The organism is Sporobacter termitidis DSM 10068 (assembly GCF_900130065.1).
Taxonomy (GTDB): domain Bacteria; phylum Bacillota; class Clostridia; order Oscillospirales; family Oscillospiraceae; genus Sporobacter; species Sporobacter termitidis.
The window spans coordinates 380,127-437,797 of record NZ_FQXV01000001.1 but is presented as its reverse complement, the minus strand read 5'-3'; the positions used below and the strand labels follow the sequence as shown (position 1 = coordinate 437,797).

The following is a 57,671-nucleotide window of genomic DNA, read 5'->3' as shown; positions in this document are numbered from 1 at the left end:
CCGGGGTTCAGGCCGGGGGAATAGAAGCGCCTGAAACTGCCGAGGGCCACACCGGGTTCATTGCAATTGTAAACCTTCATTCTTGTGGTATCTTGAGAACCGGCATCGCATGCCTGATCCTCGTCATCATAATATCTATACTTATAAATCATAATAGCCTCCATTGCTCGGATTTTATGAACTTAAAACAAAGCCACTACATAATATGTCTGAGATAACTCCCGCGTTCTTAGCGGCATGGAATTCGCCAAACGCGCCTGTCAGGCTATGGCGCTGTGTGTTCCGCGCCCTATTTGTCCGCCCCAAATATTACGTTAATCCAAAGTACGTGTCTAATTTCTCTGGAATATAATGTATGGGCTGGTTTTATCGGGGCCGATCGGATAAAAACACCGAGACTATAGTTTGACAAGGAGATAAAAAATGAAAGGTATCATCTTAGCGGGGGGTACGGGAACAAGGCTTTTTCCGCTCACTGTCGGGACCTCCAAACAACTGCTGCCTGTTTATAAAAAACCCCTGATCTATTATCCGCTATCCACGCTGATGCTCGCAGGTATCAAAGACGTGCTGGTCATATCAACGCAGGAGGATATCGTCAGGTTTCAAAAATTGCTTGGGAGCGGCAGTCAATTCGGGATTTCCATATCGTATAAGGTACAGCCCTCTCCCGACGGTTTGGCCCAGGCCTTTATTTTGGGAGAGGAGTTTATCGGTTCTGACAGCTGCGCCATGATTTTAGGCGATAACATTTTTTACGGCAGCGATCTGGCGCCGATTCTGCAGGCTGCCGCGGCAAGAACGACCGGAGCGACCGTCTTTGGCTATCGTGTGGATAATCCGGAAAGCTTCGGCGTGGTTGAGTTTGACGAAACAGGCAAGGCTGTTTCTTTGGAAGAAAAACCGCCGCATCCAAAATCACAGTATGCCGTAACAGGCTTGTATTTTTATGATAACCGTGTTGTCGGTTACGCAAAGAGTCTGAAGCCCAGCGCGCGGGGGGAGCTTGAAATTACCGATTTAAACAGGATATATTTAAATAACGGAGAACTGGAGGTAAAACTGCTGGGGCGGGGATACGCATGGTTTGACGCCGGAACGGCCGACAGCCTGATCGACGCGGCGAACTTTGTCAAAATGCTCGAAAAGCACCAGGGAATACGCGTCGCCTCTCCGGAGGAGATCGCAATGGACAAGGGATGGGTGGATAAGAATCCGTAGTTATGTCGCCATGGCATATCAAAACAGGCCGCCGCCGCGGCATTTTTAATAGCGCAAAGGAGCGATTATATGAAATTATTGATCACCGGAGGCGCCGGTTTCATCGGGAGCAATTTCATTTTTTATATGCAGCAGGTTCATCCTGACTATGAGCTCGTGTGCATCGACGCCCTGACGTACGCGGGAAACCCGGAAACATTGGAAAGAGCGCAGGGACAGCTCCGGTTTTTCAAAATGGATATTTCCGATAAAGACGCGATCAGCAGCTTGTTTGAAGAAGAACGCTTCGACGCTGTCGTCAATTTCGCGGCTGAATCCCATGTGGATCGTTCTATCGAGCATCCCGAGGTATTTTTGACAACGAATATTTTAGGGACTCAGGCCCTGATGGAAGCGTGCCGCCGCTTCGGCGTCGGCAGATTTCATCAGATTTCAACCGACGAGGTGTATGGCGATTTGCCGCTGGACAGACCGGATTTATCGTTTGACGAAGACAGTCCCATTCATACCTCGTCGCCGTACAGCGCAAGTAAAGCCGCCGCCGACTTGCTTGCGCTTGCCTATTACCGCACATACGGCCTGCCTGTCACGATATCGCGCTGCTCCAATAATTACGGGCCGTTTCAATTCCCGGAAAAATTGATCCCGCTGACTATTATTAACGCGCTTCGCGGTAAAAGCATACCTGTGTATGGGAACGGCCTGAACAGAAGAGACTGGATCTATGTGGAGGATCATTGCGCGGCCGTCGATCTCATACTGCATAAAGGCAAAATCGGGGAGGTCTATAATATCGGCAGCAGCAGCGAGCAATCCAATCTGGATGTCGTCCGGTCAATTTTATCGGAGCTTGGGAAATCCGAGGCGCTTATTTCATTTGTGACCGACCGGCCGGGGCATGATCTGCGGTATGCCATTAACGCGCGGAAAATTCAAACGGCGCTCGGCTGGAAACCGAAAACGGAATTTGACAACGGCTTGCGGAAAACGGTTGACTGGTATTTGAAAAACCAGAGCTGGTGGGAGAATATCTTAAACGGGACTTACAGAAATCCGGCCAGGCTGCTTTCGGGCGTGGGCGCGCAGCTGACACTGTTTTAGAAACGAATACAAAAAGAGAGCGGGGCTGCCGACGATAAACGAACAGCCCCGCTTCAGTTTGCGGATATTGGCGCCGGGACAGCGGCGGATGCGGAGATTAATTCGCGTTGACAATATAGTGATTGAAATTGTCATATGCCCAGTCCGCGTTGTATTTATGAGCTTGCACAGATTCCGGATCATGTACCGACGCGCAGTAAGCCGTGCGCTGTCCCTCTTTCAGCTCCTGGAAGGTCTGCGTGAATTTCCATGTGTTCTTTGCCACAAAGGATTCGTTTTTATTGTAAAGCCTGCTCATCATAAAGCAGTCGCAGATGCTTCTGCTCAGTGTGCAGAAGGGTTTGCCCGTACATTCTTCGCAGGTGATCCTCTGCGTCATATCGATTTCTATCGTTGTGATAAAGCCAACTTTAAAATTTGTATAATGAACAATCCGCGGAGAGATCTCCGCGTCGCCAAAGCCGTTTTCCTCGCTCCAATATCCGATTTCCTTCAGGAGTCTGGGTCTCAGGCATTGTAATTGCCCGGGGATGAAATCCATCGAGGCATCAATGTCGGCGTTCTTCAGCTCGAGATAAGCGACGGCCCCGTTAATTTTGGGGATGATTGGCGGGAGATAGCGCGGATATGGGTTATCTCTCATTAATCCTAATAAGCCCACTTCCGGGAAGGCACTGAAAACCTCCATGAACCGGGCTATCCAGTTTTTTGTCTTGATGAAGGTGTCGCTGTCCATCGCGATGAAATATTGATAGGGTTTTCTTCTGCTGAGCGCGAAGTTCGTGGCGAAAATCGGGCCGCAGTTTTTATCAAAACGAATTCTCGATTTTATTCGCCTGTCCGTCAGGCTCTGGATATAATCCCAGCTGTTGTCCTGTGAATTGCAGTCGATGATATTCAGCTCGAAATCTTCGTCCGAATCCAGCAGATTGGTGAGATTCCGCATCGTCAGCCCCAGCCGGTTGAAGGTGATGAAGTTTATATACGGCGGATACTCGGGATTCTCCTCCTCGGGCCCGCAATCCGCATGCGCGGGGACTATGGCGGGATCACTTGTCACGAAGCCGGGCGTCGCGCCAAGGATGATGGCGGAGGGATCGCCTTCAAAATGAATCTCCGCGATCAGGCCGCCGGGCGCAGCTTCCGGCTGTATCACCCTGGTCGTGACGCCCGGCACCGGAGCCAGCGGCGCCGCCTCGGGCGTCACGTCCGTTGCCGGAGCCGACAGCGCTATTTCAGGCACGATGTCCGCCGCCGTGACCGGCGCCGCCGTTTCAGGCGGCACGTCTGTTGCCAGAGCCGACAGCGCCGTTTCAGGCGGCACATCTGTCACCACGGCCGGCACTTCCTCTTCCGGCGTCATGTCCGCCTCCGGAGCCGACGGGGCAGCTACCGGTGTTATGTCCGCTGCCGGCGCCGGCAACTCCGCTTCAGGCGTGATGTCCGGCGCTGCGGCCGGCGGCTCCGCCGGCAAAACTATCTGGCCGCTCTCTTCGGTTTGAATACCCGGCATGGTAAGCGGCAGTATTACCGTCTTCATCCCAAGCTCCAGAATAGTTTCATCGGTCCCGCTGGTGCCGCCTGGATTTTCGTTCTTGGTGCCGGGGCTTTTAAAATCCTCGGCAGCGCTTCTTTTTATATTCAAATACCAATAAGGTAAAAATTTATGGTTAATGATTTTGGCTGTGCCGTTCTTGAGCATCTCGCTCATTTCATTGTTCGGATGGATTTTCATTGGGATTGATGCCATATCTCCTCTCATTAATCTATTCTGCAGCGGAATATCTTTATTTGAGTTCATCTTGAGTAACGGTTCGTTTTACAACCTGCTTTCACGAATGATCCTGCAGATATAGGCCACTTCTTCATGAGACAGCTCGCCGTATAACGGCAGCGCCAGGACGGAATCGGCAACCTTATTTGCAACCGGGAGCCTTGCTTTGTCGGCTGACGGTAAATCCTTGTAGCATTGCAGGTTGCTGCACAGAGGGTAGAAATACTTTCGCGTAATGATGTTGTGGGCTTTGAGCTCCTCGTAGAGCACATCGCGGGATATTTCGAATTCATTTTTATCAATAGTGATGACGAAATAAGGATAATTGTACTCAAGACCGTCCACAGGTTTGTTTATCCTGATTCCCGGAATATCCCCGAGCTCTTCGGCATAGGTGGCAGCAATCTCTTTTCGTCTCCTGATCTCCTCTTCGACCTTATCCAAAAGCAAAAGCCCTACCGCCGCCTGGACCTCGTTCAGCTTGGCGTTGGTCCCAGGCTCAAGCACATCGCCGTCGGGCAGTATGCCGAAGTTTCTCATTTGATCGGCTCTTTCCTTTAAGTAAGGATGCTTGAAAACCAGCGCGCCGCCCTCAATGGTGTTATAAACCTTTGTCGCGTGGAAGCTGAACATGGTGATATCGCCGAAGGACGCAATGGCTTTTCCATGGTGCCGTACGCCGAAGGCATGTGCGGCGTCGTATATAACCTTTAAGCCGTGTCGGTCGGCAATTTGCTGAATTTTCTCCACATCGCACGGATTTCCGAAAACGTGCACCGGCATGATCGCCGTCGTTTTTTCTGTTATCAGCGCTTCGATCTTATCGGGATCGATATTATATGTTTCTTCCTCAATATCGCAGAATACGGGCTTGAGCTGGTTCCACACAAGCGCGTTCACCGTCGCCGGAAAGGTAAACGGCGTCGTAATGACCTCGCCGGAAAGCTCCAGTACTCTGCAGGCAAGCTGCAGCGCCAATGTCCCGTTTGAAAAAACGGATAAATACTCCGCATTAAGGAAATTAGCCAGCCTGCGCTCAAGCTGGACGACTTTTTCTCCGTTATTGCTCAGCTGCTTGCTGTCCCATATCTCCTTTATTTTCTGATCCATATCTTCTAAATCAGGCAGGAGAGGCTGCACGATTTTTATCGGCTTTTTAAAAGGCTCTGACAAGAATTTTCCTCCTCGGTGTCGTACTCAATACAATATATTGTTAGGAATAGCAAATGTTACAGTCACACTTGAAGTGACGGCTAATAAAATGTATTAGCTATGCGCATTTATGAATTCTGTCTTTACTCCTAAAATAGCACCAATAACGACATTTATCGCAGCGCCGATGCCTGGTGCCGGCGGCTCCGAAAGCCGGGCGTATAAACGCAAATGGCGCGCACCGGCAGATCAGGACGGCGCACGCCAAATAAAATAATAATAAGAAAGTATATGACAATGGAACTGAAATACGAAGATATCGGCATCGGGGACCGCTATACGCTGAAAAAAACGATTACGGAAGCGATGGTCCGGGAGTTTGCGGATTTCACCGGCGACTATAACCCGGTGCATATGGATGAAGATTACTGCCGGAGCCATGGGATGCCGTCAAGAATTGTCCACGGAATGTTGGTATTGTCCTTTGTGTCTACCCTGGTCGGCATGTACCTCCCCGGCGAAGGGACGGTCTGGATGTCGCAAAGCTTTGACTTTATCTCTCCCGCAAAGATTGACGATACTATTGAAATTACCGGTGAGGTGTCAGCCAAAAGCGATGCCAATGCGCTGGGATTAAAGATTATAGAATTAAAAATCAGAATAAAGAATCAGCTCGGTCATATGATCGCAAAAGGTTCCGTCAAGGTAACAATGAAATAATCGATATTTTCATGGAGGCCTGTTTTGAATAAAAAAGTTATTTTAATCACAGGCGGCAGCAAAGGACTCGGCGCCGAATTTGTAAAAGCTCTTTTATCGTCCGAAGATAACGCGGTATATTTCACCTATTCGGACAAATCGGCCGAATTTCAGCCATCCGGCAATGTTACGCCGATATTGTGCGACCAAAAAAACGAAGCCGAGATTATCGACTGCGTTGCTCAAATCGTCAATGCGCAGGGGCGAATCGACGTGCTTGTCAATAACGCCTGTTCCGGCTTTAAACCGTGCGACTTTCTGGATACCGACTGGAATATGTTTCAGGATATCATAGACGTTAACGTGAAGGGCGCGTATCTGTTCACCAGGGAAGCGGCGCGGAGCATGAAGCAGCAGGGAAACGGCAGGATTATTAATATAGTGTCCTCCTATGTCGTCAATGTGCCCCCTGAAAAATTATCGTTTTACATTACGGCGAAATATGCTCTTGCCGGTTTGTCCAAAGCCACGGCGGTGGAGCTGGGCAAATATGGCGTTACAGTCAATATGATCTCTCCGGGCCTGATGGCCACACAGCTGACGAATTATCTTCCCGCCAGATATTTGGAGGCATATAAGCAAAAGCATCCCATGAAGAGAATGACGACGACGGCGGATGTTGCCGAGGTGCTCAAATTCCTTATTTCAGACGGCGCCCAGTTCCTGAACGGCGTCAACATCCCGGTTAACGGAGGCGAAGCTTTTTAATGGACGATTCCATCAACATCGCAATATTGGGAAACTGCACGACGGATTATATTACAAAGGCTTTAGTCCAGGCTTGCGGTAATTATCATATTGCGGCGGAAATTTATAATTGCCCGTATCGGCAATACAATCAGGAGATCATCAACCCCGGGAGCGGATTTTACAAATCGGCTCCCGAGCTCACGATACTCTTTCTCGAGGGAAAGAATTTATTTCCCGAGTGGTTTGAATTCAAGACAATCATGAACAGTCGCGAGCAAAAGCTTTCGTCCGTGCAGTCCATACTGGAGTCGCTGATCTCGCTGGCCGAAGAGATCCATAAAAACTCCGGCACTAAGATCCTTGTGAATAATTTCAAAATACCGCATTTTTCTCCGCTCGGAATTCTGGATAACAAATACTTTCCCGGGCTGAGAGATATGATTTCTCTCTTAAACTATCAGCTGTCGGAGTGGGCGGCGGACAAAGACTATGTGTATATTTTCGATTACCACGCCTTTTCCGCCTATTATGGAGAAGCAAATCTGGAAGACGCGAAGATGCTCTATATGACGAAAACGACGATATCGCTAAAGTACACGACCGCGTTGGCCAGAGAATATATGAAATATATCCTGCCCTTGAAATACCGGGCCAAAAAATGTCTGGTGCTCGATTTGGACAATACGCTTTGGGGCGGCATTGCCGGAGAGGACGGCATATCCGGCGTCAAGCTCGATATTACGGATTCAGGCAGGAGCTTCTACGATTTCCAAAAGGAAATCCTGAACCTGTATTATAAAGGCGTCATTCTGGCAATCAACAGTAAAAATAATGTCGAAGACGCCATGAATATCATCGAAAACCATCCTCATATGCTTCTGAAAAAGGAATATTTCTCCGTGATGAAGATCAATTGGCAGGATAAGGCCAAAAATCTGACGGAGATTGCCGAAGAATTAAACATCAGTACGGACAGCATTATTTTTTTTGACGACAGTATTGTTGAAAGGGAGCTTGTGAAATCCCTGCTGCCCGAGGTCATGGTTGTCGACGTCCCGGTTGATACAAGCAAATATTCCGACACGATCAGAAACCTGATCGAATTTGAATATCTGAAGCTGACAGCGGAAGATTTAAGCCGCAACGTCATGTATACGGCCAACAAGAAAAGAGACGAAGCCCAAAAAAAATTCAGCACCGTTGAGGAGTATTTGAACAGCCTCCAAACAAAGGTCATTCTTGAATTTTCAAATGACTTCACTATACCCAGGATCGCCCAACTCACGCAAAAGACGAATCAATTCAATTTGACGACAAAGCGATATACCCAGGAAGAAATCACGCGCTTTCATCAGTCGCCGGATTATATTGTCGCGTCGGTCCAAGTCACCGACATTTACGGAGACAACGGCATTACCGGCGTGTGCATCGTAAAGCTGGAGGGTGACAGCGCGTTTATCGATACCTTTCTGCTGAGCTGCCGCATTATGGGCAGAGATGTTGAGTTTGCTTTTTTAAGTAAGGTCGTGGAGCTGCTGAGAGCGCAGGGCGTCAAAACAGTCGACGCGCTCTACAGAAAGACGGAAAGAAATCAAACGACCGCGGATTTCTATATGAAAGCCGGCTTCTCCGTGGTTTCGGCAAATGAGAGCGAAACCTCGTATCGCCTGGATGAATCGGCACAGCCCGGCGGCATCGAACAAATTGAGACTATAGTGAAAGGTGAAATCCCATTATGGACGAAAAATTCGTAAATCTGATTGCATCGACGCTGGAGATTCCCGCGGACGATCTCAAATATGACTCGACAACCGAAACCGTCCCCCAGTGGACCTCCCTGAGTCACTGGGAGATTATCGAGGCATTGGAAGCGCAGTACGGCATAGAATTTACGATGGACGAAGCCACGGAGTTCAAGAATCTCGGGGAGCTGTATGAAATCCTGCAGCGTAAACTGTCATAGCCGGATTTGCGAATCGGGAAAGGATAAAACTATGATTCCGCCGTTCATCAGTTATGTATCATTTAACCGACTGGGATTAACGACCAAGAATCTGTCGGCGATACTGAACAGTACGGAAGATTTTGAAATGCATATTATAGACAGCTGCTCCAAGGACGACACCTGGGATTATATCATGAGCCTGAATGACAGCCGGATCAAAACAAAAGAGCATTTTGAGGTGAATCACGGCAAAACCTACGCCGTGAATTTACACCTGATGAGAAGGCTGCCCGAGCAGTATTTTTTTACCGTTGATAACGGCGCGCATATCGGCACCAAAGGCTGGATCGGTAAGTTTTTGGACGTCTTCGAGGCTTTTCCCGAAGTGGGTCTTCTGGGTGTCCGGGCAGCCGATGGCTATCAGCCCCAGGTTATCCCGAGAGTAAAAGGCCCCTTATCCTATCTGGAGCTGACCGACAATATCTCGGATGCCGAAAAAAGCTATATACCCGACCACTGTATGTGCCTGAGGCCCGAACTGATCAAGGGAATCGGCTATTTCAGCGAGGAAAACTATTTTGGGGCGATAGACCTGTCTTATCGGGTATGCAATCATACCGGCTTCAAGGCCGGTTTTATGCCCAATGTACACCTTCGGCGGCCCGACCCCATACCGTGCAGCGCCTGTACATATTTTAGGGAATGTAAACTCGATAAGGCCCCCAATACCTGCTTTTCTATATATAACAAGCTTAATAAGGACGCGGATTTTTTGCAGAAAAACAAATGGAAATTTGAAGAAACGGTCCGGGACCTTCAAAGCGGAGCCCGTCCGGTGTACTGCGCTTCGCTTGTCGATGTTTCATCAAGCAAGGACCATGTGTACAACAAGGACTGGGCAATGGGAAATATCGTCTATTTTATCAAAAACGCCAATTAAGAAATAAGCCTGCACCAGCGAATTTTATTGAAAGCGGTTTTAACGATGAAGGATATTGTCTTATATGGATCAGGCGGCATGGCCCTTGAAGTCGTTCAGCTGATTGAAGATATCAACGCAATAGAACCCACATGGAATATACTGGGCTACATTGATGATTTCAGAGGCGATCAGGGTGAAAATAATCCCGTCGTCAGCGGTTACAGAATACTTGGTACAAATAAAGCGGTCAAAGACGTCGATAAATCGGTTTACTGGGTTATCGCTGTCAGCAATCCCAAGGCCAAAAAAGATATCTACGATTCCTTGGCGGACTATAACCTGAAATACGCGACATTGGTCCACCCCACGGCGAAAATATGCAAAAATGTCGCGATCGGGGAGGGGACCATCGTCAGCTACGGCTGCATCGTCTCCGTCAATGCCGTCCTGGAATCTCATATTTATTTAAATATGAGAACCGTCATCGGGCACGATACCATCATCAAGAACTTTTCCACCTGCCTGATAGACTGTATTGTTGCCGGTAATGTGCTGATTAACGAAGGCGTTTTGCTGGGCTCAAACTGTGTGATCAAGGAGAAAAAAACAATCGGCAGGAATTCAAAAATCAGCATGGGCTCCGCTGTCTTCTTCAATGTGGACGACGATGTCATCGTGATGAGCAAGCCCCCTAAAAGCATGAAGTTCTGAACCCTGTTACCGATAAAGGCTTGTCAATATATGCGCTGCAGCGTCACCGGCCATTTACAGCGTGTCATACGAAGAAGCCCACGCCCCATGGGGCGCGGGCTTCAGGCTGTCGATAAAGCCCTTTGGGCTTTATCGACAAGGGGATACATGCAGCGCGCTCAGCCGCGCACTGCATGAGAAGAGTCACTACGGAGGCGCATGTCCTCCTGCGTGACAAATGATGAATTTATTTGCCGCTTCGGCGGCAAACTCTGCGAGGCTTTGCCCGCTGCAAGCGGGTTTTTGACAAGCTGAAGCCCACGCCCCATGGGCGCCGGCTTTTTGATGGTGCGGGTAAAAAAGCAATGCTTTCAAACAATCAAACAACCTCCAAGGGCTGACAGGAGGGGCAATAGTAAACAGCGCCGCCCAGGTAGGCCTCTTTAACAAACGGCCCGCTGCATTGCGGACAGTCCGAGGCCAGCGTGTTTTTTGACAGCTTCGTCTGATATCCGCCCGGCTGCCCGAAAAGGTCTTTTTCCGTGTCTCGGCCTCCCTGTACGGTCATATCATTCAGAACTGATTTGATACAGGAAAGCAGCCGGTCCCGGTCCGAATCGCTGAATGAACCGATCTTTCGCTTCGGATGGATACCGGCGGTGAACAGAATATCCTGTAACACACCGTTGCCGATACCGGGGAAGCGCTGCTCCGTGGCAAGAAACGCCTTCGCGCTCAGAGTGGGTTTGCTTTCCCAAAGCAACTTACGGTAATATGGCTCAAATTTATCGGAAAGGGGTGAAATTGCCGTTCTGCTCTTGAGATAATATTCGTTGTCATAGGCGCTGTCGTGGAGGATAATACCCCCATACATGGCGACCGTAAAGACCAGCACCGCGTCGTCATCGAATTCTATCAGCAGCTGATAATTTTTCGGGGCTTCAGTGTGATTCGTAAAACGCGCGTTTACACCGTCGTTAAAGCACAGCCGCAGCCCGTTGTCAAAGGCCATGTCAACATAGCTGCCGAAGCCCTCCGCTGCCTGGAGGATACTGCCGCTCATTTTGGTATCGTAATCCGACGGATCGCCGGCATACCAGCAGAATTTATGTGCCTTCGTCGGCGGAAACACCCGCCGTATCCTCTTGCCAACAATGTTATTGTTGATCTGTCCTGCAATAGTGCTTGTCTCCGGAAATTCCAGCATCATACGCACCTTCTTCCGACATGTTTCGGGCTGCTCATCGAAAACTTTCCCAAACTATCAGTAATTATATCAACGAGTCGCAGTTTTTTCCAGACCTTTATGGAGATTCTCCCAAGCCACCCTGAGCCGTCAAAAGGGAAGGGGCTTCTTCCGAAGCCCCTTTTGTAGGCGTTATTTCATTTCAAACGTATGCGTCTCGTATCGATCCTTATCCAAATAGCTGTACCCGCGGAGGATGACCTCACTTGGCAGCTTCTCCGTTGCCTGCAATGAAATCTTTTCAATATAGTGCGTGTCATCGATTGTCACGATGCCACCGCCTGAAGCGGCGCCGCTTGGAATGCGTTCGCCGTAGCTGTCAAGAAATTCAAACAATATACCGTCGGTTTCAGCGTATTTTTCTTCGTCTATGACAGTGAACTCGACCTCTGCATAGGTCGACATCGCCGAACTCTTGAGCGTGATTTTGTCTACGCGGACACCACAGTCGTCGAAGACGGCGGGCTCTGTGCTGATGACGCTTTCCTGTGTTCCGGTATTTTTAAGAGTGGCAGAGAGTGTCGTATCTTTTTTGCTGTCCATATCTCTCGTGTACTTGCCGTTTTCGATGACAAAAGGAACGGCAACGCATCTGAGCTCCACGTCCGGCGCGGCGGAATCACCTTCATACCTGCCCTCAATCATATACACGAGGGTCCCGTCTTCTTCAAGCAGATAATCGATGGAACAGTTCGCGCCGCTGATACCCACGGACGTTTGCAGCATCTCCTTATGGTTTTCCTGGGCGTAATCGGCAATCGTGCCGGTGCCTCCGTTAAATATCGGCCCCATACTTGCGGTTTGGTCCGACGGATAGACATCGGGGCCCAGCAGCAGGTAATCGGGGGAAGAGGGCTTGACATCGAGGACGATATAGACGCTCTGCCCGTCATATACAGCTTCGCGTACCGTAAAGGCGGCGACATCGGTCTGTGTGCCTTCCTGGGGCACATCCGTTTGCACGATTTTGGAGGCTTCGGGCAAAACCTCTACATCAAGCCGTCTGCCGCTCAGGAAATCGAGGATTCCCCATGTGTTGGACAAGGCCAAAGCGGTCCCGGCCGACAGTACGCAGATGATCGCGATAACAGCCGCAATTCGGTAGTAACCTATTCTCACAGGCTTTCGGTTCCTGCTTTTCTGCAAATAGGCCAGGGTGTGATGAACGTTATCGACAAAATCGTCGTCAGCTTGGCCGAACACGTTTTCCAATTCATTTATGTTTCGCATGACAAAGAGTCCTCCCCGCACAAAGTTTTTTTAAGTTCCTTCCTTCCGCGCCGCATGCGCGATTTGACTGTACCTTGGGGCCAGTGAAGAATTTTGGCAATCTCACCGACGGAATAGCCTTCCACATAGTAAAGCACAAGCGGCAGGCGCTGTGATTCTTCCAGCCCGAACAGCGCGTCGTGCAGCTCATAATCGGCGCCCGTCGGAGCGGCGCGTTCAGGCAGTTCCTCCATAGGCAATTCACGCTCTCTTTTCCTCTGGATATTGTGGCATTCATTAATAAGTATACGGATTATCCAAGTCTGCATGTAGCGCTCATCTTTAAGCTGTTGGCGCTTCTCCCACGCTTTGTACAGGCACTCCTGTACCGCCTCGTCGCGGTCGCAGCTTTGCGATAGCTGCGTGTAACTAACGCGATACAGCGTTTGCATCATTGCGACAATCCGTTCAGCAAATTCGTCGCTTGTCACTCGTCGTCCTCCTCGTTTGTTCTTGACCGGTCATATATTAGACGATCAAGAACGGCGATTGGTTTTCGCAAGGAAAGTTTTTTATTTTATATTGCTTTATACTACTTTATTTGATAAAGACAGACCTGGCAAGGTGCGGGGGAAACGCTCCGGGCGCTTGTTCTAATTGGCGGAGTCGCAAGATCCGGGCCGTGCTGAATAAAAAAGCCCTGATTATAGCCGAAAAGGCTTACAATCAGGGCTTTTTCGTTGGGGTTGTACTAAAATGAAATTTTTGCCGCGAGCAGAAGCGAGCCTTTGCAAGTGCGGCGGCACAAGCGTTTTGGCCTATAACCAAAACGTAGCTTCAATTAATAGATTTAACAATATACTCACGAAAATATTGCATTGGTTTCGTTGTATCGCTATAATTCTCGCTGACAAAAGCAGCGACCATATCATATTCCGGAACGATAATAATAAACTGCCCAAATAAGCCCATAGCAAAGTAGAACTGTATTTCTTTATCTTCTTTCGCACTGATACTTGATATCCACCATTGATAGCCATAATGTCCGATAATCGGATATGTTAAGAATCGAGGGACCGTTGACTCTGTAATCCAGTTTTGAGGGACAATTTCTCTACCTTAAATAGTCCCTTCCTTTAGATAAAGATAACCGAACTTCAACATATCCTGTATCGTCATGCTCAATCCGTTTGCGCCGAGATTGATATTTTTACTGTATTCCATCGGGGCGAAGTAATTCCATTCGCCAAATTCAGGCCAATCGAGCCCCGCACTCATGGTCAGCAAATGATAAAGCGTAATGTGCTGTTTCCTTATGTCACTTTGGTTCGACAGCACATCTCCGAAGAATTCAACTATTGGGGTGTTGACATCCTGTAAAAGCCCTTGCTTCATGCAAATACCAATTAATGCAGATGTAAAGCTTTTTGTACTCGAGATGTAAAGCTTTTTGTACTCGAGTTGATGTGATGAATGCCGTTTTCAGCCTTCTTGTTTTTATAATACTCAAATATGATATGTTCGTTACGCATCACAAGGCCGCAGAGAATACCGTCCTTTTTCATGCTTTTTCTCATGTTTTCTGAAATAGTATTATCCGTGCCGCCTGTTTGCGGATTAGCGTTTGAAAATGCTATCATACATTTCATCCTTTTCTCTCCGCAGTTGTTATCAAAGCTAATAAGTTCCTATAGTCATTATTTCACTCCGAAGAATTTCTGGTTATCTGTGTTCTGTATGTAAAAAAGTAAATCTATTTCTATTATACCTTGCCGGAGCGAAAAGGAACAGACAAGCCTCTTGTCGAAGTTTTCCTGTTCCTCTGGAGTTATATTGCAAAATTCCACGACGTGAGCGAAGCGAGCCGCCGCAGGGCGAATTCATTTCACCCGAGGATGTCAAATAAACCGGGTGGAGCGACCGGCGGGAGCGGAACCCAAAAGAAGAGGCAAAAAAGATAAATCTTTTTTTGCCTCTTCTTTCTGGTGCGCGAGGGGGGACTTGAACCCCCACGCCCGTTACGGGCACTAGAACCTGAATCTAGCGAGTCTGCCAATTCCACCACTCGCGCGTGATGATAGCTTAGATATATTAACATTAAGGTCTTTTAATGTCAATACCAAAAGTTGCGTTTGAAAGAGTTTTTATGACAAGCGCGGCGCCGGGAATTTCCGGCGCCGTATCGGTCTTATTGGTAGGCCACCTGCAGCGCGGCCTGAGGTGTGATGATTCGTTTGGCACCCACAAGGGTTTTCGCCCAGTAAGCACTTTCCAAGCTGCTGACGATAACGCCCTGACTCCGCGTTGCCGCGTGGATAAAGTTGTTCCCGCCGATGTAAATGCCGACGTGGGTGATGGCATGGCCGCCGTTTGTGGCGAAAAATACGAGGTCGCCCGGCTGGAGCTCCGCTCTTGACACGGCGGTCCCGTTGTTGTACTGCAGATGCGCCGTTCTGGGCACTATGTACCCAAAATGACTGTAGACATAGTAGACAAGGCCCGAGCAGTCAAATCCGGCTTTGGGAGAAGCGGAGCCATAAACATATCTATAGCCGTCGAACTGCTTTGAAAAATTTGCGACGCTCATACCGGCGGCATATTGCATATCCTCCACGGTCGCGCCGCTGATGAAAGAGGACTGCAGGTCTGATACGACCACGGGAACCGTGCGTTCGCCCGATAACGAGCCTTCCGCGATGACCGAACCCTTGGAAACGACGGGCTGCAGCGTTTGCTGCACCGCATCGGGGGAGACATTTGCCGGCAGCAGGAGCGCTGCCGCGTTCGACTCGATGCGCGCTGCCGTGACGGTGTAGTAAAGGCCTTCCGCCGAGGCTGTCGTCACCAGGAGCGACGCGATGACGGCGGCGGTCACGCTTATAATAACTGATTTCTTCGCAGGCTTCATAAACTATCCTTTTTATTTATATAAGAATGAAGGGAGTTTTGCAGACTGGGGGAAATGACTGGAGCACAGTTGAGGCGGTTCCAAAAACCCGGAATGTAACGAATTGTAACACTTTGCCTTAGTAATGTCAACTATTTGTAATTTATTTAACCAAATATTTAATAATTTGTTACAGATGTACGAATGTTACCATAATTTTTAATGAAAAACGCCAGGAGAAGAGTGTCGTTCTATGAAATAATGCTGAAGTCCGCGGCCGGTGCGATTGATGCCGCCGGGAAAACGCTGTAATAACGCAAAAAGAACGCCGCTAAAGGGCGTTCTTTTAAATATTTAAATATCGGCTATCGGCGGGCTAAAAGCCGTTCCAGACGGGGATGCCGGTATAGAGCTTTGGGGGTTCTTGACCACGTGCGGCGCGGAGGGCGCCGGCAGCCAGCGCTTCCAGCTCGAATTCGCCGGGCATGACGACGACCTCGGCGATCCAGCCGATGTATTCCGTCATTTTATCCGTAAAATATTTGCCGTTGGAGACGCCGCCGGTGAGGATAATGGCGTCGACCTTTCCCTTGAGCGCCACGGCCATGGCGCCGACATATTTGGCGTTTTGATAGATCATGCCGTCATAGATCAGCGCGGCGTATTTGTCGCCGCTTTCGGCCAGGGAGAGCACCTGCCGCGTGTCGGCTGTGCCGAAGTGGTCCATCAGGCCGCCGTTTTTGTTGAGCTTGTCGGTAAGCTCTTTTTTTGTGTAGTCGCCGCTGTAGGCCATGTCGACGATCTTCATATATGCCATATCGCCGGCCCGCGTCGGCGTCATGGGGCCGGAGCCCTTGATGATGTCGTTGGAGTCGATCATGCGGCCTTTTTTGTGGGCCGTGATGGAAATGCCGCCGCCGATGTGGCAGATGATGAGGTTGACGTCCTCGTACTTGAGGCCGCGGGCGGCGCAGAACCGGAGGGCGATCTCCTTCTGGTTGAGGGCGTGGACGTGGCTCTCCCTGTAAACGCCTCTCAGGCCGGTGACGCGGGCGATGTCCTCAAACTCGTCCACGTCGGGGGGATTGACGACGTAGGCCTTTTTGCCGTATCGTTCGGCGAACTGGCGGCAGATCTGAGAGGCCAGCTGCGCCGGGTGCTGGCCCGACATGCCGCGGCTGGCGTGCTCGGCCAAAAGCGCCGTGACCTGGTATGTGCCGCCCACAAGCGGCAAAAGGCCGCCGCCGCGGCCGACGAAGACGTCGACGTCCGCCAGGGGATAGCCCCGGGCCTCCATCGTCCTTTCCACCGTATCGCGCCGGTAATCCAACTGGTCCTGAATCTCCTTAAACGTCTTCAGCTCTTCGGGAGCGTGGCGGATGGTCTCGCTGAATACCTCGTTTTCGTTGTCGAAGAGGGCAATTTTTGTGGAGGTGGAGCCGGGGTTGACCGCCAGTATCCTGATGTTCTTGTTCATTCCGATCAAAGCCCCCCTCTAAAAGCCCGCCGCCGCGCACGCGGCCAGCGCGATGGAATAGTACTTATCCGAGGCCTCGGCGGAACGGGAGGTGAGGATGACGGGCACAGCCGCCCCGAGGACCGTGCCGGCTGTCCGGGCGCCGCCGAAGCCGGTCAGGCACTTGACAAGCATATTGCCGGCGGCGATGTCCGGGACGATCAGAAGGTCGGCGTCACCGGCCACGGGGCTTAAGTACCCCTTGATCCGGGCGGCCTCCGCGCTCGTGGCCAGGTCAAAGGAGATGGGGCCCTCCACAATGCAGCCGGAAAGTTCGCCGCGCTGGTTCATCTCCTTCAGCGCGCCGCCATCCACCGCGTCGGGCATTTTCGGATTGACCTTTTCCACAGAGGAGAGCACGGCGACCTTCGGACTTTCATGGCCGAGAGCGTGCAGAAGCCGGACGGCGTTTTCGATGATGATCCTTTTGAGCGCCAGGTCCGGATAAGTATTGAGGCCGAAATCGCTGACGGCGAAAAGCTTGTGATATTTCGGCGCCTCGTAAAAGCCGATGAGCGAGAGCTTGCCGCCCGCCGGGATGAGGCCGTTTTCCTTGTCGAGAATCGCCTTCATGAACTGGCCGGATTCCAGGATGCCCTTCATGATGGCGCCGGCTTTGCCGGCCTTGATGAGCGCCACGGCCTTTTGGAGAGAATCCTCCGCGCCGTTTGCCGGGACGATATCGAACCCGCCGGGGTCGGCGCCGAAGCGCGCCAGCAGCGCCCTGATGCGCGCCTCGTTGCCGATGAGGGCGGGAACCATGATCCCGTCCTTTGTGGCCTGGATAACGGATTCGAGCGTGTGCTCGTCCTGCGCTTCCACGACGGCGATGACCGTCTTTTTCGCCATCCTTTTTGCTTCGGCGGCCAGGTCCTCGAAACATGTGATTTTCATACATTTTCCTCCGGTCCTTAGAATGCGGCGTCATTTCAATATAACGGCGTTGAACCGTGCCGCCCGGCGACGTCTCTTGCTCTGATCCCGGCGGCTTGTTGAGAACTGCTCATTTCGTTCATAATATATTAACATTTTTAATGAGTCAGTTCAATGGCGCGGCCCGTTATTTTATATCGTTTTGTTCTGACCTCCGCCCCTTTTTCATATGCTTATAAACCGGACATGTCTGTTTGCCGGGCAGATTTGCGGCACGTAAGGAGACGGTTATGGAGTGGCTTAAGGAGCTGAACGAGGCCATCAGCGGCCTGGTGTGGGGGATACCGATGCTGGCGCTCATCGTCGGGGTCGGCGTATATCTGAGCTTCCGCACGCATTTTGTCCAGATATTTCGCTTCCGCTACGCCATGAAAAATACCATCGGCAAGGCCTTTTCAAAGCAAAAGTCCAGCAAGGGCGACGTCACGCCCTTTCAGGCACTCACCACAGCGCTGGCGTCCACCGTGGGTACGGGGAATATCGCGGGCATCACCTCGGCGGTGACCCTGGGCGGCGCCGGCTCGATCTTCTGGCTGTGGGTTTCGGCCGTTATCGGTATGTGCACCAAGTACGCCGAGGTCGTCCTGGCTGTCCGGTTCCGGGAGCGGAACAAGGCGGGGGAGTGGGCCGGCGGGCCCATGTACTACATCAAAAACGGCCTGGGAAAGAACTTCGAGTGGCTGGCGGCAGTTTTTTGCGTATTTGGCGCCGTGGCGGCCTTCGGTGTCGGCAACGCCGTCCAGGTGGGCAATATGACGGGGTCCATAAACAGCGCCGTCCAGGCGTTTATCCCCGGGGCCGGCCAGTATAAAAGCACCATCAACCTGACCGTCGGGATCATCGTGGCGCTGCTGACGGCGCTGACGCTGTTCGGCGGCATTAAGCGGATCGGCCGCGTGACGGAGGTGCTCGTCCCGCTGATGGCGGCGGTGTATATCATCGCGTCCCTCGTCGTCATTGTCGTCAATATTGATTGCCTCGGCGCCGTTTTTGCCAAAATATTCAACGACGCCTTCTCACCGGCCGCCGCCGCGGGCGGCGCGGCGGGTATATCCGTCAGGACGGCCGTCAGCTGGGGGTTCCGGCGGGGCGTGTTTTCAAATGAGGCGGGGCTCGGCTCGGCGCCTATCGCCCACGCCACCACAAGCGAGACGAATCCCGTAAAGCAGGGGATGTTCGGCATCTTCGAGGTCTTTCTGGATACGATCGTTATGTGCACGATCACGGGCCTCACGCTCCTCATGAGCGGGATCGATATAAATTACGGCTCGAACGGGTCCATCGCGCTGAACATCTCGGCGTTTGCCACTGTCTTCGGCGGCAAGGCCGCCGGCGTCATCATCGCCGTCGGCATGTCCATGTTCGCTCTGGCCACCGTTTTGGGCTGGTCGCTGTACGGCGTCCGGTGCGCCGAATATCTTTTCGGCAGCCGGAGCATCCCCGTTTATCAGTTCGTTTACGTGCTTGTCACCGTCGCGGGCGCGACGCTGGACCTGGACTTTATCTGGCAGGTCGCCGACACGCTGAACGGCCTCATGGCCATCCCGAACCTCATCGCCGTCCTCGCCCTCTCCGGTGTCGTGGTGAAGCTCACAAGGGAGCATTTTGACAGGCTCGACAGGCAGGGGAACGATAAAAGCTTATATCGGAGGCGCTAAAAACGCTTTGTATTGCCCTGAAAAGGCCGGGTAAAATTGATTTTTGCCGTGGTATTTCGGAAATTCGGCTTGTATTTTTCAGAAACGGCCCTGTTTGGGCGGATATTTTCGGTGAATTATTACGAAAGTATTAAATTTTGCCGGCCGGAACAGGCGTCAAAGCGCTGCGGCTGCTGGATAATCGGTTTTTGAAAATCTCGTTTTCGCATATGTTTATATATATTTTTTTGCCGGTCCGGAATTTTTGCCGGTCTCTGAGGGACGATTTATTTCAAGGTAAGTATAACACGGGGGACGGGGATTTTGGGTGATACGATGACCGTGTGGCCACCCGCAGGAAGTTTAAGCTGGCGGCTATTGGCGTCCGGTTTATGGACGCGGCGGATACGCTGGATAAGGACAGACGGCGTGCCGAGTCGTCACGCCCTACAACCCCCCGTCCAATTTTATATGGGGCGGGATGAATGATCCCACCGCTCTTGTGGGAGCGGCATAAGCCCTCATCCGGCGCTCCGCGCCACCTTCCCCAGGGGGAAGGTCCTTTATAATTATTGATGTATTCTGGACAAAGGGTTTGTTTCTGTTCAGGGGGCGAATAGATTACGCCTTGAGTCATGCTTGATCGTAATAAAAGGCGGCGGACGATTCAATCGTCCGCCGTCTCAGCTTGTCAAAAAACCTATTTTTTTATATCCTTGCCACGCCTGTTTCGCGGGCTGCCTGGCGGACGGCTTCGGCGACGGCGGGGCCGACGCGGGGGTCGAAGGGCTCGGGGATGATTTTATCCCTGGAGAGCTCGCCCCCCACGAGATCGGCCAGGGCTCTGGCGGCGGCCAGCTTCATGGCGTCGTTGATGTCCGAGGCGCGGACGTCCAGCGCGCCGCGGAAAATGCCGGGGAAGGCCAGCACGTTGTTGATCTGGTTCGGAAAGTCGCTGCGGCCTGTGCCGACGATGGCGGCGCCGGCCGCAAGGGCGTCGTCCGGCATGATCTCGGGCACGGGGTTTGCCATGGGGAAGAGGATGGGGTCCTTGGCCATGGAGCGCACCATGTCCGGCGTTACCGCCCCGGGAGCGGACACGCCGATGAACACGTCGGCGCCCTGGATGACCTCGGCGAGAGTGCCCCTTCTTTTTTCGGGATTGGTGATTTTAGCAATCTCCTCCTTGGCGCCGTTGAGCTTTTTGCGCCCCTTGTAGATGGCGCCCTCCCGGTCGCACAGGACGACGTTTTTGAGTCCCAGCGAGATGAGGAGCTTGATAATGGCGATGCCCGCCGCGCCGGCGCCCGAGGTGACGACGCTGACGTCCTCCAGGCGGCGGCCCGTCAGCTTCAGCGCGTTTAACAGCGCGGCCAGGACGACCACGGCGGTGCCGTGCTGGTCGTCGTGAAAGATGGGGATATCGCATTTTTTCTTGAGCTTGCGCTCGATCTCGAAGCAGCGCGGCGCGGCGATGTCCTCCAGATTGATGCCGCCGAAGCTCCCGGCCAGAAGGGATACGGTTTTGACGATCTCGTCCACGTCCTTGGAGCGGATACAGAGGGGAACGGCGTCCACGCCGCCGAAGGCCTTGAACAGGACGCATTTGCCCTCCATGACGGGCATCCCGGCCTCGGGGCCGATGTCGCCCAGGCCCAGGACGGCCGAGCCGTCGGTGACGACGGCCACCAGGTTGTGCCGCCCGGTGAGCTCGTAGCTCTTATTCAAGTCCTTTTGTATTTCAAGACAGGGCTGCGCCACGCCCGGCGTATACGCCAAGGAGAGCGCCTCCCTGTCTTTAACCTCCATTTTCGGTGCATAATCGATTTTGCCGGCCCATGCGTAATGCAGACGGAGCGACTCTGCGGCGTAGTCCATGAATTTTCCTCCAATGAATTAAATTGCTGAATTATTTTATAACATTGAAGGCATATTTACAATATATAATGTATAATGGCAGCTTCGCTGCCGCCGCGCTCTGAAAGGAAAGCATCCGGGCGGAGGCGCCCGGATGCGCAGTCACTTGCTGAAGAACGTTTTTTCCTCGGCGAACTGGACACCGGTGTAGTACCAGGTCAGGATATCCCTGTAGCTTTTGCCCTCGGCGGCGAATGTGTTGGCCCCGTACTGGCTCATGCCCACGCCGTGGCCGTAGCCGGTCGTAGTAAACGTCACGTTTTGGTCGTCCACGGAAATGGACGCGGCGGTGGAGCGCAGGCCGAACATAGCCCGCAGCGACGTTCCGCTGACCGTCACGCCGCCGAGCTTTAACGTGCTCAGGCGCCCGCTGGGCGATTGGGTGATGTCCGTCACCCATTGGCTTTCGTCCTTTGGAAATACGGCCTTCGGGTAATAGTTCAGGACGGTGGATTTGAAGTCCGACAGCGATACGACGACGGTGGACACGTAATTGGGCACGTTGGACGAGGACTCGGGGCTTTTGACACTGGTCAGGTACGGCAGGCTGCTTTGCCAGACCTCGCCGCTGTTTGCCGTCTGGCCGGCGGAGGAGGAGTGGAAGACGGCCTGAATGGGCTCGCCGGCATATACAAGGCACTCGCCGTCCGTAGCCTGGACGGCCGCCGCGATCTTTTTGATGTAAGCGTCATAGTCTGCGCCCCATTTGGCGCGGAGCTCGTCGTCGGTCTTGTAAGCCTGGCAGTCGGCGGGGTCGGAGCAGACGTCGGCGTCGGGATGGGTGGGCGATTTGTACTCGAGGATGTGGTACAGCGTCTCTGTCCGCGCGGCGACCGCCTGCGCCTTCAGCGCCTCATCGCCGAACGTGGCGGGCATTTCGGCGGCCACGACGCCCACAAGATACTGGGACATCGGCAGCGTCGTCACGGTCCCGGCATTTAAAAGGCGCACCGGAACGTCGTCGTCCTGATACACGTATTCGGCGTCCGGAGAAGCGCCGTCCGGCGGGCCGGCGGAGGGAGAAGGCGCCGATGTGGCGCCGGGGGAGGGCGCTTCACCGATCGGGTTCCCGGCGGCCACGATGACCGAAAAAGCCAGCGCGAACACCGAAAGCACAAGCGCGACGAGTATGACTTTTTTCATGGTATCCCTCCAAGGAGCGTTGACGGAACGGCTGTTCTGATGTACAATAGCTCAGCGGATTATCCTGGAATTTAACGCTCCCGCCTTTATTGAGGCTTGTCTTCTATGTCATAAATAATTCTATTGGAACAGGACGATAAATATGCGTAAGAGTGCTGTCGTTATTCCGGTTTTTGCCCTGATCGCCGGGGTGATCGGATTTTTGCTCAGGCGGACAGAAGTCAACACCGCCTTTGACCTGACAACCGGCTTTGCGGTCAGAGGCGCCGCCGTCACGACGATTCTCATCGTCGTCTCCATTGCCGTGACCGTGCTGGCGGTCGCCGCCGGAATTCTGATATCGGCCCGGCTGAAGGCGGAAAACGACTACGCCGGCGCTTTCGCGCACGGAGGGTTTTCATATTTCGCGGTTTCATTTGCCCTGGGGATCGTCTGGATCGCCGCCAACGTCCTGTATTTTTTCAACGTCTACGCCATGGACGCCCTGTCGATTCTCGACCTCATCTTTGTTTTCCTGGGCGTCGTCGCGGCGATATCGCTGATGTTTCTGGCGCGGGGGGCGTACAAAGGGCGCGGCGGGGGAGAGCTGGCCCTGTTTTCCGTGGTGCCGTCCATTTTTTTCTGCTTCTGGCTGATTCTCCTGTATAAAAACAACGCGGCGAACCCGGTGGTTCTCCGTTTCAGCTACCAATGCCTGGCCATCGCCGGCGCCGCGCTTAGCTATTATTTCAGTGCGGGCTTCGTTTTCCGGAAAGCGGTGACGGGCAGGATGGTGTTCAGCTATCTGGTGACGATTTTCTTCTGCGCCGTCGTTTTGGCCGACGCCGTATCCCTGCCGGTCAAGATCATCTTTGCCCTCACGCTGGTCAACGCCTTTGTGAACGCCGTCGTCTTTCTCAGAAACCTCCGGAGCAAGACCGAGGAAGAAGAAGCCCACCCGCCCGCCCAGTAGAGGTATGGGGCTGCGCCCCATGCCCCGCTTAGGGGCTCCGCCCCTGTGACCCCGTTTCGGGGCTGCGCCCCGTACCCCGCTCCACGGGATAAACGGGCTCCATTCTGTCCTTTGCCGCATCATTCCGGCGCGGACTGGAATGACAAACGCGGCGCTTTCCGTAGGGGCGGACCTTGTGTCCGCCCTGTAACGTTTCCACATTGCGCATCGGGGAGGGCAGACACAAGGTCTGCCCCTACGGGATTATATCTCCGTTCGTCCCCGTCAGGGCTCGTCACGCAGGAGGACATGCGCCTCCGGAGTGACTCTTCTCATGCGGCGCGCGGCTGAGCGGGCTGTATGCAGCCCTTTGTCGGCTAAAGCCCTTTGGGCTTAGCGACAGTCTAAAGGCCGTTTCTCTGTAGTGGAAACGGCCTTTTTCGGCAGGTAATCAAGCTCCGTGGGACAAATTCATTTTCGTGTCCGGCGGCATAAGATGGAAAGCACAGAACTGTGCAAATAGCCATATGGCGGAAATGGAGGGGCATAGGGTTGTCGACCGAAATATGGGTAGCACTGTTTGCTCTTGCCGGTACGCTGACGGGCTCATTTACCGGGATTCTGGTGGCAAACAAGCTGGTTAACTACCGGCTCGAACAACTTGAGAAGAAAGTAGAAAAGCATAACAACCTTGTCGAACGAATCGCTATGGCAGAAAACGATATAAAGATCATCAATCATAAACTCGACGACCTTGAAAAGTTGATCGAATAAGCTGTACGGAGAGGGGAGGCCCTCTCCTTTTTTTGTGGTACAATCAAAAAACACAGGACTGTCAGCCCTGTGTTTCATATGCAAAAACGCGTGCGCCTCATAGGGGCGATTCACGAATCGCCCGCCGCCGGGGGTGCTGTACCGTGTCTAAACGATCACGCTGTTGTCGTCGTCATCGCCGCCCTGCAGCATTTGGAGCTGCAGCTGGTAGACAGACGCCATGAGCGCGTTGGTGATATCCTTCGGGTCGGAGCCGTTGATGGCGCTCAAAAGGCCCGTCATGTCGCCGCTGCCGAAGCCGCCGGACAGGAGCGTGCCCTCCAGAATGGCGCCGAGGTTGTCATTGCCGGCCAGGCCGGACAGCTGTGACAGCGCCGGGCTGGCGGACGTCACGGGGACGGTGCCGGCGGTAATGTCCTGGCCCAGATAGCCCATCACGCGGCGGACATAGCTCTGGGTCTCATTATACGGCGGGACGCCGCCGTATTTGCTGACGGCGCCGGGGCCCGCGTTGTAAGCGGCGACGGCCAGGGTCGTATCCCCGCCGAAGCGGCTTAAAAGCTGACTTAAGTATTTTGCCCCGCCCATGATGTTCTGCGCCGGGTCATAGGCGTCGGTCACGCCGAGACCGGTGGCGGTACCCGGCATGAGCTGCATGATGCCCATGGCGCCCGCCGGCGATGTCGCCTTGGGATTGAAGCCCGATTCCGCCTTGGCCACGGCCTTCAGCAGATTGACGGGTACGCCGTATTTCTCGCTGGCCGAGTTAAACAGCGCGTCCAGGTCGACGCCGTATTTTTCGGAGCTTTTCTGCAGGATGCCGGAAAAATCGGCAGATACCCCGGCTCCGGTGCTTTTGACGGACGGGACGCCGCCATTTTGGCCGAGGCCCGATATATTGAGGGACATGCTCACACCTCACTCCCTGTATGTGACGGGCGGGATTACAGCGGCAGGGGATTCAGCCGCCGTCTCCTGACCTCTTTCTGATGCGCAAATTCTTTTTTGATGCGGTCGTGTACCTCGATATAACGCCCCACGACCTCTTCCGGCGACATGCCGGTCAGTTCCTGCTTCTGCAGATAGAGGATCGTCAGAGCCTCGTATTTGTTGAGCGGTTCGTTTTCGCCCGGGGTGGTATCGTTCTTCACAGCATCGCTCACGGATCAGCACCGCCTTTCATTAATATTATATATATTATCACGCCTTTGGCGGACAAGCAAGCAAAAGTCTTGCGGGGGAAAGTCAGGATAACATTGGCTATGGTGAGAAACGGATAAAAAAACAGAGATTTGTAGATGTATTATATAAAATGGACTGTATTTATCCGCCGGATCGGGCACCATTCTACACATCGCACATAGACACCTCATATGCGGCGTGCTATAATACCTCAAAGTGTTAGATATTAATAGGATTAGCAAATGAAACACGCAATTTCGGAAAGGGTGGTGATCACATGGATTACGGTGAACTGGCAACGGAAATGCTGAAAAAGACGGGGGCGATGATGAAATCCAGCTTCTGGCCAAAAAAGGCGAGCGCGTTTATGCACGGTGAGATGTTTATTCTGAATTTTCTGGGTTACAGGGATAGGGATACGCTCCCGAGCGAGCTTTCGGCGGCCATGAGCACCAGCTCGGCCAGAGTGGCGATGGCGCTGAAAAGCCTCGAAGCGAAAGGCTTTATTGAACGGCGTGTCGACAAGGGAGACCGGCGCAGGATTCTTGTCACGATCACCGAGCTCGGCCGGGAGCTTGTTGAAAGCGAGCGGAAGGAAATGCACGACAAGATGGTCAAAATTCTGACCGAGCTCGGCGAGGAGGACGCCCGGGAATATATCCGGATCGTCGGACGTATTACCGAGATATCCGGGAAGGTTTTTAATACATGCTGCTGAGTCCTTTTATCTCATATATAATTTTCGCAGTTAGGAGCATATAGCATGATCAAAATTCTGAAACACTTGAAACTTACGGAATGGCTGCTGATTCTGGTCTGTGTCGGTTTTCTGTTCGCCCAGACGTGGCTGGACCTGAAGCTGCCGGACTACATGACAGACATCACCCGGTACGTGGAGACGCCGGACAGCACGATGTCGCAAATCTGGGAGACGGGCGGCAAGATGCTGCTGTGTACGCTGGGCAGCGCGGTCACGTCGGTGATCGTGGGCTACTTCGCGGCCAGGATCGCGGCGGGCTTCTCAAAGCGCCTGCGCTCAAAGCTGTTCCACAGGGTCGAGGACTTCTCCATGGAGGAGATCAACGGGTTTTCGACGGCGAGCCTGATTACCCGGTCCACAAACGACATCACGCAAATCCAGATGTTTATCGCCATGGGCCTGCAGATCATTATCAAAGCGCCGATTCTGGCCGTGTGGGCGGTGGCTAAAATATCCACCAAGAGCTGGGAGTGGACGGCGCTCACCGGAGGCGCTGTGGCGGTCCTCCTTGTCATGATTGCCGCCATTATGATCTACGCGCTGCCGAAGTTCAGGAAAATCCAGTGGCTGACCGACAACCTGAACCGCGTGACCCGCGAGAACCTGACGGGTATCCGCGTCGTCCGGGCATACAACGCCGAAAAATACGAGCAGGCGAAGTTTGAGGTCGCCAACAGTGACATCACCAACAACATGCTGTCCGTCACGCGCGCCATGACCGTGTTTAATCCCGGCATGACCCTTGTTATGAGCGGCATAACGCTCGGCATTTACTGGATCGGCGCCTATCTCATCGACGCTGCGGCGGGCATGGATAAGATCGCGACCTTTTCAAACATGGTGGCGTTTTCCGGTTACGCCATGCAGGTCATTATGGCGTTTATGATGCTGACGATAACGTTTATCATGGCGCCGCGTGTCCAGGTTTCGGCAAAGCGTATCAACGAGGTGCTCGATACAAAGCCGCGGATTCTGGACGGCAAGAGTACCCAGTCCCCGGCGGACGTTGCCGGCGAGATCGAGTTCAGAAATGTCAGCTTCAAATACCCCGACGCCGAGGAGTACGTCTTGCATGATATCAGCTTCAAGGCGCGCAAGGGAGAGACCGTCGCCTTCATCGGCTCCACCGGCAGCGGCAAATCCACGCTGATCAACCTTGTGCCGCGGTTTTACGACGTCAGCGAGGGCCAGGTCCTGATCGACGACGTCGACGTCCGCGAGTACACGCAGGAGGCGCTGCACAACAAGATCGGCTATGTGCCGCAGCGGGCCGTGCTCTTTACCGGCACGGTCAGCTCCAACATCGACTTCGGCGACAACGGCCAAGAGCTTGTCATAGAGGGAAAAAGCGCCGGAGAGGTGACGGAAGAGGACAGGAAAGCGGCCAGGGAGGCTGAAATCAGGCGCGCCGTCGAGATCGCCCAGGGGGCCGAGTTCGTCGAGCAGATGGAAGATAAGTACGAAGCGCATATCTCCCAGGGCGGCACCAATGTCTCCGGCGGGCAGAAGCAGCGCCTGGCCATCGCGCGGGCCATCTACAGAAAGCCTGAAATATATATCTTTGACGATTCCTTCTCCGCGCTGGATTACAAGACGGACAGGATACTGCGCTCCGCGCTGCGGAAGGAGACGTCCGGTGTCACCAGCCTGATCGTCGCGCAGCGCATCGGTACGATCAGGGACGCCGACCGCATCATCGTTTTGGATGAAGGAAATATGGTCGGCATGGGCACGCATGACGAGCTGATGAAAAACTGCGAGGTTTACCAGCAGATCGCCTACTCGCAGCTGTCAAAGGAGGAACTCGGAGCATGAGCAAAAACGAATACGAAATTGGCCAGATGAAGGATCAGCAGCGGCGCCCGGCCGGAGGTCCCGGCCCAGGCGGCATGCGCATGGGCGGCGAAAAGCCGAAGAATTTTAAAAAGTCAATCGGAAAGCTGCTGGCGTACAGCAAAAAATACTGGCTTGTCATGATTATCGCCTTTATCTGCGCCATTGGGGGCGCTATTACCTCGCTGTTGGGCCCTGACAAGCTGAGCGACATCACCGATACTATCATCAGCGGCATGCAAAGCTCCGTCATGACCGGCGGACACATCGACCTTGACAAGATTGCCTCAATCTGCCGCTACTTGGTCATCCTGTATGTCATCGGCGCCGTACTTCTTTTCATCCAGGGCTGGATCATGGCCACGGTCACCCAGCGTCTGACGAACGGCCTGCGCCGCGGCATCTCGGAAAAAATCAACAGGCTCCCGCTGCGGTATTTTGACAATACGACCATCGGCAATACCTTGAGCCGCGTCACAAACGATATCGATACCCTGGGCCAATCTTTAAACCAGAGCCTGGGGCAACTGGTCACATCCATCGCCATGTTCCTGGGCGCGATTGTGATGATGTTCGCCACCAACGCCATCATGGCGCTGACGGCTATCGGCTCAACGCTGATCGGCTTTGTCTTCATGAGCGTCATCCTGAAGTCGTCACAGAAATACTTTACGCGCAATCAGAGATACCTTGGCGAAATCAACGGCCACATCGAGGAAATCTACGCCGGCCACAACATCGTCAAGGCGTATAACGGCGAAAAGGAAGCCCGGCGGGTATTTGACGATATCAACGAGAAGCTCTATGATTCCAACTGGAAGTCCCAGTTCTTTTCGGGCTTGATGATGCCGCTGATGAACTTTATCGGCAACTTCGGCTATGTGGCCGTCTGCGTCGTCGGCGCCGTCCTTACGAAAAACGGTACCATCGACTTTGGCGTCATCGTCGCGTTTCTGATCTACATCCGCCTCTTCACGCAGCCGCTGGCCCAGGTGGCCCAGGCGGCAACGACGCTGCAGTCCACAGCCGCCGCCTCCGAGCGCGTTTTCGAGTTCCTGGAGGAAAAAGAGCTGGAGGACGAATCGGAGAAGACCGAGCAGCCGGCGGATATGCGCGGCGACGTCACCTTCAGCCATGTCCACTTCGGGTATACGCCGGATAAGACGATCATCAAGGACTTCTCGGCGGATATCAAGGCCGGGCAGAAGGTCGCCATCGTCGGGCCCACGGGCGCCGGCAAGACGACGATCGTCAATCTGCTGATGCGCTTTTACGAGGTGGACAGCGGTGAGATACTGGTGGACGGCGTCCCGACCAGCAGGCTCCGGCGGGAAAACGTGCACGACCTGTTCTGCATGGTCCTGCAGGACACCTGGCTGTTTGAGGGCACCATCAAGGAAAATATCGTTTACAGCAAGCAGGGTGTTACGGACGAGGAAGTCAAAAACGCCTGCAAGGCCGTCGGGCTGCACCACTTTATCAAGACGCTGCCCCATGGCTACGATACGGTGCTCAACGACAACGCCAACCTGTCCGCCGGGCAGAAGCAGCTGCTTACCATCGCCCGCGCCATGATTCAAAACTCGCCCCTCCTCATCCTGGATGAGGCCACCAGCTCCGTGGATACGCGCACCGAGCTTCTCGTACAGAAGGCAATGGATGAGCTCATGAAGAGCAGGACGTCCTTCGTCATCGCCCACCGGCTGTCAACCATCAAGAACGCGGACATGATCCTTGTCATGCGCGACGGCGACATCGTCGAGAGCGGCAACCACGAGCAGCTCCTGGCCAAGGGCGGCTTCTACGCCGACCTCTACAACAGCCAATTCGAGCAGGCATCCTAAAATCCCGCCCCCTATGACCCTCGGGTGGGGCTGCGCCCCAAACCCCCGTCGGGGGTTCCCCGGACCCCGTTGGGGCTCCCCATACCCTGGGGGCTCTGTCGGTGCAGCCGACTGAGGATTTCCGGCGCCGGGTGCATATCATTAGACCCGCTGTACTGCAGAGTACGGCGGGTCTGTTTTTTTGCAAGGACTGCCGACGAGGGCTGTGTGATAAAGTCACTGTGAATTGCCCTTAATCATTTACAATTAAAACATTGTTAAAACTCAGACAAGGAGGGGTTCTCTCATGGGGAAAAAGGTACTGATCGTCGGCGGCGTCGCGGGCGGGGCGAGCTGTGCGGCCAGGCTGCGGCGGTTGGACGAGAGCGCGCAGATCATCGTTTTTGAGCGGGGGGATTACATCTCTTACGCCAACTGCGGCCTGCCGTATCATGTGGGCGATGTGATCAAGCAGAGGAGCGCGCTGATCCTGCAGACGCCGGAGGCCATGGGCGCCAAATACAATACGGACGTCAGGGTGCGCCAGGAGGTCACCGGCATCGACAGGGCGGCCAAAACCATCACCGTGAAAAAGCTCGACACCGGCGAGACATACGACGAGAGCTACGACACGCTGGTTTTATCCACCGGCTCGTCTCCGGTGCGGCCGCCGATTCCCGGCATCGATTCAAAGCGTATCATGACGCTCTGGACGGTGCCGGATACCGACCGCATCCGGGCGTACATCGGAGAGCATGGCGTTAAAAGCGCCGTGGTTGTCGGCGGCGGGTTCATCGGGCTGGAGATGGCGGAGAACCTGCGCCACGCGGGGCTTGAGGTCTCCGTGGTCGAAATGCTCGAGCAGGTCATGGCGCCGCTGGACTTCGAGATGGCGCAGCTCGTCCACGAGCACCTGGCCCGAAAGGGCGTCGACCTGCGGCTCTCGGACGGCGTGGCGTCCTTTGAGGAGACGGACGGGGGCGTGACCGTGGCGCTGAAAAGCGGCAGGAAGCTTACGGCCGGACTCGTGATCCTCTCCATCGGCGTGCGGCCCAACAGCGAGCTTGCCAAGGCTGCCGGCCTTGAGGTGAACGCCCGGGGCGGCATTGTTGTAAATGCCGGGCTGCGGACGTCCGACCCGGATATCTACGCCGTCGGCGACGTCATCGAGGTCGAGGACTTCGTCGATAAGGGCCGCGCGATGGTCCCGCTGGCCGGACCCGCCAACAAGCAGGGGCGCATCGCGGCGGACAACATCGCCGGGGGCCATGAGACCTACGACGGCACGCAGGGCACGTCCGTGGCGAAGATTTTCGACATGACGGCGGCCGCGACGGGCCAAAGCGAGAAAACACTTGTCAAAAAGGGCCTCGTGAAAGGCAGGGATTACGAGACGCTTATCATCACCCAGAACTCCCACGCGTCCTATTATCCCGGCGCTGTGCCCATGAACATCAAGCTGATTTTTTCCAAAGACGGCAGGCGGATTTACGGCGCGCAGATCGTCGGCGCAGACGGCGTTGACAAGCGCATCGACACGATTGCCGCCGTCATTCGCCTCGGCGGCGCCGTCCGGGACCTGAAAACGCTGGAGCTGGCGTACGCGCCTCCATACTCGTCGGCCAAGGACCCGGTCAACATGGCGGGTTTTGTGGCGGAAAACATTCTGACGGGGAAGGTTGCCTTCGCGCCCTGGGACGCGGACCTGACGGACGGCAGCGTCGTGGCGTTGGACGTGCGGGAGGCCGCCGAGGTGGAGGCGTACGCGCTGCCGGCCTATAAGCACATTCCGCTGGGACAGCTCCGCAAAAGGCTTTCAGAGCTCGACAGGGACAGTGCTGTCGTCACCTTCTGCGCCATTGGCGTCCGCTCCTACAACGCGGCGCGTATCCTGATGGAAAACGGCTTTAAAAACGTCCGCGTCTACCCGGGCGGCACGCGGTTTTATCAGTCCATGCATTATAAGGAAAGCGAGGTGATCCCGATGACGAACGCCGAAACCGTGGCTGACAGCGGCGATACCGCGAAACCGGCGCCGGGCGCGAGCATGCGCCTGGACTGCAGCGGCATGCAGTGCCCGGGGCCGATCATGAAGGTCTTTGAGGCGATGAAGGCGCTAAAGGACGGCGAGTCGCTGGAGGTTGCGGCCTCCGACCCGGGCTTTGCCCGGGACATCGGGGCATGGGCGCGCCGGACCGGAAATACGCTCGTTTCAAACGAGAAGCGCGGGAGCGACTATGTGGCGCTTGTCCGGAAGGGCGGCGCAGCCTCGGCGCCTGTGCAGGCCAGCGGCGCCGAGGGCAAGACGATCATTGTTTTCTCCGGCGATCTCGACAAGGTCCTGGCGTCGTTCATTATCGCCAACGGCGCGGCGGCCATGGGCCGGCCTGTTACCATGTTCTTTACCTTCTGGGGGCTGAACGTGCTCCGCAGGACGAACAAGGTCAGGGTTGACAAGACATTTGTGGAGTCCATGTTCGGCGGCATGATGCCGCGCGGCGCGTCAAAGCTCAAGCTCTCCAAGATGCATATGCTGGGCATGGGTACGGCCATGATGAAAGGCATCATGAAAAAGAAAAACGTCTCGTCGCTGGAGGAGCTCATTAAAAAGGCGCAGCAGAACGGCGTTAAAATCGTTGCCTGCACCATGAGCATGGACGTGATGGGGATCAAAAAGGAAGAACTGATCGACGGCATCGACTACGCCGGCGTGGGCACGTACCTCGCCGACGCGGAGGAGTCCAACGTCAACCTGTTTATCTGATACGGATGCCGGAATAAGCTGCAATAACAGGGAGCCGCCTTCTTTGAGAAGGCGGCTCCCTGTTATGAGCGGATATTATGTAAATTGCTGCATTATACGATGCGGATTTCATCGAATTGTCCGATTTGCAGCGCTTTCAAAAAATTGTATAATTTCCATAAAAAAGCGGATGAGGTTGTGAAGATATTGACTGCGGAGAAAAAAACAGGCCATGACGGGCCGCTTCATGAGATACCCAGCAGAGACGGCCGGGGCGTCGAGCTGATTCAGAAACAACTGCTCAGCCACAGCAAATTCCAGAATTATATTTTAAATTTGTCCAACAGCTTCATCCGTTCGGATTTCACCAGGATCGACAATGTGATCACGGATTCGCTCAACCATCTGTGCGAGTTTTACAGCTATGACCACTCGTCTATCTGGGCATATGACGACGCGCAGGAGACGATCACCTGCGTTTACAGCTGCAAAAGCCACGCCGAAAGCTTAATGAATAATGAATGGCGGGTGCTGCAATATGACCGGGTCGCCGATCTTTTTGACTTCAAGAATTTCGAGAGGCCTTATTTTCTGAAGCTTGAGGACTATAAAACCTCGGACATATCCTTCGGCCGCATTTTAAGAGACTCCGGCGTCAAGGCGCTGTACATGTTTCCGCTCATCAACGAGGGCGCCGCGATCGGCGGCGTTGTTTTGGCCACGCGCAAGGAGTACGAGGAGCTGGACGAAAACATTTATACGGCGGGGCAACTGTACTGCACGCTGATTTCCAACGTGCTGATCAGGAAAAGGCAGGAGACTGCGTTTAAAGAGGCGGAGGCGCTGGCCAGGGAAGCGCGGATCCTCAAAGAAAAGGAATACGAATATCTGCAGATGATCGACGGTTCCACCGTCGCTTCATGGATCTGCGATTACGAGCAGGGCAGCCTGAAATACTCGGCGGCGTGGAGGAAGCGCATCGGCGGCGAAAATATCCCGGATGACAAATTCATGGCGTTTATCGAGGGCCTCATCCAACCGGACGACCTGAAAAGAACGCAGCTGGAAAGGAATCTCATATTTACGCTGGGGCAGGAAAAATTCAGGCATGAATACAGGATCAAAATGGAGGATGACTATATCTGGGTGCTGGACCAGGGCAAAATCATGTATAACGAGGACGGAATGCCAAAAAAAGTCTATGGTACGACGATGGATATCAACGAGACAAAAAAGGCCATCCGGGAGCTGGAGGAGATAAAGGACGATCTGGCCGCGGAGGTTCGGGCGCTCAATACGATGCACAGGCTTCATTCGCGCTTTATCATCCACGACAATATTGACGATGTGTGCCATGAGATCCTGAACGCCGCGATTTTCCTTTCCGATGCGCAAAAAGGGTGCATACATATCCTGGAGGAAGACCAGGAAACGCTGATCATGGTTTATGAACAGGGCTTTGACAACGACTTTGTCCGGGAGCACGGCACGACAAAAATCGGCGAGACGATTTACACGGAGCTGCCGCGCGAGAACAAAAGGCTCGTGGCGGAGGATATCGACGCGCACGACAGCATTGCGCAGAATCCGATCTACGCGTTTTTAAAAAAATGGTCGGTGGAGAGCCTGCAGGCGACGCCGCTCTACAGCAGCACGGGACATTTCGTCGGCGTTTTAAGCACGCATTATACGTCCAGAAAGCAGCTTAACGACAGGGAAAAGCGAATATTTGATATGCTGGCGCGCATGGCGGCGGACGTGATCGAAAAAGTCAGGACGGAAAGGGCGCTCTTTGAGAGCGAGCAAAACGCGCTGAAGCTGGTCGACAAATTAAAAAAGGCCGATAAAAATAAGAATCAGTTTATCGGCATCCTGTCCCATGAATTGAGAAATCCGCTGGCCACGATCGTCACCGGCCTGTCGCTCTTCAAATTATCGCCCGACGGGGCGCTGCTGCAGTCGACGTGCGAGATACTGGACAGACAGGTCAGACAGCTGACCCGGCTGGTGGACGACCTGCTGGACCTGACGCGTTTCAACAACAACAAGATCAGGCTGAAAAAAGAGAGCTTCAGCTTAAACGCGCTGCTCCGCGGTACGGCCGAGGACCTCGCGCCCGCCTTTGACAATAAAAATATCGGCCTTCGGACCGACCTCGATTGCGCCGGCGATATTTTCGCCGATCCGGTGCGGATCAAGCAGATCACGGAAAATCTGCTTTTTAACGCCCTGAGGTATACGAATGAAGGCGGCACATGTACCCTGTCGGCCCAAAGGCACCGCGATGAAGTGTCGATCCGCGTTAAGGACAGCGGCATCGGCATCTGTCCGGAAATAATATCGGTCATTTTCGAGCCGTTTGTGCAGGCGGACAGCTCGATGGCCCGGCCCGAGGGCGGCCTTGGCCTGGGGCTGGCGATCGTGAAAAACATCGCCGAGCTGCACGGCGGCAGCGTCAGCGCCCACAGCGAAGGGCCGGGGAGAGGCGCGGAGTTTACGATACGCCTGCCGCTCGCGGCCGGGGTCGCCGCCGGGGATAAGCCGCCGGAAACTCCGCTTCAGGACAGCCGACGGAATATCCTGTTTATCGACGACAACAGGGATTTTGCCGAAATCATCTGCGCTTTGATGACGGAGTGGGGATACGCCGCCGCCTACGCCACAGACGGCCGCGACGGCGTCAGGCAGGCGGCCGAAACGCACCCGGACGTCATTTTCTGCGATATCGGCCTGCCGTGGATGAACGGCTACGACGTGGCGAAAAAAATCCGCCGCGCGTCTGATTTGCAAAGGCCCGTTCTGATCGCTCTGACAGGCTACGTTTCTGACAGGGACAGGGAGATGGCGCTGGAGGCGGGCTTTGATTATCACATGGCCAAACCGCTGGACGCGGAAATGCTGCGGGCATTACTGTCCCGGCTCGAATAGCAAAGATCATATGCCTCAACGCAAAAAAGGGCGCCGAAGGGGCGTCCTCATGGGGTGCGGGTATTCATATTGACAGCATGTTATGCACGGGCGCGCGGTTCAATCCGGACCCATCCGCCATGTGTGGTCCAGCGGGCCGCGGCCGTTGCCGAGCCTGAGCCCGGCTTTCAGGGCGCCGGTGACGTAGTCCTTTGCCCGGCGGACGCTGTCGGCGAGGGAATATCCCGCGGCGAGGTTGCAGGCAATGGCGGAGGAGAGGGTGCAGCCGGTGCCGTGGGTGTTGGGGTTGTCCACGCGCTGGTCGCTAAACCAGCGGGCCGTGCCGCCGGCGTACAAAAGATCGTCGGCGGAGCACTCCAGATGGCCGCCCTTGACGAGCACGGCGCCTTTCGTCATTGAGGCAATGATTTCCGCCGCCCGGATCATATTCCGCTGGCTGAAGACGTTCCGGCCGCTCATGATCTCGATGCCGCTGAGCGCCTCCGCCTCCGGGATGTTCGGGGTGACGACGGTGCCCAGGGGAAAGAGCTTTTCCATAAGCGTCTGGGCCGCGCCGTCAAGGAGCAGCCTGCCGCCGGAGGTGGCGGCCATCACCGGGTCGATGACGATATTCTCCGCGTTATAAAAGGCGAGCCTTTCGGCGATGGCCGCGATGATGCCGGGGCTGGAGACCATGCCGATCTTCACGGCGTCGGGCCGGATATCGCTGAAGATACAGTCCAACTGCGAGGCCACAAACTCGGGCGTGGCCTCGAATATGCCGTAAACGCCCGTCGTGTTTTGGGCCGTCAGGGCCGTGATGGCGCTCATGGCGTACATCTTATGAGCGGTGATCGTTTTGATATCCGCCTGGATGCCCGCGCCGCCGCTGCAGTCGGAGCCGGCGATCGTCAGGACTTTTTTAAGCATTGTCCTCATTCCATTCCTCAAAGGATTGATAAAAGCAGTCGGCGCGCTTTTTGATTTTGTCCTGCTGGTCGGCGGCGGAGGCGTCGTACAAGGCCACGACGCGCAGGCCCGCCGCCTTGGCCGTCTCGATGGCATAAAGCGCGTCTTCAAAGACGACCGTCCCGCCGGCGCCGGTGCCGAGGAAATCAAGCGCCTGATGGAAAATATCCGGCTCGTCCTTGCCGGCGCCTGCCTCCGTGCAGGTAAAGATCCGGTCGAAAAACCGGAGGATGCCCGTCCGGGCAAGGGCGGCTTCCACCAGGTACCGGTCGGTGGCCGTCGCCACGCACATCTTGACGCCGCGCGCTTCGAGGCGCCGCAGCGCTTCCGGGACGCCGGCCTTTAAGGGGGCGCGGTTGAAGTAAAAGTCCTCCACCATGCCGTTGATGCCGTCGGTGATCTCCTGCTGGGTGAGCGTCAGCCCGTAGACCGAGCAAAAATGGCCGCAGACCTGCTGGATGCTCATGGACCGTACGGCCTGATAAATATCGTCGTTGGGGGTGATGCCCCGGCTTTTCAGGTACTCCACCGCCACCGTATCCCAGATCGGCATGGAGTCCAGGAGCGTGCCGTCCATATCAAAAATCGCGCCGTTGAAATCTATCATTCAGACACCGTCTCTTTTGACAGCGCCAGCAGCGCCTTTGCCGCGCCGGCGATGTCTTTTTCAGCGAAAAGCGCCGAGATGACGGCGACGCCGTCAATGCCCGTGCCCTTAAGCTCCCGTATATTATGCCTGTTTATCCCGCCGATTGCAACCACGGGAATGTTAACGGCGGCGCAAATCTGTGTAAGCGCGGCGTGTGAAACGTCGCCGGCGTCTGCCTTTGACGCGGTGGGGAAGACGGCGCCCACACCCAGATAGTCGGCGCCGTTTTTCTCGGCCTCCAGCGCCTGCGCCACCGTCTGCACGGAGACGCCGATGATCTTGCCCGGGCCGAGCTTTTGCCGCGCGTCCCGGATATCCATATCGCCCTGGCCCACATGCACGCCGTCGGCATCGCTGGCTTCGGCGATGTCCACGGCGTCGTTGATGAGAAACGGCGCGCCGTACCTTTTGCAGAGCGCTTTGAGCTCCAGCGCCTCGGCCAGAAAGGCGCCGTAGCCAAGCGCCTTTTCCCGCAGCTGCACCATGGTGGCGCCGCCTGCGAGGCAGTCCTCCACCTGATTTGCCAGCGTCCGGCCGCCGAGCCACGTCCTGTCGGTGACGGCATACAGCAGCAGCGCGCCGTCAGCGCACCTCATAGCGGGCCCCTTTCTCCAGCGCGTCGCCGGTCAGGCTGAAGACGGCGTCGATCAAGTCGTTTCTAAAAGTCGCGTTGCCCGTTTTGCGATCGAGGAATTTCCGATAGGCCGCCTCGCCGCAAAGACCCATGGCGATGAGCGCGGCGGCGGCGGCCTCGAGAATATTTTCGGGATTGGAGGCCAGGAACGCGCCGGTGAGCGCCGTGAGCATGCAGCCGCTGCCGGTGATCTTCGACATCATGGGGTGGCCGTTACGGATGAGATAGGCCGCGCTCCCGTCGGTGACGATGTCCACAGCGCCGGTGACGGCGACGACGGCGCCCGTTTTGGCGGCGTATCTCTTGGCAAAGATCACGGCGTCATCCAGCGTCGCGGTGGTCACGGCGTCGGCCGCGTCGGCGTCGACGCCCCTGGTGGAGCCGCCGCCCAGCGCCAGAGCCTTTACTTCGCTGATATTCCCGCGGATGACGGAGAAGGGGACCTCCGCCATAAGCTTTGCCGCCGTCTCTGTGCGGAGCTTTGACGCGCCGGCCCCCACGGGGTCGAGGACGATGGGCTTTTTCAGGGCGGCCGCCTTTTTCCCGGCCATGAACATGGCGGGGATCGTCCGCTGGTTGAGCGTGCCGATGTTGACGGCCAGCGCCGAGCAGATGGCGGTAATTTCCTCCACCTCTCCCACGTCGTCGGACATGATGGGAGAGGCTCCGGCGGCCAGAAGGATGTTGGCGCAGTCGTTCACGGTGACGTAGTTTGTGATGCAGTGGACCAGCGGCGCGGCCGAACGGACGTTATTGAGCATTGTTCCGAGCATTGTTTTTACCTCCGATTTTATAAACGATCAGGCACAAAAGGCCGGTGACGAGCATGACGGGCAGCGTGTTGCCCACCGGCGTGTCCAGTTGCATGGACAGCCTGTAGGCGGCGAACCCGACGGCCCATATGATCAGATTTTTGACGCTGACAGCCGACCCGGACGCGTCATGCCGGAGCAGAAATACGTCCACGATCAGGATTGAGATCATCGGCGCGAAGACGGAGCCGATGAGGTATAGAAAATCTTCAAACCGCGTGATGGGGGTGAATATGGCGAGCACGGTGCCGACGACGCAGACAGCGGCCGCCGTCTTCTTTTCGTCGAGCCGCCCCGCGATGCTGACGGCGCTGACGCCCGCGGAGAAGGCGTCCAGAAAGGCTGTGGTCACCGTTGAAAAGACGACGATCAAAAGCCCCGCCACGCCGAGCCCGGCGTCCAGAAGCAGCTGGCCGATGTCGGTGCCGGCGGCGAACATCGCGACGCCGAGGCCGATCAAGTACATCCAGGAGCTTGTGAAAAAATATACGAGGCTGCTGGCCAGGGGCACCGCCGTTTTTCTTTTGGCGTACCGCGTATAGTCCGAAACGAGCGGCAGCCAGGACAGCGGCATCGTCACCGCCAGCTCCACCGCCCGGCCGAAGGTGATGTCCGGCATGGCGGACGCGCCGGCTTGGCCGCCGAAAACGGTGATGCTCAGGATAACGGAAAGAATGAAAAGGGCCGCCATGGCGATCAGGTTGACCTTGCTCAGGTTTTTGACGCCGATGAGCACCCAGACGAGGATGAGCGCGCCGATGACGACGCACCAGAACCAGCCGCCGACGGAGGGCAGGATCAGTCCGGCGCTGGCCGCGCCGACGACGATCATGATAGCCGTCCAGCCGACAAGCTGCAGCACGTTGAGCCCGGAAAAGAGGATAGCGCCCTTTTGGCCGAAGGAAATTTTCACCGTTTCCATGGCGCTTTTGCCGGTGTTCGCGCCGATGAGACCGGCGAAGAAGAACAGCGCGCAGCCGATCAGGTGGCCGAGCAGTATGGCCATCAGGCCTTTTGCAAGGCCCAGCGGCGCAAAATATGTACCGGCCATGATCTCCGCGATCGATACGGCGGCGCCGAACCAGATCAGGCCGTTTTCAAAGACAGAGGTTTTTTTGTTTTCCATAGGACAGCCCTTTCATAAAATCAGGGGGTGGGCGCAACGTAAAAAACGGGAAACACCTGATGGCATTTCCCGCTGAAATCTGCGTTTGCTTCCTACGTTGGCATTACCCAAATCAGGTTTTAGGGTCGAAGTTCATAACTTCCTCTCAGCCTGTCGTACAAGCTCCCCTGACTATTCAGTTATTGGTGGCACTATAGCACGTTTCCCGCAGGTTGTCAATAACGTCGGCGGCGCTTTCCTCCCACAGGACGGCGAGCGTGCCGTCCCCGACGGTGACCGTGCTGTCCGCGCCGGTGAATTCGTTGCTGACGCCCAGCGGCATTGCGGCGCGCAGCACGGCGTCATGAAGCTCGTATTTGAGGCCCCGGAGATTGACGCCCCGGGCCGGATCGCCGCAGCAGAAGACGGAGATGACGCCCTTTTTCTCCCCGCCGAAGGACAGGCAGCCGTTTTTGACGGCCGTTACCGCCGTGCCGCAGCCCAGCAGAAAGCCGCGGGCGCCCTTCTCGGCAAGATAGCAAAGCGCCTGGATATTGGCCAGCGTGTGGTCCAGCCGGCCGCCCAGGCCCCCGAGGATGACGAAGGTCCTGTAACCCCGTTTGAGCCCCTCGTCCATGGCCAGGATTGTGTCGGTTTCGTCCTTTTCCGCCGGATGCACGACGATATTCGGATGGTTCGGCTTTTGGGGCATGGAGTCGAAGTCGCCGACCACAAGATCGGCCACCGCCGACAATGCGGCCAGATGCATATAACCGGCGTCGGCGGCAATAACAAAATCATGCTCGCCCGGGTCCAGCGTCATTTTGTCGATATGACCCGCGGCGACGATATAACAAATTCCTTCCACGGCGCATCCACCTCACATACAAAGTATCGCCCTCTTTACCCTGATTCACACAGCGGGTAAAACACATTTTAGCACACTTGACACGCCATTTACAGTCCGTTCCGGCAAAGAGGGAGTGAGACGGCCGCGGGTTAAAGCGCATTGTTGTTTTTGTGGCGATAAAGCTGTAAAATATGCGTTGGGCTGCCGGTCCCGGGGGGAGGCGAAGAGTATGTATAAGACGATGATCGTGGATGATTACGATATCTATCATAACGATCTCAAGGCGCTGGACATCTGGGGAGAAAAATCCGGCTTTGTCATTGTGTCGGAGGCTTCGAGCGGCCGGGAGGCGCTGAGCAAGCTCTACGCGGAGCCGGTAGACCTTTTGATCACCGATATCAGGATGCCGGTCGTAGACGGCATTGAGCTGACGAAGAAGGTCTTTGAGGAACGGCTCTGCAAATGCGTTATCCTCATGAGCCAGTTCAGCGACTTTGAATACGCGCGGCAGGGCATCGCCATCGGCGCGTTTGAATACCTGCTGAAGCCGGTGGAGGAGGCGGACCTCATGAAAACGCTGCAGCGGGCCCATGCGTATATCAGCGAGCGCGACGAACAGCTGTCCAAAATCGACTACCTCAATCATGTGCTGGTGCGCCAGGTGAGCGACCATTATCCTACTGAATTATTGAAGCTCCTGGTCAAAAACATCAGCGAAGCCAGCGGCGAGGCTTCCGCCACCGCGAAGAAGATGCTGGAAACGATCTGGTCCGAGGTCGGCTTCGACCTTTTGAAATCGGCCTATGTTATCAACAGGGTGCTCGGAGACCTGATGGAAGCGGTGGACAAGGAATATTCATGGATGAGCAAATTGTCATCGCCGGCTGTCCCGGAGGATATCGACTTTTCGAAGTATGCCGGCTTCCCCGAGATGGAGGACGCGTTTCTTGATATTGTCGGAAGGATCACCGGGACCGTTTCGCGGTTTGAGCTGGGGATCGGCAGCAGCAAGCTTGCGCGCATGGCGTGCAAATACGTCCTGGAAAATATCGACGCGCAGATATCGCTGATGATCCTGTCCAAAAAGCTGTTCATCTCAAGCTCCTATCTCAGTCTGCTGTTCAAGGAAAAGACCGGCAGGAATCTTATTGACTACATCACCTTTGTGAAGATGGAGCGGGCGAAAATACTGCTGGCGGATTTCAGCCTGAAAAACTATGAGATTGCCGACAAGCTCGGCTTCAGTGTCGAGTACTTCAGCAAGCTTTTCAAGAAAACCTTCAATGTGACGCCGACAAAATACAGAAGTTCCCTGGAGACACAAAAAATGTAATATTTATCCCGCGTTTTACAGTCAAATACCTCATCAGTCAGAGTGCCAGCAGACCCGGCCGCCCGGGGACTGCCGGCACTTTTTTTCGTACGGGGAAATTTGCCGGAAACAGGTGCTCCATCGGCCCACACTCTCAATGATTATCACCGAATTTTCAACGCGGCCTCCGGACGGCAGGCGCTGAAACAGCCGGCGTTTTGACGCGGGACAGCCGAAGGGTCTGCTATGGGGGATACGGGAGAAATGAGAAATTAACCAAAAATGTGAGAATAGACCATATGCGCGGAGGCCCGGGTTTTCTTAAAAAGTTCTTGGAATACACAAATATTTATCCGAAAAAGTGAAATTATTCTAAAAAAATATCCATAAAAATATGTAAAGACCGTTATCATGCAATACGATAAGAATCAGTAGCGAAACGATTTAGTCCGGATTGAGGAGGTGATGAGTTTGGAAAAAAATGAGATAAATGAGAAATATGAGCAAAGGCAAAAGAGAAAGGAGACGATTCTATGTCTGAGGCAATGACCAGCGATTTTAACGGACAGGAGGACACCCAGAAAGACAGGTATCTCACATTCATGATCGACCGGGAGCATTATGCGATAGAAATCAGGTATGTCACCGAAATTGTCGGGATTCAATCGATCACCGAAATGCCGCAGCTGCCCGAATATGTGAAGGGGATCATCAATTTAAGAGGAAGAATCATACCGGTCGTCGACGTACGGCTGCGGTTTAATAAAACGCCCGGCGAATATACCGACAGAACCTGCGTGATTATCGTCGATATTGAAAATGATTTTTATGGGCTGATCGTCGACAGCGTCGCCGAGGTTTTATCGATGACCGACGTCGTTCCGAATCCATTGGAGCGTACGTCGTCCGAGCAGGCTTTTATCAAAAGCATCGGCAAGGTCGGCGGCGACGTCAAGCTCGTTATGGACTGTCACAGGATGCTGAGCCGCGAAGAGCTCGAAAGCGTTTATAAAGAGATAGAGAGATAAAAAGATAAAGAGACAGAGAATAACAGTTAGGGGTAGCAATAAATGCAAACAAAAAGCAGGAAACTCTCCGCGAAGATTTCGGCAGCGATGATTCTGCTGATGATCGCCGGATTATGCGTCGTCGGGTTCGTTTCGTATCTGAGCGCATCGAACGCCATGACGGATTTAATTGAAAATGATCTGAATAACAGCGCACATTCCGCGGCGACGCTGATGTCCACAAAGATCACCTCCATGAAAACAGAAGCGGAGCTGATTGCCGCCGGCAGCGATATGAAATCCATGAGCTGGGCCAAACAAAAGCCGCTTGTCGAGGCGCTCATTAAGCAAATGGGTTATATGAGCATGGCTGTGGCGGACAAAACCGGAAACGCCAATTTCGGCAATGGGACGCAGGCCGATATCTCCGAACGCGATTATTTTAAGGCGGCTATCAACGGGACGACAACCGTCACCGATCCTATTTTGAGCAAGGTCGACAACAAGATGGTATCCGTGACCGCGGCACCGATCAAGGATGCCGGAGACAGAATCGTCGGCGTTCTGATGATCGCCCATGACGCGTCCGCCATTACCGATATGTCCAATGACATCAAGGTCGGCAATACGGGGTATTCCTTCATTGTCAACAGCGCCGGCGTGACGATCGCGCATCCCGACGCGGATAAGGTCGTCAATGCCGACAATATCATTGAGGACGCCAAGCAGGACGCCGGGCTGCAGCAGCTGGCCGACGTCGTTCAGACGATGATAAGCGGGGCGTCCGGCTACGGGACGTATACATATGACGGGGCCGGCAAGGTGATCGCTTACGCGCCGATACCGGACACGCAGTGGTCCATCGGGCTGACGGCGCCGAAAGCCGAGTTCTTCTCGGGCATCAGCGCGCTGCTTTATCTCACCGCCGGCATAACGGTGCTCTTTATCGCCATCAGCGTGACCGCCACGATTCTGGTAATAAAAAGGATCGTCGTCAGGCCGATCAAGAAGCTGGTGGACGTGTCAGACCGTCTCGCCCTGGGCGATGTCGACGTCAATATCGAGATCACGTCGCATGATGAAATCGGCGCCCTGTCCACGTCGTTCCAGCAGATGATCGACACGATCAGGACGCAGGTAAGGGGCGTGGAAGAGGTCGCGGCGGGAGATCTGACCGTTCAAATCCCCGTGCGGTCCGAGCACGACATCCTCGGTATAAAACTGGGAGAGCTGATCGAGAAGAACAACGAGGTGCTGACGAATATCAGCACGGCCACGGATCAGGTCGCCACGGGCGCGCGCGCCGTCTCGGAATCCAGCATGACGCTGTCGCAGGGGGCCACGGAGCAGGCCAGCTCGCTGGAACAGCTGACGGCCTCCATCGAGGATATCGCCTCCATCACACATATGAACGCGGATAACGCCGGCAATGCCAATACGCTGGCCGAGCGCGCCAAAACGACCGCCGACGTCGGCAAAAAGCAGATGCAGGACATGCTTTACGCCATGGACGGGATCAACGCCTCCTCCGGCAGCATTTCAAAGATCATCAAGGTGATCGACGATATCGCCTTCCAGACAAATATTCTAGCCCTTAACGCGGCGGTGGAGGCGGCCAGAGCCGGACAGCACGGCAAAGGCTTCGCCGTTGTGGCGGAGGAAGTCAGAAGCCTCGCGGCCCGGTCGGCGAACGCCGCCAAGGAAACGACGGAAATGATCGAAAGCTCCATCAGAAAAGTGGAGGAGGGCACAAAGATCGCCAATGAAACGGCGGTTTCGCTCAACAGGATCGTCGACGATATCGACAAGGCCGCCCAACTCGTCGGCAACATTGCCGCCTCCTCAGTCGAGCAGTCCACCGGTATCTCGCAGATCAATCAGGCGCTCAATCAGGTCAACGCGGTCGTCCAGGCGAACACCGCCACCTCGGAGGAAAGCGCCGCCGCCAGCGAGGAGCTGTCCTCTCAGGCAGATTTCCTGAGAGATCAGGTCAAACGCTTCAGGCTCAAGGGCAGCTTTCAGGGAATCCGGCTGGAGGACGCGCCCATCCAGCTCGCCGACAAAAAAGGCGCCGCGCTGCCCGCGCGCGCCGTCCGCTATACCGATGACAGCGATTACGGCAAATACTGATGTGATATAATGAATTCCAAATATCATAGCTTTTTTGAAGCTATGGCCGTCCCTTTGCCGGCAAGGCCCTACTAGGTCTTGCCGGCATCTTTTTTTGTCTATTCAAAGCGCAAGCGGAGTGAATTGCGTTGATAGAGAGAATTTGAATTTTTATTATAAACAGGTATTGACAAGAAGAAAGTTTTCTATTATATCTTATACATAGATATAATATGTATAGTATATCTATGTATAGGGAGAAAATGATGAAAGTTGACAAGGAATTACTAAAGGGCAGTACGACAATGCTTATTTTGAGCCTGCTCAAAAATGAAGATATGTATGGGTATAAAATAGCAGCAGAACTTAAAGCTCATTCGGACGGAACGTTTGATTTGAAAGAAGGAACACTCTATCCGCTATTGCATTTTTTGGAAAATAACAATTATATTGATGCCTATTGGGTGGATGCTGATTCAGGTCGTAAGCGGAAATATTACAAAATTACAAAAATTGGACGAACATTACTTGATGATAAGAAAAAAGAGTGGAGCGTTTATAGCAACGCCGTTAATAAGGTGATCGGGGGTGTTAGCTTTGAATGAGAGAATAACTGACTTTTTAGATGATGTGTGCAGTCATATTAAATACAAGAAAATACATCATGAAATCCGGGCAGAGTTAACAGAGCATATTTTGGAAGCTGCCGAAGATATTGGAGTTGAACAGGCAGTTTTGCAAATGGGCAACAGCTTTGAAATCGGTGAAAATCTAAATCAACAGCACAAACCGAAAACAGAGTGGTCAATTATCGGACTTATTGCAGCTATAACTGCAATCGGTGGTATTGCTATGTATGCAAGCAGTCATCATCAAGGATATTCCTTTCTTAATTTTTCCCGGTACTTAATATTAGACGGAATAGGAATTTTGGCGATGCTCGGCATTTATTTCTTCGATTACACAAAATTGAAAAAATTTTCGCTTCCAATATATTGCATGGCAATGATTATGATTGGCATGTCACTTATTACGGGCGATGAAGTGAATGGCAGGTCATTTCTGAGTATAGCCGGAATTAATCTTTCCAGCGAATATGCCGTTGTCCTGTTTGTAATAGCATTTGCAGGGTTTGTTGAAAAATATCATGGTCAAGGGTTCTATGCCATCATTAAATTAGGCCTATGGGGAATATTCTCATTTATCGCAATGATAACAGTATCTAATACCAGTGGTATGGTGGTTCTGGCAATAACTTATTCGGTCTTAGTTTTAGTTGCAGTTGTACGAAATGATTTTGGAGGAAGCAAAAAATCTCAGTCCATATCCTTGTTTAGCTTCGGCATAGCATCTCTGTTTTGTGTTTTTTCAATCACACCAAATCAACAGGTTATTTCGGATAGTTGGTTTGCGGTTTCACAATGGTTTGGGGGCATGAATACAGTTGTAAGCGGTCGTGAATTTTTAAGCTCTATGCCGGCTATGACAACCGATTATGTATTAATCAACATAATTTTAATCTTTGGATGGGCAGTTGGAATTACGCTGCTTGCCACGATAACATTATTTATCATCAGAATATTTATAACCTCCAAAAGGATTAAAAATGATTACGGGTTCTATTTGTCGCTGTCAGCCGGTATGGCCTTGTCGGCCCAGTTTACGATCAATATTTTGCTTAATTTCAACTTAATACCGCTAACAGGAATGAGTATGCCTTTTGTTTCCTATGGCGGTACGGGATACATTGTAAATATGGTTCTGGTTGGGACTATATTGGCAGTGTGGAGAAGGAATAATTTATTGCCTAAAACACAAAGGCAGGGCCAACAATGGCGGCAGATTTATAAAGCTTGAAAAGGCAAGTTTATGATTAACTTTTAATCATAGGAGATACTATTGCGAAAAAGTAAGGAAATAGCTAAATGGAATTACCAATAAAAACAGATAAAAAGAGAAAACCGGTTAAATTAAGGATAAAAATACTGTTAACCATTTTTATAGTACTATTACTTGGAATTGCCTATGAGCAAATTGGTGAATACGTTGACAACAAAGAATATCAACCGGTTGGTAAGTTAATTAATGTGGATGGCCACAATATGCATATTTGGGCGGACGGGACCGGGGATGCGACGGTAGTGTTTGGTGTCGGTTTTCAAATGCCAAGCGGATATGTTGATTTTTACCCACTGTATAGTGAGATTGAAAAACAGGCAAGAGTGGCAGTATACGATAAGCCGGGGTATGGATGGAGCGATGTTACAAATGCCCCAAGAGATATTGATACGATAACAAAGGAAATTCACGGTGCATTAGTGTTGTCGGGCGAAAAGCCTCCTTACATTTTAGTGGCACACTCCATAGCTTCATTGGAGGCTATTCGGTTTGCCCAACTCTATAAAGATGAAGTAAAGGGCGTTGTTTTGATAGATGGTTCAAACCCGGATATGTATGTTGACATGCCAAGGGCATTCGATTTTGCTTTTGCTCGAACAGCAATATTCAAAGGCACAATTTCTTTAGCAAACAAAACAGGAATAATAAGAACGTTGTTCCATACAGTATATCCTTATTCCGCAACCCCGATGTCAACAGGCAGAAGTGGCTTTGAATTAGCCCCCGAACAATTAAAGAAACTCGACAGGGCATTATTTTTGAGAACTTTTAATAATCGCAATCAAGTCGATGAGGGGAACAGAAAAGAAGAAAACGCTTTTACAGTACTGTCCAATGGATATTTGGGCGATATACCGCTTAGAATAATCACCTCTGAATATCTCAATAGTTATCCCGAAAGTGCGGGAGAACAATTAAGGCTGCTAGAGTGGTCAACCGACAGCAAACAAATTATTGTTGATGGTGCGAACCATGCTGTTCATTGGAGCAATCCCGGAGTGATAAACAAGGAGATCGTTGATCTTTTAAATACGAAATAAGGGTTGGACCAAGGTTCCTGTGCTACCAAAGGGGTGACAGCTTCAAGCGGCATCTTTTTTGTATCCTCAAGACATACAGAGTGCTGTTGCTTGCTTCAACGTACGTCAAGCATTGGAAATAAATGGTTTTAAGCACATTAGCAATAGCCATAAGTATTGAGACCCTTGAGGATATAAAAAAGATGACATCTAAGTGAAATGTGGATATTTCAAGGTTTCTTCGAATTAAATACATCTAATCGAATAAATAGTTGCATTATCCCACAACAAAACAGGACCTCCTGTCGTAATTACTATTCTACGATAGGAGGTCTTTTCGTCTTGTCCTTTTTTCTTGGATCTGCTCACTGTTCTGTAATTAAGCTTTCTACATCGTAAAGCCGTGGTGCCTTTATTCCGTACTTTCTGGCATCTGTAATAACTTCCTGTACGGCATAGCCAACTTTAAAGTGGTTATGCGCCACAAGCGCATAGGACATGCTTTTCGGAGAAAAAACAACGTGACTCGTAAGAAAACTAACGACTTTCGGCGGCAGGCCGCTCAATACATTTGTCAAAAAATCAAGTTTTGAGCCCTTTGCTTTCAAAACAGGGATCATTTCTTTCAAGTTCCGGCTTAATCCATCGAGCGCTTCGCGTGAAGAAATTACTTTTTCAAAACTGCCGCTTTTTAATACTTCGACTTCCATTGCAGCGTTGAACGCGAAGTGATTCCAGAGCCAACTTTTAACATCCTTTTGAACCATTATCTTAAAGCCTGCCTCAACAAAAAGCTTGCGGACCTCTAAATCTCTTTTGGTTGGCTCGGGTTCAAATGTTCCAAACTGAACTGTCTTGTAAAGCCCGCCGTAAAGAGTGTTTCCTTCAAACCCGCCGCCGGCACCGGGGAAGCCATAAACAATTTGACTGAGCGGAATCGGCTGAACAGCTGATTGAGGGTCTCGCCAAAAGTTATTAAAAAAAAGAACCGTCGCATTTCCAACTCGCGGCGCGAGGTACTTTACCGCACTTGATACCTGCTCTGGGTTGACGCTCATAAAAATGAGGTCATAGCCGTGATTTTCGTTTATTTCTTCATGCATTACAATAGGCCATTTTTCTTTGACTATCCGATCTTTTTTGCTTCGCCTTGCGTCCCATATTTCCAAGTTTACATATGAGCCGTATTGTGCCTTCCTGCCTTCGCGAACATAAAACTCAACGGTATGGCCCGCATTTTCAAACGCCCAGGCGTACTGAGTTCCTATAGTACCGCGGCCAAAAAATAGTATTTTCATAAAGCATCCTCCGGGAATGAACACCTGTTGACTTCTCAACACGTGTTTGATACTCTTAGCATACTGATTGTGGAGAGAATTTCAATAGTTACAGTTGTTCCAACTGTTGATAACTCAACACATTGCGCTGACTTGTTGAATATCTGGAGGGAAACTTTGTGGATAGAAGAATACAAAAAACAAGGCAGCTGATTATGAATACTTTCATCGACCTTTTGGCTGAAAAAGGATTTGAAAAAATAACCATCAATGACATTGCCGAACGCGCGAACATCAACCGAGGAACCGTTTATCTGCATTACGTGGATAAATTCGACTTGCTTGACAAGTGCATTGAAACATATGTTGAGCTGCTATTACATCACTGTGCCAATAGTGCTGATACCAATCTAAACGCAAGTGCATTTCAAAGCATATTTGAATATTTGGAGAAAAATTTTACAATATACAAGTTGCTTCTTAGCAATGAGGGATTTGGATTTTTCCGCAGCCGCTTATATGCCATTATTGCGCAAACGGTTACCGAGGTTATCGGTATAAAGTCGGAAAACAAAGCTCTTTCAAATGATGTAACCACTCATTTTTTGACTTCCGGGTTTATTGGTGTATTGGAATGGTGGATCAATAATTCTATGCCCTGCAATGTTCAGGAAATTACTGAGCAGCTTATGTTTTTGCTGGAACCATACACCAAGCACCTTGTATCACGCTAACCTAATTTGCTGATAATATTTTTACTATTAACTTGAATTGTAATGCAAAAGTAGGCACCAAATCGACTAAAAAAGGCCTATCCAGGCGACTTTATGGAAATATAGGCTTCGCCAAGGGGATACCAGACGTGTACGGCATCTTTTTTACACACTCAAGACAAGTAGAGAGGCGCTATCCCTTGCGGGAAAGGCCTCTCTCTTGCTTTTCCGGTATCGGTTTGGGGGTATGGTTCAATAAGCTTCCCTATTGAAACGCCCCTTTGGGCAGCCTCTGTTTTCTATGATCAGGCAGAATTATCAGCCGGCAATGTCCGCAAACTGGAAGTACCAGAGGCCGGACGGGGAGTGCCAGGAGCCGGTGATCTTGTCGTTTTGCAGAGAGAACTCGTTCTGGAAGGCCAGGGGGATGGTGCCCATGTCGGCCATCAGGACGTCCTCGGCCTGGTGGAGGTAGCCGGAGCGCGTCTTGGGGTCGGCCTCTGCGGCGGCCTTGTTCATCAGCTCGTCATACTGCGTGCTCGAATATTTGGCGTCGTTGTTACCGTTGCCGGTCATCAGAATCTCCAGAAGGTTGGAGGGGTCGTTGTAGTCGAGCACCCAGCCGTTACGGCTGACCTCATAATCGCCGGCGCGGCGCTGCGGGAGGAAGGAGGCCCACTCGACGACGTCCACGTTGACCGTGAGGCCGAGCTCTTTCCAGGCCTGCTGGATATATTGAGCGACGATCTTGTGGTAACCTTGGTCATTGATAGAGTAGGTGATTGCCGGGAAGCCTTTGCCGTCGGGGTAGCCGGCGTCGGTCAGCAGCTGCTTGGCCTTGGCAAGGTTTGCCTGGAAGTCGCTGTTATCGATATAGGGCTTGCCGCCGTTGCCGTTGTTGATAAAGTCGCTGCCGTCCCAGTCGGAGATGCCCGGGCCGACAAAGCTGGTGGCGGCGGAGTATGTGCCCTGCATCAGGGTCTCGGCCACATAGTTGCGGTCAATGGCCAGGCTCAGAGCCTGACGGACGCGGGTATCAGAGAACTGGGGCAGGGTGTCGTTCAGGCAGATGTAATAGGTGGCCTCAAGCGGATCAAGATGGAAGTCCGGCTTATCCTTCAGAGCGGGGATCTCCGCGGCGGGGACGGACTTGATCATCATGGTCTCGCCTGTCTGATAAGCGACGTAGGCGGCGTTAGGATCTTCGATGAGCAGCATCTTCATGGTATCGAGCTTGACAGCGGAAGCATTCCAGTAGTTGGGGTTCTTCGCATACAGGATATAGGAGCTGGGGACCCACTCTTTGATATAGAAGGGACCGTTGCAGATATAGGTTTCAGGCTTTGTGGCCCAGGCGTCGCCGTTCTTTTCAATGGTGGCCTGGTTCACGGGGCTCAGTACCTGGAAAGCGGCCAGCTTGTCGAAATAGGCACAGGGATGCGCCAGCTCGACGACCAGGGTGTTGTCGTCGGGCGCGGTGACGGCCAGCTTATCGACATCGCCGGCGGACGCCTCATCGAAGCCCTTGACCATGCCCAGCACGGTCTGAGCGTATGGGGCGGCTGTTTTGGGATCGGCAACGCGCTTCCAGCTGTAGACGAAGTCCTTGGCTGTCAGGGCCGAGCCGTCGGACCATTTCAGGCCGCTGCGCAGATGGAACGTCCATTTCAGGCCGTCTGCGCTGGGTTCCCATTTTTCCGCGGAGCCGGCGACAATCTTATTGTCCTTGTCGACGTTCAGCAGGCAATCGAAGGCATACAGAATGTAACTTCCGCCGTCGATCGAGGTGTTCAGGGCCGGGTCAATCGTCTCGGGATCGGGGCCGATCTGCGCGACGAGCTGTTTGGCGCCTGTGGCGGGGGCGGCGGAACCGTCCGATGCGCTTGCGCTGGGTGTTGCGGAACCGTTATTGGTGCCGCAGGCGAACAGCGTCAGGGCCATCACGAGTGCCAGTAGTAATGCAAAAATTTTTTTCATTAGCTATTCCTCCTTGTATATTCCTCTTTTATTTATATTCGCCGTGTGCCTTTTCCCACGGTGATTATCAACAGATTACTCCTTTTTTCCGGCAGTGCCTGTCGTTTTATGGGGACTGTGCCGTAAAACATCGGCGCCGGGAAGGAAAGGACGGTTCATTGCACCCGGTCCAAGTGGTGACAGGCGGCAAAGTGGCCGGAGGAAACCTCCCGGAACTCGGGCTCCACGGCGGCGCAGACCTCGTCGGCGTAGGGGCAGCGGGTGCGGAAGCGGCAGCCCGACGGGGGGTCCACCGGACTGGGCACGTCGCCCTCCAGCACGATGCGCTGGGTGCTGCGGGAGGTCTTGGGGTCCGCAATCGGGATCGCGGAGATCAGGCTGCGGGTATATGGATGCACGCTGTGGAAGGTCAGCTCATAGCTGTCCGCCAGCTCCACCAGCTTGCCCAGGTACATGACGCCGATCCTGTTGGATATATGCTTTACCACGCTCAGGTTGTGGGCGATAAACAAATAGGTCAGTCCCAGGCGCTCCTGCAGCTCTTCAAACATATTGACCACCTGAGCCTGAATGGAGACGTCCAGTGCGGAGATGGGCTCGTCGCAGACGATGAACTCGGGGTTTACGGCCAGGGCCCGGGCAATGCCGACCCGCTGGCGCTGGCCGCCTGAAAATTCGTGCGGGTAGCGGTTGGCGTGCTCCGTGTTGAGGCCGACCAGGCTCAAAAGCTCCACGATCCGGTCGCGCCGCTCCTGAGCGCCGGAGGCCAGCTTATGGATGTCGATCGCCTCGCCGACAATGTCGCCCACCGTCATGCGAGGGTCCAGGCTGGCGTAGGGGTCCTGGAACACGATCTGCATTTTCCGCCGGTAGGGCAGCATATTGACATGCGTGATGTCCTGTCCGTCGTAAATGATATTGCCGCCGGTGGGCTCATGGAGACGCAGCAAGGTCCGGCCGGTGGTCGTTTTGCCGCAGCCGGACTCTCCGACAAGGCCCAGCGTTTCGCCCTTATTGATATAAAAAGACACATCGTCCACGGCCTTGACGACTTTCTTTTCGAACAGTTTCCCGCCTCTGACGGGGAAGTACTGCTGCAGATGCCGTACTTCAACAAGTTTTTTATCTTCCATTACGACTGCGCCTTTCCCTGGCTTTCAAATTTCGCCTTGTCCAGAAGCCAGCACGCGCTGTAATGCGCGCCTTCCAGCTGGGTGTACTCCGGCATGCGTTCCAGGCAAATTTTCATGCAGGAGCGGCAGCGCGGCGCGAAGGGGCAGCCGGCCGGCGGGTTGAGCATGTCTACCGGAAGGCCCTCGATCGGCACCAGCCGTTTATGGTCGCGATCGTTTAAATTGGGAACGCTCTGTAAAAGGCCCTTTGTGTATTCATGAGACGGGTTATAAAAAATCTCGTCGGTAGTGCCGCTTTCCACCACCTTGCCGGCGTACATGACGGCGATGCGGTCGCACATGCCGGCCACGACGCCCAGATCGTGCGTGATGAGGATAATGGACATGTTCAGCTGTTTCTTCAGATCCATCATCAGCTCCAGAATCTGCGCCTGAATCGTCACGTCCAGGGCGGTGGTGGGCTCGTCGGCGATCAGCAGCTTCGGCTCGCAGGCCAGGGCGATGGCGATCATCACACGCTGACGCATGCCGCCGGACAGCTCGTGGGGATACTGCTTCAGCCGCTTGTCGGGCTCGTTGATGCCGACCAGGCGCAAAAGCTCCCGGGCGCGGTCGTTGGCCTGCTGCCTGTTTTTATCGGTGTGCAGCAGGATGACCTCGCGGATCTGCCTGCCGATGGTGTAGACCGGGTTGAGGCTTGTCATGGGGTCCTGAAAGATGATGGACACCTCGTTGCCCCGCATTTTCCGCATTTCGCGTTCATTCATGCCGTTGATGTGGTGCCCGTTGAAATAGAGGTCGCCGCCCACAAGCTTGCCGGGGTGCGCCGTCAGGCCCATCAGGCTGTAAGCGGTGACGGATTTGCCCGAGCCGCTCTCGCCCACGATGCCCAGTACCTCGCCCTCGCGGACATACATCGATACGCCGCCCAGGGCCTTGACCTCACCCGCCGGGGTAAAGAAGGACAGCCGCTCGTCCTGGATATCAACCAAATAATCGTTGTTCATTGCGTGTGTCCTCCTTTCTAGTGCTTCAGCTTGGGATCAAACGCATCCCGCAAGCCGTCGCCAAACAGGTTAAAGCTGAGAATGATAAGGCTGATAAGCAGGGCTGGGGCCAGCAGCCGGTAGGGATACGACGTCAGGCCGTTCAGCGCGTCGCTGGCCAGGGAGCCCAGGGAGGGCATGGGGATGGCCACGCCCAGACCCAGAAAGCTCAGAAAGCTCTCGGTGAAAATGGCGGAGGGAATCTGCAGCGTCGTCGTGACGATCAGAATACCGATACAGTTGGTGAGAAGGTGCCGGCCAATGATGCGGCCGCTGCTGGCGCCCAACGCTCTGGCGGCCGTGACGAATTCGTTCTGCTTGAGCGTGAGCACCTGACTGCGGACGATACGGGCCATGCCCACCCAATACAGCAAGGCGAACACCAGGAAGATACTGATGAGGTTGACGCCGACCGTCTGAATCCAATGGAAGCCCGGCTGATTGGCCAGGTTTTTCATAGGCTCGCTGATGGCGAAGGAAATGAGGATGATCATCAGGATATCGGGGACGGTGTAGATGATATCCACGATACGCATCATGATCATGTCCGCCCAGCCGCCGAAGAAGCCGGCCACGGCGCCGTAAATAGAGCCGATGATCAGAATGAGGGCGGAGGCGATCAGGCCCACCAAGAGGGAAATGCGGCTGCCCATCATCACGCGGACGGCGTAATCGCGTCCCAGGTCGTCCGTACCGAGAACGTGAGGGAACACTTTTTCGCCGGCGTCGATGCGGGCCTGCTCCTGCTGGGAATATTTCAGGGGATAGAGATTCTCCGAGCCCTTGACCTGCTGCTCGTATTTATAAGGATAAAGGCTGGGGACGACAAAGGAGAAGAGCATGATGATCACGATAACCGCCAGGCTCACCATCGCGACCTTGTTCTTTGACAGGCGGCGCATGGCGTCCTTCCAGAAGCTGACGCCGGGGCGCATCTGCACAAGGCTTTGCTTTTCCGCATCAGTGGCGGGCAGAAAATCTTCAACCTTCAGCTGAAGGCTCAACGGATTTTTTTTAGTCATTGTTCTGTTCTCCTCACTTCAGCTGGACGCGCGGGTCAATGAACTTGTAGGCAATGTCCACCAGCGCATTTATCACAATAACGAGCGTGGCCAGGAAGATCGTGGTGCCCATGATAACGGTATAGTCACGGTTCAGGATGGAGCTGACGAATTGGCCGCCCAGGCCGGGAATCACAAAAATCTTTTCCACGACGAAGGTGCCGGCCAGCAGATAAGCCAGCATCGGGCCGACATAGGTGATGACGGGAAGGATGGCGTTGCGCAGCGCCTGCCTGAACAGGCGGTTGGCCTGAGAGAGGCCTTTGGCGCGGGCAGTGCGCATATAGTCCTGACCGATGACGTCCAGCATTGAGGAGCGCATGAGCCGCGTAATATAGGCCATTGGGTAAAAGGAGAGCGCGAATACCGGCAGGATGTAGTTGGCCGGCGCCGTCAGGCCCATGGTCGGCAGCCACCCCAGATGGACGCCGAATATGTACATTCCCACAGTGCAAATGACAAAGCTGGGGAACGCGGCGCCGCAGGTGGCGATCACGGTGATCACCTTGTCGCCCCACTTTCCGCGGTTTAAAGCGGCAACGCTGCCCAGGGGGACCCCGATCACCACGGCGACAACCATGGAGATGCCGCCAAGCCTGGCGGAGATGGGGAACCTGCTGCCGATAATATCGGAGACGGTGCGGCCGCGCTGCCTTAAGCTCAGGCCGAAGTCACCTTGGAGTATGCTGAGCATGTAATTCTTATACTGAACAATCAGCGGCTTGTCTAGCCCGAATTTCTCCTTGAGGGCCTCCTGTGCCTGCACGCTGATGGATTTTTCTGTAATGAAAGGACCGCCGGGCACCAGATTCATCAGGAAAAAGGTGATGGTCGCTACCACGAAAACCGTCACTACGGCAAGTATGACCCTTTTGATAATGTATTTTGCCATACATCAACTCTCCCTTACTGTTGCCGGCAAGCCTGTCTGCCTGCATACGGGCAAAACCGGGCGCAGCGGCGGCGCTTTTTCACTCATAGAATGACCGCCTGGAGCGGTGTTCATCCGTATAGATGTGATGGAGGTTTTCGGCAGTACGGTGCATGGAGCCGGAGATATTCGATTTGCTTTGTATTTCGACACAACTTCACTTCCTAAATTTTGCTTAAACTTTAGTGGAGTAAATCATTAATTCGCTTTGCACAAATTACCGACTGATTTTCCCCGATTTTATGGTTATTTATTATATAACCGCAGAAGGAATCTTACAATGTATATTTTTGTATTTCGACATCATTTTTTAGTATATTTGAAAAAAATTATCTAAAACACATGGCAAAAGTTCTGAGAAATGAATATATATGTCTATAATCACAATAAAAGGCTGCAAATCTGGTACAGATTTGCAGCACCTTTGCTGTCGGATATACATTATGGCTTTGGGACGGCAAAAAATCAAGTGCTTTAATGCGCCTTGCTCAAATTCGTCATGTCTCACATATTCGAGGCATGCAGGCGGTCACATTGACAGTGGCGCCTTTGCCGGGAGCCGCACCGCGGCGACGCAAATGCCCTCACCGGGCACCCGGCTATTTTACCAATCAGGACAGGCCATGTCAATTGGTAAAGCATGGAACAGCCCGGATTCCGGGCATGGCTCCCGTGCCTCGGAAGCCTCCAGGACCAAACGATAGCCCTCAGAATAATTTCTTGTACGGTGACATAAAAACATCTTGACAACACGGATGAAAGACGCTATAATTCAGTTCTGCTGAGTCATTCATCCAAAATATAGCGGGATTGTGTAAAGGTAGCACGACAGACTCTGACTCTGTTTGTGAGGGTTCGAATCCTTCTCCCGCTGCCATGAAGAAAGTCTGTAACTGTCTAAAGTTACAGGCTTTTTTGCATCTAATCGAGCAAGGTGCTTGCGCCGGGATGCAGGGCTATTACGCGTCGGTTTGGGGGGATACGTACAGCGGGAAGATGACCTCGAAGCGCATGCCGCCGCTCTCGCGGCGCTGCGCGGTGATCGTGCCGTTGTTTTCCTGTACGGTGGCGCGCACGATGGACAGACCGAGGCCGCTGCCGCCGGAGGCGCGGGAGCGCGCCTTGTCCACGCGGTAGAACCTGTCGAAGATATACGGCAGGTCGGGCTCCGGAACGCCGATGCCGGTGTCGTCGACGGTCAAAAGAATCTCGGATTCCTCGCGCGTCAGCGTGACCGTGACGCTGCCGCCCGGCAGATTATATTTGATGGCGTTTTCCACAAGATTGAAGACGATCTGATAGATGTCGTCCTCGGTGGAGTAGACGAAGCAGCCGCCGTCGAGCTTGGCGTCCAGCTTGAGCCCCCGGCTCTCCGCCAGGGGATTGAGCATCCGCATCGTGCTTGTGATGACGGAGCGGACGTCGACGGTTTCCCTCGCCGTGACGATATTGGCGTCGAGCCTGGTGAGGCTC

At 53.7% G+C, this 57,671-nt stretch carries 51 protein-coding genes, 2 tRNA genes and 1 riboswitch (2 of these 54 cut by a window edge); of the genes, 24 read left to right on the top strand and 29 right to left on the bottom strand.

Annotated features, from left to right (window positions below):
• Positions 1-152, bottom strand: the beginning of a protein-coding gene (locus tag BUB60_RS02070; RefSeq protein WP_073075963.1) for a hypothetical protein. 310 nt of this gene lie to the left of the window's left edge; 152 of the gene's 462 nt are visible here — the first part of the coding sequence; its start codon is at positions 150-152; its stop codon lies off the left edge, out of view.
• A 271-nt stretch (positions 153-423) separates the two neighbouring features.
• On the opposite strand from BUB60_RS02070, the gene rfbA reads away from it, so the two are divergent.
• Positions 424-1,221 carry a glucose-1-phosphate thymidylyltransferase RfbA gene (gene rfbA, locus BUB60_RS02065; RefSeq protein ID WP_084726170.1) on the top strand — a complete coding sequence of 266 codons (798 nt, stop codon included), beginning with the start codon at positions 424-426 and terminating at the stop codon, positions 1,219-1,221.
• 69 nt (positions 1,222-1,290) lie between these two features.
• On the top strand, positions 1,291-2,322 hold the full coding sequence (rfbB, locus tag BUB60_RS02060; RefSeq protein ID WP_073075962.1) for a dTDP-glucose 4,6-dehydratase: 1,032 nt from the start codon (positions 1,291-1,293) through the stop codon (positions 2,320-2,322).
• 97 nt (positions 2,323-2,419) lie between these two features.
• On the opposite strand, the gene BUB60_RS02055 is transcribed toward rfbB, so the two are convergent.
• Both BUB60_RS02055 and BUB60_RS02050 read right to left on the bottom strand, forming a co-directional pair.
• On the bottom strand, positions 2,420-3,364 hold the full coding sequence (locus BUB60_RS02055; RefSeq protein WP_278277459.1) for a glycosyltransferase family 2 protein: 945 nt from the start codon (positions 3,362-3,364) through the stop codon (positions 2,420-2,422).
• A 777-nt stretch (positions 3,365-4,141) separates the two neighbouring features.
• Positions 4,142-5,206, bottom strand: coding sequence for a DegT/DnrJ/EryC1/StrS family aminotransferase (locus BUB60_RS02050; RefSeq protein ID WP_084726220.1), 1,065 nt, complete (start codon positions 5,204-5,206; stop codon positions 4,142-4,144).
• Positions 5,207-5,545: 339 nt separating this feature from the next.
• Here BUB60_RS02050 and BUB60_RS02045 point away from each other — a divergent pair, with 339 nt between their 5' ends.
• From BUB60_RS02045 to BUB60_RS02020, 6 genes are read left to right on the top strand one after another with little or no spacing between them, the layout of a single operon-like run.
• Entirely contained in the window at positions 5,546-5,968 is a 423-nt protein-coding gene (locus tag BUB60_RS02045; RefSeq protein WP_159435327.1) for a MaoC family dehydratase, read from the top strand.
• Positions 5,969-5,992: 24 nt separating this feature from the next.
• Complete coding sequence (locus tag BUB60_RS02040) at positions 5,993-6,715, top strand: SDR family NAD(P)-dependent oxidoreductase (RefSeq protein WP_073075959.1); 723 nt, start codon at positions 5,993-5,995, stop codon at positions 6,713-6,715.
• On the top strand, positions 6,715-8,451 hold the full coding sequence (locus BUB60_RS02035) for an HAD-IIIC family phosphatase (protein WP_073075958.1): 1,737 nt from the start codon (positions 6,715-6,717) through the stop codon (positions 8,449-8,451). The genes BUB60_RS02040 and BUB60_RS02035 overlap by 1 nt, the downstream gene beginning before the upstream one ends.
• Positions 8,433-8,660, top strand: coding sequence for an acyl carrier protein (locus tag BUB60_RS02030; protein WP_073075957.1), 228 nt, complete (start codon positions 8,433-8,435; stop codon positions 8,658-8,660). Before BUB60_RS02035 ends, BUB60_RS02030 begins: the two co-directional genes overlap by 19 nt.
• Positions 8,632-9,582, top strand: coding sequence for a glycosyltransferase (locus BUB60_RS02025; RefSeq protein WP_341444100.1), 951 nt, complete (start codon positions 8,632-8,634; stop codon positions 9,580-9,582). Before BUB60_RS02030 ends, BUB60_RS02025 begins: the two co-directional genes overlap by 29 nt.
• A 45-nt stretch (positions 9,583-9,627) precedes the next feature.
• Positions 9,628-10,275, top strand: coding sequence for a PglD-related sugar-binding protein (locus tag BUB60_RS02020; protein WP_073075955.1), 648 nt, complete (start codon positions 9,628-9,630; stop codon positions 10,273-10,275).
• 358 nt (positions 10,276-10,633) lie between these two features.
• Here BUB60_RS02020 and BUB60_RS02015 read toward each other — a convergent pair whose 3' ends face one another.
• The 9 genes from BUB60_RS02015 to BUB60_RS01975 all read right to left on the bottom strand — a co-directional run bounded on the left by BUB60_RS02015 (position 10,634) and on the right by BUB60_RS01975 (position 18,006).
• The gene (locus BUB60_RS02015; RefSeq protein WP_341444099.1) at positions 10,634-11,464 is read right to left on the bottom strand and encodes a DNA-formamidopyrimidine glycosylase family protein; all 831 of its coding nucleotides are present in this window, start codon (positions 11,462-11,464) and stop codon (positions 10,634-10,636) included.
• 168 nt (positions 11,465-11,632) lie between these two features.
• The gene (locus BUB60_RS02010; protein ID WP_073075954.1) at positions 11,633-12,730 is read right to left on the bottom strand and encodes a DUF4179 domain-containing protein; all 1,098 of its coding nucleotides are present in this window, start codon (positions 12,728-12,730) and stop codon (positions 11,633-11,635) included.
• Positions 12,718-13,200 carry an RNA polymerase sigma factor gene (locus BUB60_RS02005; protein WP_073075953.1) on the bottom strand — a complete coding sequence of 161 codons (483 nt, stop codon included), beginning with the start codon at positions 13,198-13,200 and terminating at the stop codon, positions 12,718-12,720. The genes BUB60_RS02010 and BUB60_RS02005 overlap by 13 nt, the downstream gene beginning before the upstream one ends.
• A 628-nt stretch (positions 13,201-13,828) precedes the next feature.
• Complete coding sequence (locus BUB60_RS02000) at positions 13,829-14,104, bottom strand: hypothetical protein (protein WP_073075952.1); 276 nt, start codon at positions 14,102-14,104, stop codon at positions 13,829-13,831.
• Between the two features lie 11 nt (positions 14,105-14,115).
• Positions 14,116-14,349: a hypothetical protein gene (locus BUB60_RS01995; RefSeq protein WP_143162238.1), complete on the bottom strand. Its 234-nt coding sequence runs from the start codon at positions 14,347-14,349 to the stop codon at positions 14,116-14,118.
• A gap of 343 nt (positions 14,350-14,692) precedes the next feature.
• Positions 14,693-14,780: transfer RNA gene (locus tag BUB60_RS01990), tRNA-Leu, on the bottom strand.
• 117 nt (positions 14,781-14,897) lie between these two features.
• Entirely contained in the window at positions 14,898-15,617 is a 720-nt protein-coding gene (locus BUB60_RS20525; protein WP_073075950.1) for a C40 family peptidase, read from the bottom strand.
• 355 nt (positions 15,618-15,972) lie between these two features.
• Entirely contained in the window at positions 15,973-17,073 is a 1,101-nt protein-coding gene (gene buk, locus BUB60_RS01980) for a butyrate kinase (protein ID WP_073075949.1), read from the bottom strand.
• Between the two features lie 18 nt (positions 17,074-17,091).
• On the bottom strand, positions 17,092-18,006 hold the full coding sequence (locus tag BUB60_RS01975; RefSeq protein WP_073075948.1) for a bifunctional enoyl-CoA hydratase/phosphate acetyltransferase: 915 nt from the start codon (positions 18,004-18,006) through the stop codon (positions 17,092-17,094).
• A 269-nt stretch (positions 18,007-18,275) separates the two neighbouring features.
• Between BUB60_RS01975 and BUB60_RS01970 the strand changes: the two genes are divergently transcribed.
• Entirely contained in the window at positions 18,276-19,703 is a 1,428-nt protein-coding gene (locus tag BUB60_RS01970) for an alanine/glycine:cation symporter family protein (RefSeq protein WP_073075947.1), read from the top strand.
• Positions 19,704-20,390: 687 nt separating this feature from the next.
• Here BUB60_RS01970 and BUB60_RS01965 read toward each other — a convergent pair.
• Positions 20,391-21,560 (bottom strand): NAD(P)-dependent malic enzyme, encoded by a 1,170-nt coding sequence (locus BUB60_RS01965; protein WP_073075946.1) that lies wholly within the window; start codon positions 21,558-21,560, stop codon positions 20,391-20,393.
• Positions 21,561-21,701: 141 nt separating this feature from the next.
• On the bottom strand, positions 21,702-22,742 hold the full coding sequence (gene spoIID / locus BUB60_RS01960; protein WP_073075945.1) for a stage II sporulation protein D: 1,041 nt from the start codon (positions 22,740-22,742) through the stop codon (positions 21,702-21,704).
• A 142-nt stretch (positions 22,743-22,884) separates the two neighbouring features.
• Here spoIID and BUB60_RS01955 point away from each other — a divergent pair, with 142 nt between their 5' ends.
• Together BUB60_RS01955 and BUB60_RS01950 are read left to right on the top strand one after the other, a co-directional pair.
• A complete protein-coding gene (locus BUB60_RS01955) occupies positions 22,885-23,694 on the top strand; it encodes a hypothetical protein (protein ID WP_073075944.1) in 810 nt (269 codons plus the stop codon).
• Between the two features lie 531 nt (positions 23,695-24,225).
• The gene (locus tag BUB60_RS01950) at positions 24,226-24,447 is read left to right on the top strand and encodes a hypothetical protein (RefSeq protein ID WP_084726167.1); all 222 of its coding nucleotides are present in this window, start codon (positions 24,226-24,228) and stop codon (positions 24,445-24,447) included.
• Positions 24,448-24,594: 147 nt separating this feature from the next.
• Here BUB60_RS01950 and BUB60_RS01945 read toward each other — a convergent pair whose 3' ends face one another.
• Positions 24,595-25,356 carry a lytic transglycosylase domain-containing protein gene (locus tag BUB60_RS01945; RefSeq protein WP_073075943.1) on the bottom strand — a complete coding sequence of 254 codons (762 nt, stop codon included), beginning with the start codon at positions 25,354-25,356 and terminating at the stop codon, positions 24,595-24,597.
• A gap of 35 nt (positions 25,357-25,391) precedes the next feature.
• On the bottom strand, positions 25,392-25,610 hold the full coding sequence (locus BUB60_RS01940) for a hypothetical protein (protein WP_242941124.1): 219 nt from the start codon (positions 25,608-25,610) through the stop codon (positions 25,392-25,394).
• Positions 25,611-25,906: 296 nt separating this feature from the next.
• Here BUB60_RS01940 and BUB60_RS01935 point away from each other — a divergent pair, with 296 nt between their 5' ends.
• The 5 genes from BUB60_RS01935 (at position 25,907) to BUB60_RS01915 (ending at position 35,716) form a co-directional block, all read left to right on the top strand.
• Entirely contained in the window at positions 25,907-26,347 is a 441-nt protein-coding gene (locus BUB60_RS01935; RefSeq protein WP_073075942.1) for a MarR family winged helix-turn-helix transcriptional regulator, read from the top strand.
• 45 nt (positions 26,348-26,392) lie between these two features.
• The gene (locus BUB60_RS01930) at positions 26,393-28,204 is read left to right on the top strand and encodes an ABC transporter ATP-binding protein (protein WP_073075941.1); all 1,812 of its coding nucleotides are present in this window, start codon (positions 26,393-26,395) and stop codon (positions 28,202-28,204) included.
• Positions 28,201-30,066 carry an ABC transporter ATP-binding protein gene (locus tag BUB60_RS01925; RefSeq protein WP_073075940.1) on the top strand — a complete coding sequence of 622 codons (1,866 nt, stop codon included), beginning with the start codon at positions 28,201-28,203 and terminating at the stop codon, positions 30,064-30,066. Before BUB60_RS01930 ends, BUB60_RS01925 begins: the two co-directional genes overlap by 4 nt.
• A 286-nt stretch (positions 30,067-30,352) precedes the next feature.
• Entirely contained in the window at positions 30,353-32,809 is a 2,457-nt protein-coding gene (locus tag BUB60_RS01920; RefSeq protein WP_073075939.1) for a DsrE/DsrF/DrsH-like family protein, read from the top strand.
• Positions 32,810-32,986: 177 nt separating this feature from the next.
• Positions 32,987-35,716, top strand: coding sequence for an ATP-binding protein (locus tag BUB60_RS01915; RefSeq protein WP_159435326.1), 2,730 nt, complete (start codon positions 32,987-32,989; stop codon positions 35,714-35,716).
• A 99-nt stretch (positions 35,717-35,815) separates the two neighbouring features.
• Here BUB60_RS01915 and thiD read toward each other — a convergent pair whose 3' ends face one another.
• The 6 genes from thiD to BUB60_RS01885 all read right to left on the bottom strand — a co-directional run bounded on the left by thiD (position 35,816) and on the right by BUB60_RS01885 (position 40,732).
• Positions 35,816-36,625: a bifunctional hydroxymethylpyrimidine kinase/phosphomethylpyrimidine kinase gene (gene thiD, locus BUB60_RS01910; protein WP_073075937.1), complete on the bottom strand. Its 810-nt coding sequence runs from the start codon at positions 36,623-36,625 to the stop codon at positions 35,816-35,818.
• The gene (locus BUB60_RS01905) at positions 36,618-37,271 is read right to left on the bottom strand and encodes an HAD family hydrolase (protein WP_073075936.1); all 654 of its coding nucleotides are present in this window, start codon (positions 37,269-37,271) and stop codon (positions 36,618-36,620) included. The genes thiD and BUB60_RS01905 overlap by 8 nt, the downstream gene beginning before the upstream one ends.
• Positions 37,268-37,909, bottom strand: coding sequence for a thiamine phosphate synthase (gene thiE / locus BUB60_RS01900; protein WP_073075935.1), 642 nt, complete (start codon positions 37,907-37,909; stop codon positions 37,268-37,270). Before thiE ends, BUB60_RS01905 begins: the two co-directional genes overlap by 4 nt.
• A complete protein-coding gene (thiM, locus tag BUB60_RS01895; RefSeq protein WP_073075934.1) occupies positions 37,896-38,720 on the bottom strand; it encodes a hydroxyethylthiazole kinase in 825 nt (274 codons plus the stop codon). The genes thiE and thiM overlap by 14 nt, the downstream gene beginning before the upstream one ends.
• A complete protein-coding gene (cytX, locus tag BUB60_RS01890; RefSeq protein WP_073075933.1) occupies positions 38,698-39,885 on the bottom strand; it encodes a putative hydroxymethylpyrimidine transporter CytX in 1,188 nt (395 codons plus the stop codon). The genes thiM and cytX overlap by 23 nt, the downstream gene beginning before the upstream one ends.
• 72 nt (positions 39,886-39,957) lie before the next feature.
• Positions 39,958-40,064: riboswitch (TPP riboswitch) on the bottom strand.
• Positions 40,061-40,732, bottom strand: a complete 672-nt coding sequence (locus BUB60_RS01885) for a thiamine diphosphokinase (protein WP_073075932.1) — start codon at positions 40,730-40,732, stop codon at positions 40,061-40,063. Its footprint overlaps the riboswitch before it by 4 nt.
• A gap of 211 nt (positions 40,733-40,943) precedes the next feature.
• Here BUB60_RS01885 and BUB60_RS01880 point away from each other — a divergent pair, with 211 nt between their 5' ends.
• The 6 genes from BUB60_RS01880 to BUB60_RS01855 all read left to right on the top strand — a co-directional run bounded on the left by BUB60_RS01880 (position 40,944) and on the right by BUB60_RS01855 (position 48,081).
• Entirely contained in the window at positions 40,944-42,047 is a 1,104-nt protein-coding gene (locus BUB60_RS01880; protein ID WP_073075931.1) for a response regulator transcription factor, read from the top strand.
• Between the two features lie 512 nt (positions 42,048-42,559).
• On the top strand, positions 42,560-43,054 hold the full coding sequence (locus BUB60_RS01875; RefSeq protein WP_073075930.1) for a chemotaxis protein CheW: 495 nt from the start codon (positions 42,560-42,562) through the stop codon (positions 43,052-43,054).
• Between the two features lie 42 nt (positions 43,055-43,096).
• Entirely contained in the window at positions 43,097-45,163 is a 2,067-nt protein-coding gene (locus BUB60_RS01870) for a methyl-accepting chemotaxis protein (RefSeq protein WP_073075929.1), read from the top strand.
• 245 nt (positions 45,164-45,408) lie between these two features.
• Positions 45,409-45,747: a PadR family transcriptional regulator gene (locus BUB60_RS01865; protein ID WP_073075928.1), complete on the top strand. Its 339-nt coding sequence runs from the start codon at positions 45,409-45,411 to the stop codon at positions 45,745-45,747.
• The gene (locus BUB60_RS01860) at positions 45,740-46,999 is read left to right on the top strand and encodes an FtsW/RodA/SpoVE family cell cycle protein (protein WP_073075927.1); all 1,260 of its coding nucleotides are present in this window, start codon (positions 45,740-45,742) and stop codon (positions 46,997-46,999) included. Before BUB60_RS01865 ends, BUB60_RS01860 begins: the two co-directional genes overlap by 8 nt.
• A gap of 68 nt (positions 47,000-47,067) precedes the next feature.
• A complete protein-coding gene (locus BUB60_RS01855) occupies positions 47,068-48,081 on the top strand; it encodes an alpha/beta fold hydrolase (RefSeq protein ID WP_073075926.1) in 1,014 nt (337 codons plus the stop codon).
• Positions 48,082-48,425: 344 nt separating this feature from the next.
• On the opposite strand, the gene BUB60_RS01850 is transcribed toward BUB60_RS01855, so the two are convergent.
• The gene (locus BUB60_RS01850) at positions 48,426-49,358 is read right to left on the bottom strand and encodes a ketopantoate reductase family protein (protein ID WP_073075925.1); all 933 of its coding nucleotides are present in this window, start codon (positions 49,356-49,358) and stop codon (positions 48,426-48,428) included.
• A gap of 158 nt (positions 49,359-49,516) precedes the next feature.
• Here BUB60_RS01850 and BUB60_RS01845 point away from each other — a divergent pair, with 158 nt between their 5' ends.
• Positions 49,517-50,071 carry a TetR/AcrR family transcriptional regulator gene (locus BUB60_RS01845; RefSeq protein ID WP_073075924.1) on the top strand — a complete coding sequence of 185 codons (555 nt, stop codon included), beginning with the start codon at positions 49,517-49,519 and terminating at the stop codon, positions 50,069-50,071.
• A gap of 297 nt (positions 50,072-50,368) precedes the next feature.
• Here BUB60_RS01845 and BUB60_RS01840 read toward each other — a convergent pair whose 3' ends face one another.
• The 5 genes from BUB60_RS01840 to BUB60_RS01820 form a co-directional block, all read right to left on the bottom strand.
• Entirely contained in the window at positions 50,369-52,027 is a 1,659-nt protein-coding gene (locus tag BUB60_RS01840) for a peptide ABC transporter substrate-binding protein (protein WP_073075923.1), read from the bottom strand.
• Between the two features lie 155 nt (positions 52,028-52,182).
• The gene (locus BUB60_RS01835; RefSeq protein ID WP_073075922.1) at positions 52,183-53,160 is read right to left on the bottom strand and encodes an ABC transporter ATP-binding protein; all 978 of its coding nucleotides are present in this window, start codon (positions 53,158-53,160) and stop codon (positions 52,183-52,185) included.
• A complete protein-coding gene (locus tag BUB60_RS01830) occupies positions 53,160-54,167 on the bottom strand; it encodes an ABC transporter ATP-binding protein (protein ID WP_073075921.1) in 1,008 nt (335 codons plus the stop codon). Before BUB60_RS01830 ends, BUB60_RS01835 begins: the two co-directional genes overlap by 1 nt.
• Positions 54,168-54,184: 17 nt before the next feature.
• A complete protein-coding gene (locus tag BUB60_RS01825) occupies positions 54,185-55,228 on the bottom strand; it encodes an ABC transporter permease (RefSeq protein ID WP_073075920.1) in 1,044 nt (347 codons plus the stop codon).
• A gap of 13 nt (positions 55,229-55,241) precedes the next feature.
• Positions 55,242-56,159 (bottom strand): ABC transporter permease, encoded by a 918-nt coding sequence (locus BUB60_RS01820; protein WP_073075919.1) that lies wholly within the window; start codon positions 56,157-56,159, stop codon positions 55,242-55,244.
• An 842-nt stretch (positions 56,160-57,001) separates the two neighbouring features.
• Between BUB60_RS01820 and BUB60_RS01815 the strand changes: the two genes are divergently transcribed.
• Positions 57,002-57,075: transfer RNA gene (locus BUB60_RS01815), tRNA-Gln, on the top strand.
• Positions 57,076-57,157: 82 nt separating this feature from the next.
• On the opposite strand, the gene BUB60_RS01810 is transcribed toward BUB60_RS01815, so the two are convergent.
• Positions 57,158-57,671, bottom strand: partial view of a sensor histidine kinase gene (locus tag BUB60_RS01810; RefSeq protein WP_242941123.1) — the end only. The gene runs 902 nt beyond the window's last position; 514 of the gene's 1,416 nt are visible here — the last part of the coding sequence; its start codon lies beyond the right edge, outside the window; the stop codon is at positions 57,158-57,160.

Coding starts and splice junctions, on each gene's coding strand:
- rfbA (WP_084726170.1), top strand. CDS start 424: ATGAAAGGTATCATCTTAGCGGGGGGTACGGGAACAAGGCTTTTTCCG.
- rfbB (WP_073075962.1), top strand. CDS start 1,291: ATGAAATTATTGATCACCGGAGGCGCCGGTTTCATCGGGAGCAATTTC.
- BUB60_RS02050 (WP_084726220.1), bottom strand. CDS start 5,206: ATGGATCAGAAAATAAAGGAGATATGGGACAGCAAGCAGCTGAGCAAT.
- BUB60_RS02045 (WP_159435327.1), top strand. CDS start 5,546: ATGGAACTGAAATACGAAGATATCGGCATCGGGGACCGCTATACGCTG.
- BUB60_RS02035 (WP_073075958.1), top strand. CDS start 6,715: ATGGACGATTCCATCAACATCGCAATATTGGGAAACTGCACGACGGAT.
- BUB60_RS02030 (WP_073075957.1), top strand. CDS start 8,433: ATGGACGAAAAATTCGTAAATCTGATTGCATCGACGCTGGAGATTCCC.
- BUB60_RS02025 (WP_341444100.1), top strand. CDS start 8,632: ATGAAATCCTGCAGCGTAAACTGTCATAGCCGGATTTGCGAATCGGGA.
- BUB60_RS02020 (WP_073075955.1), top strand. CDS start 9,628: ATGAAGGATATTGTCTTATATGGATCAGGCGGCATGGCCCTTGAAGTC.
- BUB60_RS02015 (WP_341444099.1), bottom strand. CDS start 11,464: ATGATGCTGGAATTTCCGGAGACAAGCACTATTGCAGGACAGATCAAC.
- BUB60_RS02010 (WP_073075954.1), bottom strand. CDS start 12,730: ATGCGAAACATAAATGAATTGGAAAACGTGTTCGGCCAAGCTGACGAC.
- BUB60_RS02000 (WP_073075952.1), bottom strand. CDS start 14,104: ATGAAGCAAGGGCTTTTACAGGATGTCAACACCCCAATAGTTGAATTC.
- BUB60_RS01995 (WP_143162238.1), bottom strand. CDS start 14,349: ATGATAGCATTTTCAAACGCTAATCCGCAAACAGGCGGCACGGATAAT.
- BUB60_RS20525 (WP_073075950.1), bottom strand. CDS start 15,617: ATGAAGCCTGCGAAGAAATCAGTTATTATAAGCGTGACCGCCGCCGTC.
- buk (WP_073075949.1), bottom strand. CDS start 17,073: ATGAACAAGAACATCAGGATACTGGCGGTCAACCCCGGCTCCACCTCC.
- BUB60_RS01975 (WP_073075948.1), bottom strand. CDS start 18,006: ATGAAAATCACATGTTTCGAGGACCTGGCCGCCGAAGCAAAAAGGATG.
- BUB60_RS01970 (WP_073075947.1), top strand. CDS start 18,276: ATGGAGTGGCTTAAGGAGCTGAACGAGGCCATCAGCGGCCTGGTGTGG.
- BUB60_RS01965 (WP_073075946.1), bottom strand. CDS start 21,560: ATGGACTACGCCGCAGAGTCGCTCCGTCTGCATTACGCATGGGCCGGC.
- spoIID (WP_073075945.1), bottom strand. CDS start 22,742: ATGAAAAAAGTCATACTCGTCGCGCTTGTGCTTTCGGTGTTCGCGCTG.
- BUB60_RS01955 (WP_073075944.1), top strand. CDS start 22,885: ATGCGTAAGAGTGCTGTCGTTATTCCGGTTTTTGCCCTGATCGCCGGG.
- BUB60_RS01945 (WP_073075943.1), bottom strand. CDS start 25,356: ATGTCCCTCAATATATCGGGCCTCGGCCAAAATGGCGGCGTCCCGTCC.
- BUB60_RS01935 (WP_073075942.1), top strand. CDS start 25,907: ATGGATTACGGTGAACTGGCAACGGAAATGCTGAAAAAGACGGGGGCG.
- BUB60_RS01930 (WP_073075941.1), top strand. CDS start 26,393: ATGATCAAAATTCTGAAACACTTGAAACTTACGGAATGGCTGCTGATT.
- BUB60_RS01925 (WP_073075940.1), top strand. CDS start 28,201: ATGAGCAAAAACGAATACGAAATTGGCCAGATGAAGGATCAGCAGCGG.
- BUB60_RS01920 (WP_073075939.1), top strand. CDS start 30,353: ATGGGGAAAAAGGTACTGATCGTCGGCGGCGTCGCGGGCGGGGCGAGC.
- thiD (WP_073075937.1), bottom strand. CDS start 36,625: ATGCTTAAAAAAGTCCTGACGATCGCCGGCTCCGACTGCAGCGGCGGC.
- BUB60_RS01905 (WP_073075936.1), bottom strand. CDS start 37,271: ATGATAGATTTCAACGGCGCGATTTTTGATATGGACGGCACGCTCCTG.
- thiE (WP_073075935.1), bottom strand. CDS start 37,909: ATGAGGTGCGCTGACGGCGCGCTGCTGCTGTATGCCGTCACCGACAGG.
- thiM (WP_073075934.1), bottom strand. CDS start 38,720: ATGCTCGGAACAATGCTCAATAACGTCCGTTCGGCCGCGCCGCTGGTC.
- cytX (WP_073075933.1), bottom strand. CDS start 39,885: ATGGAAAACAAAAAAACCTCTGTCTTTGAAAACGGCCTGATCTGGTTC.
- BUB60_RS01880 (WP_073075931.1), top strand. CDS start 40,944: ATGTATAAGACGATGATCGTGGATGATTACGATATCTATCATAACGAT.
- BUB60_RS01875 (WP_073075930.1), top strand. CDS start 42,560: ATGTCTGAGGCAATGACCAGCGATTTTAACGGACAGGAGGACACCCAG.
- BUB60_RS01870 (WP_073075929.1), top strand. CDS start 43,097: ATGCAAACAAAAAGCAGGAAACTCTCCGCGAAGATTTCGGCAGCGATG.
- BUB60_RS01865 (WP_073075928.1), top strand. CDS start 45,409: ATGAAAGTTGACAAGGAATTACTAAAGGGCAGTACGACAATGCTTATT.
- BUB60_RS01855 (WP_073075926.1), top strand. CDS start 47,068: ATGGAATTACCAATAAAAACAGATAAAAAGAGAAAACCGGTTAAATTA.
- BUB60_RS01850 (WP_073075925.1), bottom strand. CDS start 49,358: ATGAAAATACTATTTTTTGGCCGCGGTACTATAGGAACTCAGTACGCC.
- BUB60_RS01840 (WP_073075923.1), bottom strand. CDS start 52,027: ATGAAAAAAATTTTTGCATTACTACTGGCACTCGTGATGGCCCTGACG.
- BUB60_RS01835 (WP_073075922.1), bottom strand. CDS start 53,160: ATGGAAGATAAAAAACTTGTTGAAGTACGGCATCTGCAGCAGTACTTC.
- BUB60_RS01830 (WP_073075921.1), bottom strand. CDS start 54,167: ATGAACAACGATTATTTGGTTGATATCCAGGACGAGCGGCTGTCCTTC.
- BUB60_RS01825 (WP_073075920.1), bottom strand. CDS start 55,228: ATGACTAAAAAAAATCCGTTGAGCCTTCAGCTGAAGGTTGAAGATTTT.
- BUB60_RS01820 (WP_073075919.1), bottom strand. CDS start 56,159: ATGGCAAAATACATTATCAAAAGGGTCATACTTGCCGTAGTGACGGTT.